The sequence below is a fragment of the Fusibacter sp. 3D3 genome (genome assembly GCF_001748365.1).
Classification (GTDB): Bacteria; Bacillota; Clostridia; order Peptostreptococcales; family Acidaminobacteraceae; genus Fusibacter_A.
Map to the genome: position 1 here is coordinate 230,687 of NZ_BDHH01000001.1, position 57,671 is coordinate 288,357.

The following is a 57,671-nucleotide window of genomic DNA, read 5'->3' on the forward strand; positions in this document are numbered from 1 at the left end:
TATTTTGTCAATCAATTCAAAATATTGAATTAATCCGAAGCCTAAACGGTGATAATTTTGAGTATAAACGACTTACACCATTTGCTGTGAAAATTCAGGATATCGAAAGCAAACATCATCTATTCATGGGGAGCTTTGACAGTGTCAAAAAAACAACTCAAATAATATGTTTTGCTACTCTGCTGTTTATTTGCTTTATTTACACACAGCAAAATCAAATACCAAGCAGTATGACTTTCACAATTGCATTGCTCTTTCAACAGTTAATCGCACCCGCTGAAGGTATATATCGATGTATGGATGAACTCGTTAGTTGTCAAATCAAATCCAAAATTTTGACGGAAATACTACATCAACAAGAGGACGTTGTTTTTATTAACAAAACGATCATTCCAAGTAAAGATTCTAACACTCTCCTTTATGTATCCAATTGTGAGATTCAAGAACCAAACAAAAGGCAAACAATTTCGAAGCCACCCAACTTCACTCTCGTTTCAGGCGATATTGCTATACTCAATGGTCCAACTGGTTGCGGTAAGACTTCTGTAGTACGTGCACTAAAAGGCTATTATCCTTACACTGGAGAGATTTTCTTGCATGCCATTCAAATTAAAAAATTATCATCTGAAGCACTTTCAAGCAACATTTTCTATGTCCCACAACGAACACTTTTCTTCCAAGGGACCGTTCGAGACAACCTTCTTTATGGCATTACAGAATTTGTAACCGATTCAACATTGAAAAGAGCATTACAGAAGGTTCAGCTATACCTCGAACTTGAGAAATTTGGAAATCCGTTGGATCACCCAATATATGAGGATGCAAATAATCTATCCGCCGGCCAAAAGCAGAGGCTATCACTTGCTCGAACATTTTTACACAGTTTCCAATTACTAATATTAGATGAGTCTACTGCAAATATTGATGCCCATACTACACAACTCATTTTATTCGAAATCGAAAATTGGGCCAAGCAGCAAAACAGCGCAATACTTTATATCTCACACAATCCTGAAATTATGAATCGATGTCAAAAAGTGATCGACATTGACCCAAAATCCATTGCTAATCAGCAAATGACTGCTTGATTATAAATTTAAATTTGATTAGGAGGTTCCTCATGAAAATGAATATCAGAAAAACAAACGATGGAAACCACATCACATCACCGCTTCCCCCTCATAAACGCAACCAAATTCTTACGCTTGTCCCAGATGAAAATGATTTCAAAGACATGGCACAAATATTTGAAGATCCAGATACTACATCTGCTGTCTGGACCATTATTGAAAGCGCTCCACCTGAAATAAAAGTCTTGTTTTTCCTTCAACTGCAAACTTGGCAGGAAACCCATTCTCTAACAGAAGAAAGAGAGGTGTTTTAAATGAATATGCGTTTTGAATCCCCCGTGTTGGGTCAATTAAAGCATAAATTGAAGTCTATTTTCCCTGATAATGAGGATTCTATCATGGCGGTGCTTAGCACCGCTCCAGATGAAATGATTATACTAACCGCCATGATGATCAAAAACTTGAAAAATAATAACACCGAACAGGAGGAAACCACATGAATAATGTTATTTCAACTATAGAAGAAATTGGTTTTTTTGAGACCATGCAGCTAATTCAGCCACATCTAATTGACACTATCGTCTCCGAACAAATTCTTATGGAATTGCCCATGTGTGCAGAGGATGATATCCAATCTCGCATCTCTGATATTGTTGAAAAACTGGAGAATTGTCCAAAGCAAAATCTACTCTTTATATCCCCAGAACTTGCTTTAATTGAACGTCTTGCAGCTCGAAATAGCCAACATCATATAATAATAGCACTTCCATGTGATTTGGAACCAGTTGTGGTTGAACGTATTCAAAACAATATGCCTCCTGGAGTTAATGTGTCCTTTTTAAAAGAGCCTTTCTATCCAGATAATTTTTTACCCAGCAGTAGTGCAATTATTGCATTTGGATTTGAAAATAATTCACGTGCAATGCTCCTTCCACGCTTTTATAGGCTTATGGAGCGATATAGCTCGTTTATGGGTCGAAAAATTTTTATTCCTTGCTCAGAAAATTCAGTTTCGCGTCCATTTCAATGGGTGGAACTATATAAGGAGGTAATGTTCAATGATCAATTCTGATATTAAACAATGCAAGCACAATCAACCTAATAGATTATCAGGTGAAACCGTATCAAGAAAAACCTTACTCGAAAACCTGTTTCCAAAAGGTGCTAGAGCTGGCATTGCCATATGCACCATTTTCATGTCAGCAACTATTTTAAGTTTATTCTGCCGCATTCCTGTAAAAAAAATTATGTCCAACTATTCATATGACGTGATTATAATTCTGATGATTATGGAACTCTTTACAAATTTAATTGCTCGTACTGGAATCATGGAATTTCTAGCAACAAAATTAGCTGTCAAATCAAAAGGACATAAGCGGATCATTGCTGCACTTTTTGGTATACTCATGTTTCTTATCAGTTCAACCTTGAACAATATCACCGCCGTTATGATGATCCTTCCAATTATTTTTGTACTCTTAAAAGCAATTGATGTAGATCGTCATTACATCAACGTCTTATTTAGTATTATTTTAGCTCTTAGCAATACCGGTGGAGCAGCAAGTCCTATTGGTGATTTTCCCGCCATTGTAATTATGACCTCAGGTATTACAACCTTTTTAGGTTATGTAAGCCATGCGTTCCCACTTTTCGCTGTCACAAGTATTATTATCATTTTCTTTTGGACTCGATTCATCAAAGAAGAACCTGACGGCGAACATGCACGAGAGCTAGCAGTATCCTTCTTACAAAGTCAATATAAATATGTTAAAGTTCGCTGGGATTTATTGGGCCCCATCTGTCTGATTTTCGCGAGCATGTTTCTTGCATGGAGTTTAATTGATCAAAATACGATTCCTCCTGAGATCATTGCTATTCTTGGATATGTTTGCGCCGCTGCATTTTGCGCCTTGAAGCGTGTGCCGGTCTTACAAGATATCAATTTGAAATCAGTGCTCTTAATTGCATCTTTTCTATACTTTGCAACTGTTATAAGTCAGACAGGTATTCTCGCTAATTTAGCTTATACCTTACAAGGGCACATTCAAAATCCAATGTTACTCTTAATCATCATCATGCTAATGACCTCCATCTGTTCCGGAATTTTCAGTGCTGGTCCAGCTGCTGCAGCCATAATGCCCATCATTGTCCAACTTTGTAATGGACCATTTGCTTCACAGACAACCTGGGTAGCAATTGCTTATGCTGCAAGTATTTGTGCAGGCAGTTCATTTTTTATGTGGAGTGCCACTGCTGGATTTATCCTTAGTGAGAAAGTAAATGAAGCTAACATCTGTAGTTCTAACGGAACCCATCTAATATGGAATATTCTCTCCTATCTTCGCTTTGGTTTAATCAATTACTTGCTTCAGATGAGCATTGCAATAATATGGATTCTTGTTGTTTGTTCAGTATAATGCAGTTATGAGCTATCATCATGTGAAAATCCGCATGCCGATAGCTCATAATTTGCCAACTGTTAAATCCTCTGAATAATGACTACTTAACCGCTGTTCATATACATTTTTTTCATATTATATCACTAGTGTTGCATAAAAAATAATTGCTCATGTCAAGCCTATAAACAAAAAAATATATATACATTATAAGTTTTTTATGGTTAACAATCACATTTAATGTCGTTCTGCAAATGAAAAAAAATAGCAGCTAAGCTAAAATAGTTCTTGCTCAAATTTTTTCATAAAGTGACATTTTACTATTGGATTAAATTAGTGTATATCGTTTTCCAGTTCAATTTTTTCGAAATATTCGCAGATTCTATCAAATTCTTGTATATAGTTATTTTTTCGCCTGCCCTTTGAAGTCTTTGATGGCCGTTTTCTTAATTCAGCTAAGAAGTCTCCAAACGGATTGAAAATACAGGCTTTCAGTATTCTTACAAACGTCAGTAATGAGCCATTATAGTCTTCTTTAAGTTTCGCCAGAATCAAAAGACAGTAGGTAATAAGTGCAATAAATATTTGGTTTTCCACAGCGTTGGCACTTTTCCCATAGAACACTTTTATTCGACAATGCTGTTTTATCCATTTGAAAAACAATTCGATTTTCCAGCGCAACCTATAAATATCAGCTATTTCTTCTGCTTTCTTATCAAAATTATTGGTGAGGATCACAAGAAGATTTCCCTTTAAGTCCAATGTTTTTATAAGTCTCACATGATTTTTCATTTTGGTTGTTAGATTACCCAAAAGCACTTTTTCATCACTGATAACGACACTATTTTCCTCTGTTTTAAATGTTTGTACTTTTTCAATGATTGAATTTGATTTTAACCGTGTTACAAAGTAAATCTTTTGTTCACAGTAAATATCAAATTTCTTATAATCCACATAAGCGCGGTCCATTACATTGATAGCACCTTCTTCGGATATCACCAAATTGTCCATTTGCTTTTTATCTGCTGGACGTGCATTCGTTATGATCGCTTTATCTGGCAAACTAATATCATCGCAAAATTTCAATCGCAAATGGAGCTTGATCCCACTTTTTGTTTTTCGAAAATCKGCCCATGGATACTGAGTTATACACATACTTATCGTTGATGAATCAATCATATACAAATTACCTAWAGAGGATTTAACTGCATTTGGCTTCAAATAGATATGTGCATCTTTGACGACTTGATTAAACATCTGCTTCATATGATTTGGATTGAGACTGTTCAATTTTCTAGAAATTTGTGAATGACTTGCGGACTCAAGACCTATGGCATTTTGTAAGGCAACTGAACTATTCAAGTGTTTTGATAGTGCTCTGACTGATTCAAATTCCATAATTTGAGCAAATATCATAAGCGAAATAAATCGTGAACTGGTCAATTTCTTGATATACTTATCAATTMCAAAAGATTTTAAAATTGTTAGTGACTCTTGTAATGAATTTATGATARAATTAATWGYGGTGTTCTTGTTCATATTTTTTTATCCTTTCTTTATTCAAGATAGTTTAGAAAAATTTTGAGCAAGAACTATTTTTATACTCATTCCTAGTTTACCATATTATTTAATTCAAAAAAATACTTGACTTTCTGTTAATTTTTTTTATGCAACACTAGTGATATTATATAGTAATTTAAAAATCATCTGAAGTAAGTGTACGTCCATTTAGTTGACTATTAGCAGTTGATATGAGTTCATTCAGTGTCAGGCAGGGCCAGATTATTGTTCCCCCATCTGCATAGCCAGCAACAATTTCAGTTCCATCATCGCTGATTGCAGTTAGTGCATTACTTGATGTACTTTTTAACACCATCAGTTTTTCATAGTTATCAGAATCCATACCAATTATATTTCCATTTCTATATGCTACAATTATTTTGCGACCATCATGACTGTATACGACATTATTTACGGCATCACCATCAATAGGATCTCTTATTTCTTTTAAAATTTTATAACTTGGCACCTCCCATATTATGACTTGTTCGTCGTAAGATCCCGTAATAAGCCTTTTTTCATCGGGGCTGAATTCAATGGCACTTACAGCGGAAAAATGTCCACTCAGCTTTATTTTATCTCCGTTAACCGTGTTCCATATTATTATATTTCCATCTGATAATCCCATCCCAATAAATTTGGTGTCCTGAGTTATGGCCACGCTTTTCACTTGTCCACCTAAATAGTCCAATCTACCCATAATGACACCCGTTTCTATATTGTGTAATATGATTGAACCCTTGCCGCCAGAAACAATCATTTTGGCATCTGAACTAATTGTAGTACAGTACACTTCACCTTTATGTCCCTCTAGGCGTTTCAATAATGTTAGCGTTTTCGAATCATAAATACCTACAGAACCATCTGATTGACCTGTTACAAAATAATCTCCATTTTGACTGACAGATATTGAATAAATAATACTCCCTATATCGTCAATGCTTCTTAATAACATGCCATCACTCAAATTGCATATTCTCAATTTTTTATCTCTTAACCCAACATAATATTCATTTCTATTGGCATTAATCGCTAAACTTGACGTTCCATAATACAAATTTTGTTCAGTATACTTCTCTATTGAACCAACTACATCAAAAACATATGCCTTACTACTATCTTCTGCCCAGGCAACGATATACTGCCCCTCACTACTTGAGGTTATTCTAATTTTGCTACCCAGATCGATATCCTTTTTTACTATCAATCGCTCACTTGCCATATCAAATATACTAACAGAACCCTCATAAGAACCTAATATCAAGTATTTATTATTATTTGAGATAATAGCGCAATTCACAGAATAAACATCTTCTATTGTTTTTAACAATTCTCCACTTTCTACATCCCAAACTTTTGCAGTTTTATCCTTTGAACCCGTTATAATATATTTTCCATCAGAACTAAAACAAACACTATTAACAGCTGATGTATGACTTTTCAAAACCTTAACGATATTTCGGCTCTCTATATCCCATACTTCTACAGCTCCATCCTCAAAAGAAATTACCATTTTTTTGCTATTTGGACTAATATTTAAGTCCAATATGTTCCTTGATCTTTTCTGTAACTGCTCTAATAAAGCCCCTGAGCTCATATCCCATATTATTACAGAATCGTCATAGGAACTGGTTGCAATGTACTTTTTATTTGGACTAATCACAATTCTATTTACATATGCAGTATGTCCAATAAGCTCATGTTTAATTTCATCATTTACATTATCAACAACAACAAGATCTCCCACGTCAGTCCTTAAAACAGAAATTTTGCCATCAGATGCCATCGCACCATTGGATGGACTTTTCCTAGAGCCAATATGGTTTTGCCTACCTGTTTCATTAATTTTTTTACCACTTTGAACATCCCAATCAATTACGTTACCATCTACAGATAGGGTTGAAATAATATTATTTTTCTTAACGACAATATTTTCAATATCAGATGTACTATTTAAAGTAGTGACCATATCTCCAATATTTCTAACAAATGCTGCGTTCAATATTGCTTCAGCTTTAGTTGCAAGCAAGTTATATTCAAACATCGTCTTGTCTAGATTTTTTAATGCTTCTAAAGTTAGCAAGGACGCCTTTATTCGATCCCCATTTTTAATCTCTAGTTTTGCAAGCCCGAGTGTTGAAAAAGCTAATTGTTGCTTCGCTTTTAAAGCATTTGTATTTGCAACTTCTTTTTGCATCTCCGCCTCAACTGCATTTGCATTTGCAATATTTTTTTGATTTATTGCATCTTCTGCATTAATATTTGCACGCTCTCTCTCGTCCTCAGTATCTTTTTTTTGAATTTCAAGTGCTTTATATGCATTACTGAGTTCTAAAATTGTATTACTGAGTTCCATATTCGCATTATTAAGTTCCATGTTCGTTTTATTAAGTTTCAAATTTTTCTTATAAGCATACCCACCAAAAGATACACCCAAAACAGTCACTCCCAGCATCGCCATTACTATTAACTTAATAAGCTTCTCTCGTTGTCTTTGACGCAAGTCATTGCGATTGCATCCCAAAATTGAAGCAAATATTTTATATTTTTCCTCTTTAAGTTTTATAATCGTTTCTTTTTTAAGTTGCTTAAGCACATCATTTTTTGCTTTCTCAATAACCTCATAGCCTTTAAAATCACTACTTTTTACACTCGCAGGTCGAATATCTGCTGCTAAGTATTCATTTGTAAAAAACTTCTGCATTTCACTACTGACATTTATATTATTCGCACCCATATGCGGTTTAAGAAAAGATTCAGAAGGCTCTCCCTCAACTTGTAATGGAATGATTTTTTCAGGTCCATGAAAACGGATAAATGCCTCAATTTCATCAATTACATAATCTGACAAAGGTGTTCTTTTAGAACAAATGACAATAAGATATCTTGATTTTCTAATGTTTTCACGTATTGCCTCCGTCAATACTGGAGCACAAGCTAAGACCTCTTGATCTAAAAACACATTCAGCTTTTGAGCACCATCTGCATTTCTATATTCTTTTGGTACTTTAAAAGCCTCAAACATCAAATATAAGGCGGATGCAACACTGACATCAGGTTCAATATGCCTATAACTGATAAACGCATCATACATAATATTTCTTTCTGAGTTTTCTGTTTTCATTGACAATACTCCTACTTTTACTCATTGCGTATATGTAATTACTTACAATAAATTCTCTTTTAAATAGAAAATTGAGATCTATCATTATACTTTTACATTTGATTATATCTTGAACTAGAAAAAAACTCAAGCTCCTTTGCGGGTATCACAGGGTTACTATTTTTATATAAAATTAGAATTATGACGTCATGCGAACTCCTTGAATTTATGGTATAATTTTATTAGTAACCACTGAGGAGGATATTGGATTGAAAATCAAAGAATTACTCACTGAAGCACCTATTACTTTAGGACCACAAAACACTTTATTGGAAGCGATTCATGTTTTTGAGGCCTCTGATGCCATACTTGGCATTCCTGTTGTCGATGACCACGGACATTTGATTAACCTTGTTATAGAACAAAGTCTATTAGTTGCACTTTCAAGGGGTGCTTTATTATCTGACACGCTCGCAACTCTACCCTCAAGAAACCTCACGCCGATCAACCAGAATATGCTCATTGAAGACCTTCAGAACTTTATAATGGATTTATATGTTTTTGTCAATGACGAAGGTCAAGTTAAAGGTGTTCTTAATACAGATACACTTAACATTGCGCTCATCAAAAACAAAATGCATGAGCTCAGTGTTTTAGATGCTTTTTTTGAATGCTCCTACGATGGTATTTATATCACCGATGGCAAGGGAAACACCCTTAGAATCAATAAATCCTATGAGCGCATTACAGGGTTAAAGCGTGAAAATTTGCTTGGAAGAAACATGAAGGTTTTGGTAAATGAAGGCTACATCTCTGAATCGGGTTCACTCTCCGCGTTGACTTCAGGCAAAACCGTCACCCTATCACAAACTTTCAAAAGTGGCCGAAAAGGCCTTATTACAAGCACGCCTGTTAAAAATGACCAAGGCGATATCACCATGGTTGTCACCAATGTACGTGACATCACGGAATTGTCTGACCTCAAAAACAAACTCGAAGAAAATATAACTTTGACTGAAAAATACCATTCTGAAATCGAAGTGCTCAAAGCACAGTTTCTACAAACGCCGGGCTTAAAAGCGGAAGATCCCAAAATGCTCGAAATACTAAATCTTGCAATGAAAGTTGCTAAACTGGATTCGACGATCTTAATTTTAGGAGAAAGTGGGGTTGGTAAAGAAGAAATCGCCAAGTTCATACATAAGAATAGTCCTCGACATGACCGTTCGTTCATTAAAATCAATTGCGGTGCCATCCCGCCTAATTTGATTGAATCGGAACTTTTTGGTTATGAGAAAGGCGCTTTTACAGGTGCAAGCGCAAACGGTAAAAAAGGGTTGTTTGAAGTGGCTGATGGCGGCACCTTTTTCTTAGATGAAGTTGGTGAACTCTCTCTTGATCTTCAAGTCAAACTGCTTCGTGTCCTTCAAGAACAAGAAATTACAAAGGTAGGCGGCGCTCACCCCATTTCCATTGATATCCGTATTATTTCTGCAACAAACCAAAATTTAACCGAAATGGTGAAAACTAAGCGCTTTCGCGAAGATTTATTCTACCGTTTGAACGTCATCCCAATTGCCATTCCACCTTTGAGGGAACGAAAATTGGATATTTTTCCACTCGCTAACCATTTTCTGAAAAATATCAACAAAAAATACAACTGGGATAAAACATTTACCCGCGACACCTTGGACGTCCTTTATGCTTATGATTGGCCTGGTAATGTGCGTGAACTGGGGAACATTGTTGAACGCGCTGCAGTCATGGCGAACAGCAATCAAATTAAGACCGATGATTTATCAAGTACCATCACAGCCATGGGCGCTTCTGCCACATTGTTTATGGATGCCGATATTATGCCTCTAGATAAGGCAATCCGCATTGTGGAAGAAAAGCTTTTAACGCAAGCCTATACTCAATATGGCAATGTTAGAGCTGCTGCAAAAGCACTGGGAATTTCACCCGCCACCTTTGTGCGTAAGCGCCAAAGTATAAAGGATTAATTACTTTATATCCTATGAACATCAAAAAGGTGGTGAGTCATGTATTTTCACAACTTACCACCCTTTTTTATGGGTATTTCATTTTTTTGCTTTTAATATTTCATAACGTCAACATGGCCATATGTCTGCATGTTTTTAGCAGCGTGGACTGCCTTGTTCATAAGTTCATCACACCCCACAACGCAGTTGACGAGCCCTAACTTTAGGGCTTCTTTGGCATCTAAGAGTCCCCCCGTGTACACCAATTCTTCTACTCTATTTGTACTGATAAACTTTAAAAACCGTTGTTTTCCTTTAAACCCCGATATAATATTGAACCACAATTCTGGTCTGCCAAACTGAGCTTTTTCATTGGCAATACGCATATCGCAACACAGTGCAAGTTCACAACCACTCCCTAAGGTGAGCCCGTTAATCGCTGCAATCGTCGGTTTACGCATCTTTTCGATTGATCTAAAGGCTGCTGTTCTTACATCTCCAAAAATAAGCGAACGCCTAGAATGCATCTCAATCATCTCAGAGAGCTCAACCCCATCTGCAAAAATATCACCTTCACCCGTTATGATGAGGACGTCGACTTCAGCATCCAGTTCAACCCATTCCACCAATTTCATCAGTTCTTTAAACAACAAGCTGTGGAATATCTTGCATTCATCCTCGCGTGTAATCTTAGCAACCGCGATTCCAGCTTCTTTGAACAGTGATATCGTTTTGAAATCCAAAATGGCCTCCTTTTGATCATCAATACATGCTTCGTTTTAGAATAAGCGCTTGTAGATATTCAAAATTTCATCTTCAGATAATGGCACATAGTTGTTTGCAAGAAGTCTTTGTTGCTTTTCAATGACACTGGTTGTAAAACCTTGAATTTCTGCCTCTTTCATACCATATTCTTTAAGTGGCTTTTTACTCAAAAGATTATCAAGCACCTTTTCGATCGCATTGTAAACCTCTTCTTTTGCCACACCTAATATAGAGGCTAATGCAGCATTTAAGGGGTCAATCTTGCCATTTGGATTCTTTTTATTATAAACTTTAAAAACTTCTGTGAAAAACTGATAATTTGCTTCACCATGTGGTACATGAAAAGCCGCACCAAGTGGATAAGATAACGCATGAACAGCACCTACGCCCGCATTTCCAAAGGCAATCCCAGCAAAATTACTTGCCAAAATAAAATCTTCTAAAAGTTCTTGACGATGATCAGGGCCGTTCTCAACAATTGCCATAAAACCTTTCATCAGCGTGTCTATTGCTCTCATACTGATCATTTGTGTAAATTCATTAGCCTTAGGGGATACATAAGATTCAATCGCATGGATCAAAGCATCAATCGCACTAAATATAAAGAAGTTATACGGTAACCCTTTGAGCAATTCAGGGATCAATACGGCGTGGTTTGCATAGAGTTCATCCATGGCTAAACCCATTTTAGTATGTTTTGACTTCACTTCAACAATGGATAAATTCGTCACCTCGCTACCTGTCCCGCATGTGGTTGGCACGATGATGAGTTCTTTATCTTTAATAAGCTTGATGTTGCCTTCAAACATGTCCAAAGTATTGGTCACATCTTTAAAAATCAACAGTTTAGCGATGTCAATTACCGTTCCACCGCCCACCGCGATGACACGGTCATATGGTTTCGCCTTTACGGTTTCATGAATTTTGTCGACCATTTCATCAGACGGTTCACCAGCACCGAACTGCTCTTGCATAACAAAGTCTGATTTTAAATTTAAGGCCTTCATATAGGGGTCATATAAAAATTGATGGGTCAAAACCAAGTCTTTTTCACCTATTGAAAATGCTTCGGCGAAACTTTTGAAGTCATCAAATTTGTTAATCTGTGTTGGCAAATTAAAATATTTCATGAGAAACTCCTCTCTTAAATAATGCTATTCTAAATAATGCTATTGTTTCAGAGCAATGGATTAATAGTTGCCTTGAGCCATCATAGCTTCAGCCACTTTAACAAAACCAGCAATGTTTGCACCCGCAACTAAGTTATAACCAAAGCCATATTTAGCAGCAGCTTCTGCAGCATTTTTGTGGATGTTTGTCATGATTTGATCTAATTTAGCATCAACTTCTGCTTCTGTCCATGATAATCTCATTGAGTTTTGGCTCATTTCAAGCGCTGATGTCGCAACACCACCTGCATTAGCAGCTTTTGCTGGTCCTACAGTAACGCCTTTTTCTAACAAGTAATCAACCGCTTCGTTTGTACATGGCATATTAGAGGCTTCACAAAGGAATTTTACGCCGTTTGCTACGATTTGCTGAGCGTGCTCAAGTCTGATTTCGTTTTGAGTTGCACATGGGATGACGATATCTGCCTTAACGCCCCATGGTCTTTCGCCTGCGAAGAATTTAGAACCTGCAAATTTCTCTGCATAAGGTGCTACGATGTCTTTGCCGCTTGCTCTTAACTCTAATAAGAAATCAATTTTCTCACCAGCAATACCCGCTTCGTCTAARATGTATCCGTCTGGACCTGAAATCGTGATGACTTTTCCGCCAAGTTCWGTTACTTTGATMGCYGTACCCCAAGTRACGTTACCAAATCCTGATAATGCAACTGTTTTGCCTTCGAAAGTTTCGCCTTTAGCTTTTAACATTTCTCTTGTGAAGTATGTGACACCAAAKCCTGTTGCTTCTGGTCTGATTAATGAACCCCCATAAGATAAACCTTTTCCTGTTAAAACGCCATTTTCGAAAACGCCTTTAATTCTTCTGTATTGACCATATAAGAATCCGATTTCTCTTCCGCCTACACCGATGTCCCCTGCTGGAACGTCAACGTCTGGTCCAATATGTCTATATAATTCAGTCATGAAGCTTTGGCAAAAYCTCATAACTTCTGCATTAGATTTACCATTTGGATCGAAGTCTGAACCCCCTTTACCGCCACCGATAGGCAAGCCAGTTAATGAGTTTTTCAARATTTGCTCGAACCCTAAGAACTTAACGATGCCGATGTATACCGATTTGTGGAATCTTAAACCACCTTTGTAAGGTCCRATAGCGCCATTGAATTGAACTCTAAAGCCTCTATTGACTTGAAGTTTACCAGCATCATCCACCCAAGGTACTCTAAAAGTGATTTGTCTTTCTGGTTCTGCAAATCTTGCTAATAAGTTGGCTTCAATGTACTCTGGATGTTTTGCTAATACAGGTTCTAAAGATTTGAAAACTTCTTCCACTGCTTGTAAAAATTCTGGTTCGTTAGCATTTCTCATTTTAACTTGTTCAAATACCTCTTCAATATACTTCATTTCAAACATCTCCTTTAAAATGATTTTGAGGGGGTTCCCTCGCGGTTGTCAGCAACCAAATTTTTTCTTACCCTTAAAGTTTGTTAAAATTTTGTTAATCGTCCTAACGAGTAAATTTTAACATATCCCTTTAATAGTGTAAACTAAAAAAAGGCATAAAACTATAAATTTTTTGCAACAGTTGTGAATTTTTCTGTATACTTTCGGGACTCCAAATATCCCCCTGCGGGACCAAATTCCGCAGGGGGCGTACACCTCAATTTTAGATAAGAAAAGCCTTCTTTTTTACAAATCTAATTTTATGCCCTTTGTTAATTGATAATGATTTTCAATATACTTAACGGTATTTTATTACTTTTTCTTTTTTTTTTGTTGTTCAAGCGTTTTTTTGAGTATTATAATGATAGCATGACTTGAAATTAAAGTTAAATATAATGAGGAGGTACTTCCCATGTACGTAATTAATGATTCTTGTATTTCATGTGGCGCTTGCGAGCCAGAATGTCCAGTTAACGCAATTTCTGCTGGTGATAGCATTTATGTTATCAGCTCAGAATGTATAGATTGTGGTGCTTGTGCAAATGTTTGTCCAGTTGATGCACCTCAACCTGAGTAATTTAAGCTGAAATCACAAAGAAAGAGCCTAAAAGTCACCCTGTGACCTTTAGGCTTTTTTAGTTTTGATTATGCGTTAGCGTATCAAAATCCAGTTTCGAACGAACCCTCTAACCCTTATTGAGATCGTATTTTTCTGTATGGTACTGGACTATTTTACTTAAAAATTTCAATATGGTCTTTTCTTCATTTATGGTGATATCATTTAAGATAAATTCCATCTCAGAAAGCTGTGCATCGAGAAGTGTCCTAAAAAGATTTTCACCCGATTCTGTAAGTTCTATCCATTTTTCTCTTTGATCAACTTCACCTTTTTTCTTTTTAACGAGCTTCATACGGATCAGATTTTTTACAGAAACGTCGATTAAGTTGCGATCCAGTTCCAATGTTTTAATCATCACACTCAACTGAATCTGGGAAACTTCTCCCACGGTTTTAATCAGCAGTATATCCAATAAGCTCATTTGATGAATCAATTCTGATGGATAAAATCCATTTTTATCTTGTGACATAATCTTGATCAGCATTCGATCCATCATATGCGAAATTTCTCTTGTATAATTTGCCATATGCCATCCTCTAGAGTGCTCGTGTCGTCCAGATTTCTTAAGGCTTTACAGCTTATTATCTCTTGACGATAACCGCTTCGCCCATACCGCCGCCGATACAAAGTGTCGCTAAACCGTATTTAGCATCTTGTTTCATCATCTCGTGAATGAGCGTCACAAAAATTCTATTACCAGATGCACCAATCGGATGACCGATTGCGATTGCACCCCCATTGACATTCACTTTGCTTTTATCTAAACCAAGCTCTTTAACCACCGCTAATGCTTGTGCAGCAAAGGCTTCATTCGCTTCAATGACATCTAAATCGGCCACAGTCAAATGCGCTTTTTTAAGTGCTTTTTGCGTTGCTGGAATCGGGCCAACGCCCATGATAGAAGGATCTACGCCAGCGGACGCATGAGAAACAATTGTACAAAGCGGTTTAAGGCCGAGTTCATCTGCTTTTTCTTTACTCATGACGATTACGCACGACGCCCCATCATTGATACCAGATGCATTTCCTGCAGTCACTGTACCGCCCTCTTTTTTGAAAGCAGGTTTAAGTTTTGCGAGCTGCTCTGGTGAAGTTTCCTTGATGTACTCATCTTGATCAAAGCAAATTGGATCCCCTTTTCTCTGAGGAATCATTACAGGAATAATCTCATCTTTGAACTTTCCACTTGCTCTTGCTTCAGCTGCTCTCTTTTGAGAAATGTAAGCAAACTCATCTTGCGCTTCTCTAGTAATGCCCCATTTTTCAGCAACATTTTCTGCAGTAACACCCATGTGGTAGTTGTTAAACGCATCCCATAGGCCATCGTTCACCATAACATCACAAATTTCGCCATTGCCCATACGTTGTCCCCAACGCGTACTCTTAAGCGCATAAGGTGCCATGCTCATGTTTTCAGTACCACCGGCGATGACAACATCATTGTCGCCTGCAATAATGGATTGAACTGCTAAAGAAACTGTTTTAAGACCAGATCCACAAATCATGTTCACAGTGGTACAGGGTACTTCTACGGGGTAACCATTTTTAATCCATGCTTGTCTTGCAATCCCTTGTCCATGACTTGCTTGTAATACCGATCCAAGGAGTACTTCGTCTACTTTTTCTGGCTCAAGTCCAATTCTCTCTAGAGCACCCTTGATCACTATTGCGCCTAAATCTGCTGGATGAATCTCTTTAAGGGCTCCTCCAAAGGAACCTACCGCCGTTCTAACGGCACTAACAATTACAACTTCTTTCATGTTTTTAAACCTCCCTATTTTTTTGTGTGACAATCCCTAGTGTTATTTTACCAAAAAAAAGAGACAAGGTCATCCTTGTCCCATTACTTTTTCAGTTTTTTAACAATTTATTTTCACAACACAGTCCTTTTTCAGATTATGCCTTTAAAAAATAAGAAAGTGTGAGTAAATTGTCAATTAAATGTACATTTTCAACAATTATATCCTCTTTGACTTTTAAATCGATTGGAGCAAAGTTCCAAATCGCCTTAATGTTGGTTTTCTGAATTCGATCTGCAACGTCTTGCGCACCATCTCGGTTGGTACAAATATAGACAATCTCAACATTGTTCTCATTGACAAAAGTTTCAAAGGCGTCCATATCGATTACTTTAACATCATTGATGGTAAGACCAATGATTTTAGGATTGATATCAAATAAACCTTTTAACTTAAAGCCTAAACGATCAAAACTTGTATAATTAGCGAGTGCCTGTCCTAAGTTCCCTGCACCCACGATTACGGTATTATAGTTTCTGGTAAGCCCCAGAATTTTACCGATTTCATTGTAGAGATCTTCAACATTGTAGCCATAGCCCTGTTGTCCAAATCCCCCAAAATTGTTTAAATCCTGCCTGATTTGAGAAGCAGTGAAGCCTATAATTTTACTCAGCTCCTTGGAGGAAATTCTCTTGATGTCATTGTCCAATAATTCTTTTAAATAGCGATGATATTTGGGCAAACGCCTGATAACCGCTAAGGAAATATTTCTGTCTTTCATTGCTTACGCTCCTTAAACTGAGTTTTTTATTTTCTTAACTTGCAATTATTAGATAATACGTCCCACTAAAAAATCTTTTTCTCTGTTATGGAAATTATACCACCTCAAGAAAAACAATGTCAAATAAATAACAAGGAATTTATATCTTTCTTTAAATAAGGTATAATACATATGTCACTAAATTAGGAAAGGAAAAAACATGATCGCATTATCGTGCACGAACATTACAAAATTTTATGGTATCGACTGCATTCTAGATGAAATTTCTTTCACTGTCAATACCGGGGACAAAATTGGCTTGATTGGCATCAACGGTGCTGGCAAAACCACCCTGATGAAAATCCTCATGGGTATAGAGTCAAAAGACGGTGGCGAAATCTTTATTGCTAAAGATACAAGTGTCGGTTACCTTGAACAAAATACAGCTATCGATTTAGACATCTCTGCATTTGATTACTGTGAAGCCGTTTTTAGTGATCTCTTTGAGATGGAACACAAGATGAGATCATTAGAGCATCTCTTAGCCGAATCTGACGCCTCTTCATATGAACTCTATTTAGATGAATACTCAAAACTTCAAGAAGCATTTGATCTCGCCAACGGTTACGCTATTTCAAGTAAAATACGAGGCATCCTCAACGGCCTAGGCTTCGAGGAAAGTGATCATAAAAAATCCATTAACCAATTAAGCGGTGGTCAAAAGTCAAGAGTAGGCGTCGCAAGACTTCTTCTGAAACAACCCGATATCCTACTCCTTGACGAACCTACCAATCACCTTGATATAGATGCGATCAAATGGCTCGAAGGCTATCTTAGAGAATATACAGGAACCATTATGCTCATATCGCATGATCGTTATTTTTTAGATCAAGTGACCACTAAAATATACGAAATTGAAGCACAAGAACTGGTAGAATACAACGGGAACTATTCGCAGTTTATTAAACAGAAAAATGCAATTTACGAGGCCTCACTACATCATTTTGAGCAACAACAAAAGGAAGTTAAAAAGCAAGAAGAATTAATCCGAAAGTTCAAAGATAGAGGCACTGAAAAACTCGCAAAGCGTGCAAAATCAAGAGAAAAGAGACTTGATCACGTTGAACTTGTCAATAAGCCTAAACTTTTTAAAGCACATTTCAAAATAGATCTCAAAGCTGGTATTACAAGTGGTAAAGATGTTTTGAGAGTAGAAAATCTTTGCAAGTCTTATGACTCTAAAAAGGTCTTAAATGATATTTCCTTTGAAATCTATCGAGGTGAAAAAATCGGACTCATCGGTCCAAATGGCGTCGGCAAAACAACGTTGTTTAAAGTGCTTCTAGAAGAAACGTTAAAAGATCAAGGCAATATCCTATATGGGCACCACATAGAGCCTGGTTATTACGATCAAGAACTTAAAAATTTAACACTCGAACATACGATTCTAGAAGAAATTCATGATGAAAACCCTCAGCTCTCGTTAACAGAAGTTAGAAATCTTTTAGGTGCCTTTCTTTTTAAAGGGGATGATTATGAGAAAAAAATCGATCAACTGAGCGGCGGCGAAAGAAGTCGTGTTTCTCTTTTAAAGCTCATGCTTTCCACTTCAAATTTTCTCTATCTAGATGAACCCACCAACCATCTGGACATCCTCGCAAAAGAAACTTTAGAAGATGCACTTTTGAATTATGACGGTACCCTTTTAACGATTTCCCATGACCGTTATTTTCTGAATAAAATATGCACCAAAATATTTGAATTAACAGCTTCTGGCATTCAGGTCTTCTGGGGCAACTATGACTACTACGTTGAAAAGCTTGCTGAATCTGAAAGTTTAAGCACTGCCGCTCCAGTTGAACCCGAACTGACTAAAACCAAACAAAAAGAATTGCAAAAGAAAGAAAAAGAAAAACGCCAACAGATCAAAGCTCATAAAGCAACACTTCAAAATACCGAAGATCTGATTCATAAACTCGAAGAGCAATTGCACAATCTCCAATTGAAACTTTGTGAAGAGTCCATTTTTTCAGTTCCAGAAAAAGCGATGTGGGTTCAAAAAGAAATCAGTCAAATTGAACTTGAAATTGAGCAAAACTATCTAAAACTTGAAGCATTATTAGAAAAATTATAATTTGTTCAAATTTACTAGGTAAATATAACTGAATTTCATATGGACAAATAGGAATTTTTCTTTATAATAAAAAATAAGTGCACACCGCATTCATGTATAATACGCAATATTAGGAGGTTACTATGTTTAAAAAAATAAAATCCATTATTATCGAGCAGCTCAGCGTTATTGATCCAAGTGATATCAAGCCGGATACAACTTTCGATAGTATGGATATCGATTCGATAGATGCCGTTGAAATCATTATGGCTATCGAAGACGAGTTTGAAGTTGAAATTCCAGATGAAGTTGCTGAGGCGTTCACTTCTATATCGGACATCATCAATTACTTAAGCGGCGAAGGCCTCGAATCGTAAAAACAATTCAAAGCTTATAACAATCGCACCATTCCTAATTCAATTTGTCAAAAATCCTTCTTTAAGGACTCACGGCGGATTGAATCATGAATGCGTGCTTTTTTTATCTCTAATTTCTATGAATTCACAATTATTTGATAATTCATGGTTAACTTTCTCTACATTATGTCTACCAAACCCGCTTTCTATTTTTACCGTATCCTTGTGGTTTTTCGTCAAAATTCAAAAGTTATCCACATAACAGGCATGTTATCCACAGTTTTCCACAATTTTACCCACACCATATACGCGCCGGAACACTTAAAATCACTATTGATCCACACTGTCCACAGCTTTATCCACAATTGCATGCTATTTTAAACATTTCCATTCGAACGTACAATCGGTTTACATAATGTTGGTTCGGTCAAATAAAGCTTAAATCTATCAAAAAAAAGTAAATGGGACTAAAGTCCCGTTTTAGTGCCTATCCTTAAATTTGGAATCGCATTTACGGACATATCGCCAAGATATCCTGCCCTAAAATTATAATACCCCGCGCATCCAATCATCGCCGCATTATCGGTGCACAGCGTCAGGGGCGGATAATAAAAACGCACATTTTTGGCATTGCATTTTTGAGTTAAGGTTTCTCTTAAAGCGGTATTGGCTGCAACACCACCTGCTAAAACCATCGTTTTATGTCCAGTTTGTTCTATGGCATCCATAGCTTTATGACAGAGAATATGGACGACGGCCTCTTGAAAACTCGCACATACATCTGGAATATTAATTTCAATTTGCTTCATTTTACAGCTGTTGATATAATTTAAAACGGCTGATTTAAGACCGCTAAAACTGAAATCTAGATTTTCCTGATCTAGCATTGCCTTTGGAAAGTCAATCGCATAAGGGTTGCCTTCTTTCGCAATTTTATCGATCAAAGGCCCTCCTGGATAACCAAGTCCCAGAGTTCTTGCCACTTTGTCAAAAGCTTCTCCAGCAGCATCATCTCGAGTTTTGCCGATCACTTCAAAGGTAGTGTAATCCTTGACTTCCACAAGATGCGTATGCCCTCCCGAAACCACCAGACACACAAAGGGCGGTTCAAGTTCTAAATGCGCTATATAGTTAGCCGCAATATGACCTTCGATATGGTTAACGGGCACTAATGGCACCTCAAGTGCATACGCCAAAGCTTTAGCGCTGGATAACCCCACTAGAAGTGCACCCGCAAGTCCAGGACCATAGGTCACGGCTATATGATCCACCTCTTCAAATCCAATATCTGCTGTTTTTAAGCTGTCTTCAATGATCTGCGATATCTTTTCAAGATGATTTCTTGAAGCGACTTCAGGCACTACGCCACCGAAAGCTTTGTGAATTTCAATTTGTGTGTATATTTCATTTGCAAGTACTGTTCGACCATCTGAGAGTATCGCACAAGAAGTCTCGTCACAACTGGTTTCGATGGCCAGTGTTATCAATGATTGATTCATGTTAAAACTCCTTCCACATGATTAATGCATCTTCGTTTGTATCTTGGTAGTATCCTTTGCGTACGCCAAGCCCTTTAAAGCCATATTTTTCATAAAGGCTAATGGCAACAGCGTTTGTTGTTCTTACTTCAAGTGTCATACTTGTAAACTTGTTTTCAATCGCAAATTCAAAGAGCCTCTCCATGAGTCTATTGGAAAGCCCCTTTCCTCTCTGATCAGGTGTTATCGCAACATTGGTTATATGAAGTTCATCTACAACCGTCCACATTCCTGCATAACCCACCACAAGCGCATCAAGCGTCACAACAAAATAAACCGCTAATTGATTTTTGACAACTTCGTTGACAAATGCCTCTTTTGTCCATGGCGACTTAAATGAAAGCGTTTCGATTTCAAATACACTGTCTACATCTGTCACCGTCATGCGTCTGAGTTCTATTACATTTGTATCTACAGATTTAATATTATTTAGGCTCATATAACTTCCTCTCACTTAAGTCTCTCTCCGCTTGAGATTTCCGCATGTAATTGGCTTTGACATCGTGATACGTCAATCGTTCTCGATCCGATCCAATTAAGAATCCTAAACTAGAGGCTTTGGGGATGCTTTCATTTTCATCTGCTATTGAAATATGCATTTGAGTATTCGCTTGAATATGTGTTTCAATAACGGCCTTATAAATTTCTGTAGCATCGCCCACAAGCAAAATGGGTTTATCGGGATACACCTGCATAAGTCTTTCCAGTAATCCAGTCAAAGAAGCCACACCTTCATTGTGTTTTACAAACAGATCATTTTTCCATTCCATTTCGCCAAAGTACACTTCACTTCGCTTTGCATCTATAATGGGCACCACAATACCACCATAGTGCTTAAAAGGCGCAGCAAGCATGGTCAGACTGGTTTCGGTTAGAAGTGGAATGTTGTATGGTTGTGCGAAGGCTTTAACCGTGCTGAGGCCTATACGGACGCCTGTGAACGATCCTGGTCCTTCGCAGGCAATAATAAGATCTAGATCTTTAATTTTCAGATGAAGCATTTCTAAGAGCGATTCAATCAATGGCATCAACTTTTGCGAATGTGTATTGGGGGTATTTAACAAAAATTCCCCTATCAGTATTTTATGATCAAACAAAGCAACACTTGCTGCACTAGACGAAGTGTCTACAATCATGGTTTTCATAATCTCAAATCCTTTCTTTCATAAGAATTATCCATTTTTTCAAGGTGCGCCTTAAGTTTTAAAATGATCTGGTCATCGCCTTCAATTCTAATACTTCTCGAGCCGTTCACGTTCAGTAAAATCGTCATCCAAACGGCAGAATTCGGAATTAATTCAGCCACTAGATTTGCCCACTCTATGATACAAATCCCCATGCCATAAAGATACTCGTCAAACCCAATTTCATACATTTCATCTGGTTCAGAAATTCTATAAACATCAAAGTGGTAAATCGGAAACACGCCTTCATAGTTATTTATGATATTAAAAGTAGGACTTGTGACATAATCTTCTACCTTTAACGCCTGACATAAAAATTGAGTAAATGTCGTTTTACCTGCACCTAAATCGCCTTGAAGACAAAGGATATCCCCACGCGTCAATATTTCCGAGAATGCCCTTGCAATGGTTTCTGTTTCTTCTATAAACTCTATTTTAAGCTCTAATAGCATGTGATCAAGTCCTCCTTGCTTCATTTATTTTATACCAATTGAGGGGGTTTTACAAGAATTCTGGTTAGAAGCGACTATATGAACACATAAAAAAAGCGCTTGAGTATTTGTACGTAATCTGGTACAATTATAAATGAAGAGAGGAAGTGGTAAAAATGTTATCTGTAACAGCAAAATCAATCACAGAAGTAAGAGACCATTTAAAAGAATGTATTGATGATGTAAATGATAATTTTGAAGCCATCATCGTACAAAGATCGGGCAGAGGGAAGAACGGTGTTCTAATAAGTGAAAACGCCTATAATAATATGATGGAGAACATGCATGTCAGAAGAAATCCCGACAGCTATTCAAGACTAAGCACGTCCATAAAACAGCACAAAGAAGGTCTTACGCATGAAAAAGAGCTTGTAAATGAATAAACATTTTACAGATCTTGCTTGGGAAGAATACCTATACTGGATTGAAAATGATAAAAAGACCCTTACTCGCATAAACACATTAATTAAGGACATAGAAAGGAACCCTTTTAAGGGTATCGGCAAACCAGAGCCATTAAAAGGCGATTTGAGCGGTTATTGGTCTAGGCGCATAAATCAAGCAGATCGCCTGATTTACGCAATTGAAGGCAAAAATGAGTCACAAAAAATAGTAATTGTAAAATGCAAAGAACATTATTGATTAGACATACTTTATTATGATACACAGAGAGGGCAATGCCCAAAGCTTTATGCAGATCGCGCCGCAGGCACGAGGACCGGCGATCGAAATAAGGCTTTGGGCATTGCCCTCTTATGTTGATGTCTTTGTGTTATTTCTTGTAGACGATTTCACCATTTACGATGGTCATTTCCACATGCGCTTGCAGATCAAACGGATGACGATCCCAGATGACGATATCGGCATCTTTGCCTGCTTCTAAACTGCCTATGCGATCTTGTACGCCTAATACTTCTGCTGGATTGATCGTGATGCACTTGAGCGCTTCCATCTCGTCAAGGCCTGATTTATGCGCTAATGCGGCACACATTGGCAGGTACTCAAGTGGAATCACAGGGCTATCTGTCATAATCGCAATTTTGCAACCCGCTTCAACCATTACGCGCGGCGTGTCAAAAGTTTTATTGTTGAGTTCAAATTTAGATTTATTGCCAAACGAGGGGCCTATAATTGCAAAATAACCTTCTTTTGCAAGATGTTCTGCAATTAAATGACCTTCTGTGCAGTGTTCAAGTGTCAACTTAACACCGAACTCTTTTGCAATCCTAATAGAAGTGAAGATGTCATCCGCTCTATGCGCATGTGCTTTTAAAGGGATTTCACCTTTAACCACTGGAAGCATCGCTTCAAGCTTCATATCATACGCAGGTAATTTAGAAGCATCATCCCCTGCAAGTTTTATTTTATTATTGTATTCCACTGCTTTTGCTAATGTTTCTCTGAGTTTAGCTGCGGTGCCCATTCGAGTGGTCGGCATCAGTTTTTTCTCTGCATAGACACGTTTTGGATTCTCGCCGAACGCACATTTCATAGCAACCGCTGGATTCATCACCATATCGTCGATGCGATCGCCGTGCAGTTTAACCACTGCAAAAGTACCGCCGATGACATTGGCACTACCTGGACCTGTGGCTGCTGTAGTGACCCCACCTTTAATGGCATTTTCAAAAGCTTCATCTCTCGGATTAAGCGCATCTATCGCTCTGAGATGAGGTGTTATAGGATCCGTCATTTCGTTGCCGTCAGCACCTTCAAATCCAATGCCCTCTTCCCACATGCCAATGTGGCAATGTGCATCGATAAAGCCCGGAAATACTTTTTTGCCACTTGCATCTACCACGGTTGCATCAAGTGGTGCCACTAAATCATTGCCAATTTCTTTGATTTTACCTGCTTCAATTGAGATACACCCATTTTCGATAATTTCGCCAGCCATGGTGTAAATTTGAGCATTTTTAATAAACAACATTGTCTTACCCCCTTAATAAAAGATGAGAACGAACTCTTTCGCCTCGCTAAAGACTTAGGTTTATTATACCATTTTTTCAGAGGATTCAAGTCGTTTTTTAGATATATATAAAATATTTTTTATGGCTTATAGACTTTCTTCCTTGATCTGTTTCATCGTCAGTGAGATTTTCCCTCTGTTGTGATCCACATTTAGAATCTGAACTTTCACAGTATCCCCCACAGATAAAACTTGCATGGGGTGCTTAATAAATTTGTCACAGATTTCCGAGATGTGAACAAGACCATCTTGTTTGACACCGATGTCCACAAAGGCACCGAAGTCCACCACATTTCTCACCGTTCCATGAAGCACCATACCTGGTCTCAAGTCTTCCATCTTCAACACATCACTTCTAAAAAGGGGTTTAGGCATGTCTTCTCTTGGATCACGTCCTGGTTTCTTGAGTTCATCTATGATGTCTTTAAGTGTAAGTTCACCAATGTCTAGCTTTTGAGATAGTTTTTTAAGACCATCACTGTAGCGCATCATGCGTTCCTTTTGAGGCTCTATTGGCGTCTGCTTCAGCGCCTTTAAAGATTCAAAGCCACTGTTTCTGCCTTGAACATTACTGCTTAAAGGTTTTGCTTTGATTTCTCCAAGGTTGACAATTCGATCTTCAATTTCGTGAAGCGATCCCTTTTTTAAATCTTCAAGAGACAACCCCAGTTCATCTAAAAGCGTCATCGTCGCCTTATAAGTCTCAGGATGCACCGCTGTATTGTCCAGTGGATTTTTCCCCTTAGGAATTCTTAAAAAGCCTGCACATTGCTCGTAAACTTTATCTCCAAGGCGTTTTACTTTGAGAAGTTCTTTACGTTCATTGAACTTGCCATTTTCATCTCTATAAGCGACAATATTTTTAGCGAGTGTATTGCTAATCCCCGATATATAATTGAGCAATGACGGCGTTGCGGTATTTAAATCCACACCCACACTGTTAACACAATCCTCAACGACGTTGGTGAGCTGTTCTTCAAGGCGTTTTTGATTGACATCATGTTGATACTGCCCCACGCCAATACTCTTAGGGTCAATTTTGACAAGTTCTGCAAGCGGATCCTGTAAGCGTCTTCCTATGGAAATCGCACCTCTAATGGACACGTCAATGTCAGGGTATTCTTCAGTGGCAAGTTTCGATGCTGAATAGACAGAGGCACCTGCTTCACTGACGATTGCATAAAAAACCTCATCATCGAGTTCACTGATCATATCTGCTACGATTTTTTCAGTCTCTCTTGAAGCTGTTCCGTTGCCAATAGGGATGATGTTGAGCTTGTATTTTTTAATCAACTGCTTCATTTTGGCAACAGATTCTTCCACTTTGTTCACAGGTGCATTGGGATAAATCGTCGCATAATCAAGAAGTTTACCCGTTTCATCCAAAACAGCGAGTTTACAACCCGTCCTAAAACTCGGGTCAATGGCAAGCACCCTCATGTCTTTAACCGGTGGCACTAATAAAAGGGATTTTGTATTTTTACCAAAGACTTTGATGGCTTCTTCTTCTGCTCTCTCTGTTAAAATACTTCTGATTTCTCTCTCAATAGAAGGTGAAATCAATCTTTTATAACCCTCTTCGGTGGCTTTGATGAGATATTCTGTCGTAAGTGCTTTTGCGTTTGTAAGGGTCTTTTGGATCAGCGTTTCCACGATTTGATCGTCTGGACTTTGAAGTTTTACTTTGAGCATTTTCTCCTTTTCACCACGGTTGATCGCGAGCACTCTGTGATTGGCGATCTTTGAGACGCCCTCTGAATAATCATAGTACATTTCATATACGGATTCTTCATCTGATTTTTGCGCAACGACGGTCAATAACCCATGGTTTAGGTTTAGATTTCTAATGAATTCTCTGTGGTCCGGATCATCTGATATTCTTTCTGCGATGATATCGATAGCGCCTTGAACGGCCTCTTCTGCTGAATTTACTTCTAATGTTTCATCTATATACTTTTCTGCTTCTGCATTAAAGTCTCCAGTGACAAATTGCTGTTCCATGATCAAGTTGGCAAGGGGCTCAAGACCTCTTTCAATCGCTTTAGAAGCTCTCGTGCTCTTTTTCTGTTTGTAAGGTCTATAGAGATCTTCTACCTTTTGTAATACCGTCGCTTTGGTGATTAACGCTTTAAGTTCGTCCGTCATCTTACCTTGCTCTTCTATATTACTGATCACTTCTGCTTTTCTCGCTTCCAAACTTTTCAAGTATTTTAAGCGGTCATCAAAATCTCTTAAGACTTCATCGCTGATGCCACCCGTTGCTTCTTTTCGATATCTGGCAATGAAAGGAATGGTATTCCCCTCATCGATTAAGGCCACTGTTGCTTCCACTTGTTTGATGGAAAGATTAAGTTCTTTTGCCAGTTGTTTAATGATTAACTCCATAATTTTACGCCTCTTCTTCGTTTATTTGTGAACCCATTGATTTATTTTTTAAATAGCTATCGATAAACAGATCGAGATCACCATCCATAACGGCTTGTATATTCCCCATCTCAGCACCTGTTCGATGATCTTTTACCATGTTATAAGGATGAAAAACGTAGGATCTAATTTGACTGCCCCATGTGATCTGCGAATAGTCCCCCGCCAAATCTTCGATACGTTCTTTGTTCTCACGTTCTTTGAGCTCAATGAGTTTTCCCATGAGCATTTTCATTGCTGTTGCCCTGTTGGATATTTGAGACCGCTCATTTTGACATTGTACGATGACTCCAGTTGGCATATGCGTAATCCGAACTGCAGAATCTGTTGTATTGACGTGCTGACCACCTGCACCCGATGCATGATAAGTATCTATTTTTAAGTCCACAGGATTGATGTTAATTTCATAGGAATCATCTATTTCAGGCATGACATCCACAGAGGTGAAAGAGGTGTGTCTTTTCCCAGAGGAATCAAAAGGTGATATCCTCACGATTCTATGCACGCCTTTTTCAGACTTCAAAAAACCATAGGCATTAAGGCCTTCAATGAGTAATGCGACACTTTTTATCCCCGCCACGGTGTCGTTCTGAAGGTCTAAGACTTTGACAGAATAACCTTTTTTATCTGCATACCGCTTATACATTCTCAGGAGCATCTCCGCCCAGTCCATGGCGTCTGTACCGCCAGAGCCTGCATGTATGGATAAGATGGCATTGCTTGCATCAAATTCACCAGTGAGCAATGTTTCAAGCGTCATTTTCTCGCACAAAGCTGAAAGCATATTAAAAGAAGCTTCAACCTCAGGTTCCAAGCTATCATCGTTTTCATCAATGGCCATATCACATAAGAGCTCTAGTTCTTCGACTTGACCAAAGAGTGCATCAAATTTTTCAATTTTATTTTTTAACATTTTTTGAAGTTTGAGCTTACCTTGAGCTTTTTCCGCGTCCGACCAAAAATCGGGTGCAGACATCTCATATTCTAATTCTTCAATTCTAAGCTTTACTCTGACTAAGTCAAAGTGACACCTCGAGCTCAGCGGCATCCGCTTTTAGTGTTTTGATCTCCCTTTGGTACTTTTCTAATAGAATCAATGTGAACCTCCTAGGTTTTGTGTTATCAGCACCTATACACTCACAAGAAAAGCAAGAGTCCTCGCGGAGCTGCGGATTGCTTTTCTTGTGAGTGTATAGGCGCTAGATGATTTCATCAATAAATGGCGGTGGTTGGCTGTGTAATGACAGGTAATGGTGAATAAGCCTCCTATGATTCAAACTTATGAAACAACAATATCGCTTATACCAAAACTAAATTTATGGCTTTAAACACAAAAAGAGGTGTATGATATCCGGGTTTCCGCAAAGAAGTGAGGAATGGAACCGAAGGATATGATAGACACCTCTTTCAAATACATTATAATTTAGGGTTACTGTAGTGATTTTTACTTGGGCTTACTCGTTTAGACCATGGCATTTTTTGTATTTTTTACCACTTCCACAAGGACACGGATCGTTTCTGCCTATTTTTTTATCTGCTTTAAAAGGTTTGGCGATTTGTGTTTCTGAACCACCCGATGTGCCTGTGATAATCGCTACTTGTTTTCTCTCTGTATCGGTTTTAAGGGTTGCGTGGAATAATGTCTGGATGGTTTCTTGTTGAATGCTTGCGATCATTTCCTCAAACATATCAAAACCTTCCATTTTATACGCAATAACAGGATCTTGCTGTCCTATAGCTCTTAAGCTAATCCCTTGTTTTAACTGATCCATCGCATCGATATGATCAATCCAGTGCATGTCAACAACTCTTAAAAGGACTGCTCTTTCCACTTCTCTCATGCGCTCAGCACCGATTTCAAGCTCTTTTTCAGTGTAGAGTTCTTTAGCTTTGCTCAAGAGAATTTCTTTTAAAGTCTCGATGGTTAAATCCTCAACGTTCTTGAATTCAACCGACCCTTGAGGTAAGAAAATACTGTGCAAATTGGTTAATAAACCCTCTAAATCCCACTCCTCTGGATACTTGTAGCCTTCTGTATACATTGGAATCGTTCTATCCATTATTTTTTCAAGCATTGAGATGATATTATCTCTGACATTTTCGCCATGTAAAACTTTATTGCGCTCACCGTAGATGATTTCTCTTTGCTTGTTCATAACGTCATCGTATTGCAAGACGTGTTTACGCACGCCAAAGTTTCTACCTTCCACTTTCTTTTGAGCATTTTCAATAGATTTTGTCAGCATCTTATTTTCAAGTTGCATATCTTCTTCAAATCCCAGCGTATCAACGATTTGTTTGGCACGATCGCTCACAAAGAGTCTCATGAGATCATCTTCAAATGAAATGTAGAACTGTGATGAACCTGGATCGCCTTGACGTCCTGAACGGCCCCTCAACTGGTTGTCGATCCTTCTGGATTCATGTCTTTCAGTACCAATGATATGAAGGCCGCCTGCCTCTTTTACTTTTCTCGCCTCTTCATCTGTAACCTTTTTGTATTCTGTATAGAGTGCGTTATAGACTTCTCTTGCCTCTAAAATCTCTGGATCCGTTGTGACAATAGGACTAGAAGCGAGATTAATCACATGATCCGATAACCCTTTTTTGAGCATTTCCTTCTTCGCCATGAACTCCGGATTACCGCCGAGTACAATATCCGTCCCACGACCCGCCATGTTAGTGGCAATAGTAACAGAGCCAAATCGACCCGCTTGAGCGACGATCTCAGCCTCACGATCATGCTGTTTTGCATTGAGGACTTCATGCTTGATCCCTTTCTTTTTTAAAATAGAGCTGATAAACTCTGAAGTCTCAATACTAATCGTGCCCACAAGCATCGGTTGACCCTTAGCGTGTCTCTCTTCAATATCTTTGAGCACTGCATTAAATTTACCCGAAAAATTCTTGTAGATGCCATCTTCAAGATCAATTCTTGCAATAGGTCTATTCGTTGGGATAACCACAACGTCCATACTGTATATATGTCTAAACTCGTCTTCCTCCGTTTTAGCCGTACCCGTCATGCCCGCAAGTTTTTTATACATTCTAAAGTAATTTTGTAAGGTGACCGTTGCAAGCGTTTGAGATTCTCTGCGCACTTCAATGCCCTCTTTGGCTTCAATCGCTTGATGCAAGCCATTTGAGTAGCGTCTACCATACATTAAACGCCCAGTAAACTCATCGACAATGATGACTTCGCCGTCTTTTACAATATAGTCCACATCTTTTTTCATTAAAAATCTGGCTCTAATGGCTTGATTGATGTGATGTGAAATCTCTAAGTTTTCTGGATCACTTAAATTTTCCACTTTAAAATAATGCTCTGCTTTTTTAACGCCGTTTTTCTCTGTACTGCCCGCTTCTTCTTCGCCGTACTTATCCACGACCAAACCATCTGTAAGGGCAATCGATTTGGCTTTTTCATCAATATTGACATCGGTTTCCTTATTTAGGCCTGCCGCAAAATGATCCGCGATTTGATAAAGATCTGTGGACTTCTCGCTTTCACCTGAAATGATCAATGGCGTTCTCGCCTCATCCACGAGGATACTATCGACCTCATCCACGATGGCATAGTTAAGGGGCAGTTGCATTAAACGCTCTTGCCTCATGACCATGTTATCTCTTAAATAGTCAAATCCAAACTCGTTGTTCGTCCCATAAGTAATATCCGCACGATATGCAGCATTTCGCATTTCCCCTTCAACGCCATGAACGACACACCCCACTGTCATGCCTAAAAACTCATAAAGTCTGCCCATCCACTCTTTATCTCTATAAGCTAAGTAATCATTCACTGTGACTACGTGAACGCCTTTTCTTTCCAGAGCATTGAGGTATACGGGTAGCGTCGCTGTAAGGGTTTTACCTTCACCTGTTTTCATCTCCGCTATACGGCCTTGATGGAGTACAATCCCCCCTATAAGTTGAGATCTAAAGGCTCTTACGCCAAGAACTCTTTTGCCCGCTTCTCTTACCACAGCAAAGGCTTCTGTTAATAAATCATCTAAAGTTTCACCTTTATCAAGTCTTTCTCTAAAAATAATGGTCTGTTGTTTTAAGGCTTCATCTGCCATTGCTTCAAATTTTGGTTCAAAGGCTTCAATCTCATCTACAATTTTACTCAGTTTCTTAACTTCTTTTTCATTGAGATCGCCAAATAATAATTTCATTATATTCATGCTTTTATACATCCTTTCGCCAACCTATCAGACGTTTATTATATCATATTATTCATTGTGAAGTTTCAAACAATTTGTTAAAAGAGTGTGGCGATTTAAGAATTATCTTCTATTTCGACCTTGATAGGAAAAATTCACCATGGTCCCTCTGAGTTTTGATACGTGATAATGCATTTCTTCTTGAATTAAAAAAACGATCCCCAGAGAAATAACGATGTCCCCTAAACTCAAAATTCGATTAAGCGGATAAGCTTCTGGGAGCAAGACGTGCTTCCCTAGGATCACATTGATGACATTTTCACTGGATACCATTATATAATTGATGATATCGCCTTGCTTGACACTGTTTGAAAAGGTTTCTAAGCCTGTTGCTACCGCTTGATCATACACAAGAGGCATCTGAAATTGATTGATCGCCATAATGATGATGTTGAGCAGTGTGCCAAGAAGGATTAACTTCATCCCCCTTTTCCCAAAATTCATCAGCAAAATTAAACTGCAAACCACGATTGCTGAGAAGGGATACAAGTTCTCGTTGGGAATTTCAAAATTAAAGATCATTGAAAAGTACGGCATTAAAAATAGAATAAAAGCGATTGGCATAAAAAGCCAGCCTTTAAACCTAGCATTTATAAAGTTTTGTAGACTGCCATTTCTTATAAAGCCTATAAGCAATCCCAATAAAATAGCCTCTAAATACATGCTTTTCTACTCCTCTCTAACGGTTTAGTGATTTTGAACTCTAACAAGCCATTCTTCTTTTAAAATTCTATAATCATAACGATCATGAAGCTGTCCCTCTATCATCATATGTTTTACAAGATGTGATTCCTGTACCATACCTGCTTTTTCCATGACCTGAATTGACCCTATATTGTCTGCAACACATCCTGCGCAAATTTTGATGATGTTCTGCGTTTCAAACATATAATCTATAAGTATTTTTACAGTTTCTGTAACGTACCCTTTTCCCCAAAACTGTGGGAGAATAAAATAGCCGAGATTGACGACTTTTCCCTCTATGGCATCCAGTAAAATAGTATAGCCAATTTCACCAATATATGCTTTGGTATCTTTGTCTTCAATGGCAAAAAAAAATTTATTTCTATGAATCAATTTCGACTCCATAATCGCATCATATAAAGTTTTATAAGAGTCATCTAACGCATTGGACCGAATCTCTGGCATGTAGGTCATAACCTTTTTATTCGTCAACAATAAATGAAGTGATCCAATATCACTTTCTTTGTATTCACGGATTCTGATGCGATCACTTTCTAAATTCATGTTTATAGCCTCCTACTTTGAGCATTCTTATTTTATTATAACATATAGGTCTTTTTTGTCTATGAATCACTTATTTTTCTACGCTAAAAAGGACCTCTAATGAGGTCCTTGATTATAACTTGCTCCAATATATGCTTTCAACTAAAGATAAGGTTCAATTAATCCAAAATCGCCATCTTTTCGCTTGTAAACAACATTCACTTCTTCTGTCTCTCCATTTAAAAATACGAAGAAATCATGTCCCAATAAATCCATTTGTAAAACCGCTTCTTCTGGATGCATCGGTTTAATTGCAAATCGCTTCGTTTTAACGATAGACGCTTCATCGAGTTTGTCTTCTAAATCGGGTATGGCTTCAAACTTTATAGATTCATGTCCATGAAATTTCTTTTCAATTTTAGTTTTATGTTTTTTCATTTGTTTTGAGATCTTATCAATCGCTTCATCAATGGATTGATACATATCTTCAGTTGTGCCTTCCGCTCTAAAGAATGAACCACTTTTGAGTGGAATCGTTAGTTCTACGATGTGATTATTCTTTTGAGTGCTAAAAGTAGCGTGCGCCTCGACATCACTTTTAAAGTATTTGTCAAACTTGCTTAGTTTTTTTTCTACTTGGTCTCTTATTGCTTCTGTGATTACTAAATTTCTTCCAGTCACGATTACTTTCATATACTCAGCCCCTTTATAAAATTGATACTTACTATATACCCATGCCCTCATAAAAAAAACAAAAATACCGTCTAATGGCCTGTATTATTTTTTGATATTTTTATAAGCACCCATCGATTTCTTGATTTTAAGTTGGTCGTTCTGAAGCACCTTCAAATTCAAAAAAATACCGTTTAGCATTTGGGCTTGGGTCTCATAATGCGCTTCAAGAATCCTGATCTGTTCAATAAGTGTCTGCACTTCTTTAAACTGATTTTGCTCTATTTTAGAAAGTGCTTGAAGTGATTCCACTTTATTTTGAACCAAGACTTCTCTATAGTGTCGTAAAAAAATAGAATCCACCTGAAGTTTGTTTTTTACAAGGCGTTCTATCGTTTCATATTTTCCAAGGATTTCTAAATCATCAGGTGATTGATCGTACATTTCCAATGCTTTTAATTGATTTAATAAAATTTGTTTTAAAATTTCTGTTTTTTCATTTAAACATATTTTCATCTTGTCTAAATCAAGCATTATTGACGCCACCTCAATCCCTGTTTTCTTTACAACAACCTATTTTTCCTTATCTATAAAAATGCGCTCGCCGTATAAAAAAGACTAGAATTTTTAATTCTAGTCAAATTTTTTAAAGTTTTAAATCAATATTTTGCCCCTTATATGGCGTTACAGACTGTTCCATTGCCTTGACGACACTCTCTATAGACTGTTCGTCTTGCTTTAAAGCCTTCTGCATCACAGATACATTGAGCGCTTGTTTAAGGCTTGTTAAGTTTTGTACCTGGTACGATGTAATACTATTACTCATATACACCCTCCCTTCAATCCTTGGAACTTAATTATACCTCAATGCATCGAAAATAACCATTTCTTTTTTATCAACAATTTGTAAACTTATACCCCTAAAATTTAATGTTAAAGGCTTGTTTCCACGTTGCCTTAAAATCCTCAGCAATTTCAAGTGCATCACTGAAAAAAGCTTTACTCTTTTCAACGTTTGCCATGAGTAGTTTATAGGACATATATTCATAGAGTGCATCCAAACTTTGGCTCATCGCAATATCCATATTCAATGTACTTCGAAGTTCATCCAAAATGGCTTGAGCCCTCTGAGAGTTATAATTAACCTCTTCATATTTCTCATCATCCAATTGAATGATTGCTTTTTTGATGAATTTTACGAGTCCATCGTACAGCATATAAGTGAGTTCTTCTGGCTTTGCTGACATAATTCGACTTTCGAGATACTGATCTATTTTATCCGTTGTTCTAGACTCCCTCTTAATTGCCCCTGAATTCTCAGGTAAGGGTTTAACCGGTGGTCTCTGTATAAAGTTTTTAGGTTTCTGATAATTATACGGATTCATAACTGCCATAATCATTCTCCTTTCTTACTTTCGAATATCAAACCGGTTACCCTGTTTATACATTGGAACACCTTGATATTGGTCATATACCATCTTTGCTTTGTTCACTTCATTTGTTTTGATCTTGCTTTCGTTTATAGATTCTTGAAGTGTCAAAATCACACTTGGCATATTTTTTAAATTGAAGTCATCTATCTCTTTAATCTTGATGAGCATGGTCTTGATTTTTTCTATCGCTTCTGAATTTGAAATGCCATCCATTTCATTTAACTTAAGGGCATCAATCTGTTGGATAATATGCTCTCTTTCTAGAACCATTTGCTCAATTTGATCGTATTCTTGTGTCTCTATAGCCTTTTTAAGCACATAGGTTGCATCATACAACGCCATTAAAAGTAAGTATTTTTGCTCTAACTCATTTCCCATCATTCACTCACTTTCACTACATGGATGCTAACTGCGATGTCAACCAATTACTTTGTGAATTCAACTTAGAAAGCGCCGTTTCCATCCTCGCAAACTTTGCATAGTACGCCTCCTGTTTATCACTAAAAACATCCAGCATATCATCAATCTTTTTAGCATAGTCATAGAGTTTTAAATAGAGTTCACTTGTGACGTCTGCAACGCCATCAATTCCTGCTTTTTCAACCAAACTACCCTTTGCGCCGCTTGAATCTCTGGTAATTCTGATATTATTATTGACAATATCGTTTAGGCGTTCTGCAAGGCCAGACTCCTTATATCGCTTTGACTGATCTGCGCCTGATAATAAATAACCTTGATCGGAATCCTTTGAAAAAAGAGCTACCACATCTTTATAGTTATTCTCAATAGCACTTTTGAGTTTAGTATCATCGATAACCAATTTGTTTTTATCTTTATAATCATCGGAGGTCTCAATCCCAATATCGCTGAGCGAAAGACCCACACCCTCAACTTTCGAATACAAAGCGACCCGCATACTATCCAGCATGGTTGACAAGATGTTATCATTTTTAAGGATACCTTGTTTTGCCTTATTTTCCCAAAGTTTTATTTCATCCTCACTCATTGCTTCTTTCTCATCATCTGTCAAAGGCATAAAATCGCGCAATCTTTTCTCACTGATCTCTGTGCTCACTGCCTCTACCAATGCATTGTAATCGGTCACAAATTCTTTGATTTTATCATATATTGCATCCACATTCGGTTCAACGGATATGTTGATGGCTTCCCCCGTCGTATGAGTCTCTTTCAATATATAATTCACACCATCCACAGTGAAATTATTTGAGCTCTTTGTGATCGCAATTCCATCAATTGTAACTTGTGCATTTACCGCTTTCGCATGATTCGCATCGTCAGCGATTTTTAAATGATTTGCAAAGAAGTTAGTGGTATTCGTTTCACTGAGGTCAATGTTGTTGACACTACCCTCACTTTTTGATTTCAATGTGAATTCTTTTGTGAGCGAACTGAAACTCAATTCGACACCTGCAGTGGAATTATTGACCTTATCCATAAACGATTTAACCGTCATGTCGCTGGTTAATCCTGAAATTTTCACACCGTTTATTTCAAATTTGGTTAAATCTTCAGCTATAGTGCCAAAGACATCACTTAATTTATCCGTTACAGCAAGTCCTGTTGAGGCCCCATCTTCAATCCCCAGTGCCGTTAAAGCGGTATTGTCTAAGCCTACAATCGAAATTGTGCTCCCATTTTTTTCGAATTTCAATTCATCATTGCCGGAGACATTTTTCTTCGTTACAAGACCATCATACTCATCGCCAAAAGCAGCTTTGATTTTAGTGTTCAGTTGATTTACAAAATCATCTATATCGGTATCTGCATCTCCGTCCAAATCTGTGATTGCATCAAAAGTAATGGTTTTATACTTGCCATCAATTGCAAGTTTAAATGTATTATTGCCCCCAGCAACTGCACTGTTGATAGAGTTTACATTGTAAAGACCCGAAGATGTGATGTCCCCATTCACTTTCCCATTGGCTTTCCAAGTATCCTTTGTTGCCAACTGATCAATCCTGTTGATCACATGGTTCTTTTCGGAAATACTGTCCGTTCCTTTGATTTCAACTTTAGCCGTTTTTTCTCCCGCTATTAAAGCAGATGTGGTAAACGATTTAAAAGCAGCTGAGGTTGTCAAGTTATACTCTGGATTGAGCACATCAAAGTATTTTGACTGAAATGCCTTTAGGGCACTTGCCTGCTCTCTATAAGCCGTTTGTTGCCATTCTGTATAGGTTTTCTCTTTTTTGACACGATCTACCTTAAGTTGTTCTATTTTCATCAAGTCTGTGACCATTTTATCCGTGTCCATATTTGATGAAATCCCAGTAATTCTAGTTGAACTACTCATTAAAATCACTCCATTTCTTCTCGCCATAAATAGCGGTTAAAATTTAAGCTTTCTCATCCACAAATAATCCAGCCATTTCCCACATTTTTGCGATCATATCTTGAATCTTCTTTGGTGGAAATTCTGCAATTATTTCATTCGTCTTACTGTCCCTGACCGTATACATTACCGTATGTGTCTTTTCATGCACGGCCCTCTGAATATAACGATTATACGCCTTCAGAGATTGGTTGGCTTGCTCCACTGATTTCTTTAAAATCTCTTCATCCATTTGTTGCTCTGCTTGGGGATTATTCTGCTCATCAGGATTAGTCTGTAGTTCACCTGTACCCGTTGGTGTTCCTTGTGTTTGCTTCACTGGTTGTACTTCCTGTACGGGTGCACCTTCGGATTTTTGTACCGGATATTCCGTATACACGGGTGTGCTACCCACTCCTTGAATTTTCATAGAGCTCCCTCCTTGGATTTCTTAATCTAATAGAGTTATCGGCATGAAATGGGGAAACTTTAGACGAATATTATTTTAATGTATTATGGCAACACCACTATTGGTTCATTTTTCTTATACCTTCTTTTAAACTTACTTTAGGTTTCCAGCCCGTTATTGACTCACCCCTAAAAGGTTTCATTATCTCTCTAAAACGGTAAGATCTTTTTCCCCATTCAACATTTAACGTAATGTCCATTGCTTCTTCATAAGTTTTTACTAATGTTTTCAATTTAACAAATTCTTCCGGAGGCAGAAAATACTCCTTATACGTGTTTTCGGTGCTTCGATTCAATTCATTTAAGCACAAGACAAAAGCATCCACAATATCATCAATATAAACAAGTCCCATTTCTTGTTCTCCACCTGAGAGTTCTAGCAACTGATCACTATTTGAATGCTCTTTTAATAAATTGAAAATCTTTCTACGTGTATCCTCTAGACCATAAGTATCGTATAGTTTTAACGTAATCGCTCTCAGATTACCTTTTAAAGTGTACCATCTCAAAATATTAACAAATGATTCTTTTGTTGCAGCATATAAATTCATAGGGTCATAGTCTTCTGTTTCTCGATTTTGCCAAATTGTCCCTACATTTAGAAAACCTTTTACACCATAATAAATCATCGCCTCAAGGAGGTGAGCACCTAAAGTGATATTGGATGCTATTAATTGATCCACATCACTTAATTGATGTTCTGCTATGAAATGAGTTGCTAAATGAATCACGCTTTGTGGTTTGCTATGCTCAACAATTTTCATCATAGAAATAATAGTGCCATCATAAATATAAGTCTTGATTTTATGCTCATAAGTTTTAAAACAATCAAAACGGCTACCTTTTCTTCCAATGATATGAACCTCGTAGTTTTCTTCGATTAATCGTCTAACAAGGTGTCGTCCGATAAACCCAGTGCCGCCAGTTACAAGTATTTTATTCATTTAACCTCTCCAAAGCATTTACTTTCATATAAATCTATTTGCTCTTCAGTAAATTTGCGTAAATCTACATTTGCATCCCAATATTTTTTATACCACTCGGCCGTCAATTTAATAGTTTCGTGCATGCTCAATACCGGCTGATATTTTAAAAGTTTAGTAGCCTTATATGAATCCAACTTTAGATAATGCGTCTCATGATATTTTTTGACTAAAGCCTCACCTGTTTCAAATTCAAAATCCATGTGTTGACTAAGCCTGTTAACAACTTCAAAAACCGACATTTCATTTCCATGATGAGGTCCAAAATTCCACGCACCACTATATAGCCCAGCATCTTCATATAAATACATAGCCAATTTTAAATAGCCTTGTAAGGGTTCAAGTACATGTTGCCAAGGTCTTACAGCCATAGGATCTCTAAGTTCTATCTTGTGGCCTAGTCCTATGGCTCTTATGCAATCCGGAATTAACCTGTCTTTTGCAAAATCTCCTCCACCGATTACATTCCCAGCCCGTGCAGTTGCAACGCCTAAATTTCGAGCGTCTGAAAAAAATGACTTTTTAAAAGACGCTGTTATGAGTTCAGAACACGCCTTACTGCTGGAATAAGGATCATGTCCTCCAAGTTCAGAGTCCTCACGATATCCATAAAAACCTTCTTTATTAGAATAACATTTGTCTGTAGTGACATTGACCAGCGCTTTAACCGATTTGTTTTGCCTTATTGCATCAAGTAAATAAACCGTGCCCATAATATTCGTATTAAACGTCTCTACAGGCTTTTCATAAGACTCACCTACAAGAGGCTGTGCCGCCAAATGAAATACAATCTCCGGTTGGACGCTTTCAATGGTCTTTTTTATATTTTCAAAATCAAGAATGTTACCTTCATACCAATCAATTTTATCTTCCAAATTACATATTTCAAACATGGACGGCTTCGTCGGTGGTGCTAATGAATATCCATACAATTCAGCACCCCATCTACTTAAAAGCATTGTTAGCCAAGATCCCTTAAATCCTGTATTTCCCGTGATTAAAACTCTTTTTCCTTTGTAAAAGTCTCTCATAGTCACCATACCTTCCAAGGTGCTTTTCCACTTTTCCAGATATGTTCTAAAACCTGTTTATCCCTTTGACTATCCATACACTGCCAAAAGCCAATATGCTTATACGCCGCAATTTCACTATCATTTGCCAATGTCTCCATTGGTTCCAATTCAAAACTGACTTGATCGTCTTTTATATAATCAAAAACTTGCGGTTCCAAAACCATAAATCCACCATTAATCCAAGCTTCTACATTTTTAGGTTTTTCAACAAATTCAAGTACGGTTGAATCGTCATTAATGCCCAGAACACCATACTTGCCACTGGGTTGAACTGCAGTAATTGTGGCTATTTTCCCGTGTACCTTATGAAACTCATATAATGCTTTAATATTGACATTTGAAACACCATCGCCATAAGTTAGCATGAATGGTTCGTTTCCAACATATTTTTGAATTCTTTTTATACGGCCACCTGTCATCGTGTCAAGTCCAGTATTTGCAAGAGTTACTTTCCACGGTTCAACTGATTCGCATGAATGAATCTCCATTTTATTGTTACTTGCCAGATCAAAAGTAATATCAGATCCATATAAAAAATAATTGGCAAAATATTCTTTGATCATGTGACCTTTATAACCCAGGCATAATACAAATTCGTTGAATCCATAGTGGGAATAAGTTTTCATAATATGCCACAAGATAGGACGTTCGCCAATCTCAATCATGGGTTTTGGTCTTAAATGTGACTCTTCACTAATTCGTGTACCATAACCTCCGCAAAGTATTACCACTTTCATATAATTCTCCAATCCTTTAAAACATTGAGCTGACAATTTTCTTGATTGGTACCTCTAAGAAAATTATTGGCTCTAATCTTATTGTCTATACTAAAATGCTCTGTCCAATCTGAAATTAAAAAGGACTCTTAAAAACTTCTAAAGATTTCAACTCTAGATCTTTTTCAGATAAAATTACATCACTTATAGGCCACTTAATTCCTGCCGAATTCCACAATATGCCATCCTCACATTTTGGTGCATATACTTCTGTCATTTTATAGGTAACAGTAGCACTTTCACTTAAGACAAGATAACCATGAGCAAAGCCTTCTGGAATATAAGCCATATTATATTTTTCAGAATCTAAATAAAATATCACATGTTGGCCATATGTCGAAGAACTTTTTCTCAAATCCACAGCAACATCCATAATTTCACCTTGAATACAATAGATGAGTTTGCCTTGAGTGTAAGGTGGTTTTTGAAAATGTAATCCTCTTAAAACATTTTTTTTAGATTTGACAACAAGTTCTTCTTTAAAATCCGACTTTAATCTGAGTCTATTGAAATCTAAACAGTGAAAAGGTTTAAATATAATTCCTCTTTCATCTTCAAATGGTGTAAGGTGAATTTCTAAGCAGTCAGAGATATTTGTCTTAGTAACTTTATACATAATTGCCCCTCATATTTATCTAATTTTTTTTAAGTATCCATCAGGTGCAGCGGTTATTACAAATCTGTCTGTAATAGAAGAATCTATTTCAAAAGCATCATTTTCTTCAAGAAATTGCATAGCAGCTGTCCAAGGATTGTTTCCCTTGCTCCAAGGTCTATAATCTCTTCCTTCAGAAATCACATCATTAGACATTTCAATAATAGTGTCAAAAACAACAATATACGATCCCGTAGATACTAAACTAGAATATAGTTGGAGTTCCTTATATACATGTTCATGTGTGTGATTAGAATCTAAAATCACCATAATTTTATGCTTATCATTTACAATTTTCTTAACTTGATTAAATACACTTTCACTAGTTGAAGAACCTTCAATTAAAGTAATTCGTTTAAACATCGGATGCGATTCTATAGCTTCACGATTATGTGCTCTAATGTCAATATCAATACCAATTACCTCGCCTTCGCCTCCTAGTAGTTCTAACATAGATGCAGAAAAAATCAAACTCCCTCCGTATGCAATCCCCGTTTCTATAATTAAATCTGGCTTAACTTCCCAAATAATACTTTGAAGTGCAAGAATATCAGAAGGTACTTGAAGCATTGGAACACCCATCCAAGTAGAATTATAAACATAATCGTACTTCCCAGATCTAATAGACCATGCCTTTGTCAATTCTTTAAGTTCTTCATCTTTTGTCATCGCCTCAATAGCTCTTTTGCGCTCTAAATGAAACTCTTCTATTTTGCCCATTTATATTTCTCCTTCAATATATTTGAATACTCATCAAGCCTATCTTCTTTAAACAATCCATATTGATAAAGATTACACTTTGAGCATACCTTGCTCGCAAATTTAACACCTTCAAGCATATCTGTTCTAAACTGATTAGCTCTTGCGCTATCCCAAATTGCTTTTAAATCTGTATTATTCACATTACCCAAAATAATTGGATACTGAGTAGAACAACATGGAACTACATTACCATCTGGATTCACTTGAATTAAGTAAAAAGGCTGAGGACATATATTTGAATCTAATAATTCACTCCCATTTTGCCCCAACTCGGTGACATTTTCTTTAGATAAACCAACATAATCAATACCTTGAACAGTAGGAGTCATATGCTCTATTGCTATAAAATCACTCTTATCACCAAACATTTTATAAAAAGAACTTTCATCGGTTTCGTTTTCTAGAGCACAGTCAATGATCTTGATATAAATTTGCATATTTCCTTTGCTATTATATAGCCATTCCAATTCAGATAGAAAGTTATCATAGTCAATCTTAGTTTTACATAATTCTAAATATTTTTTAGCTGTAACACCTTGAATAGAGATTCTTAATTTATCCAGTCCAGATGAAATAAGTTTTTTAGATAAATTGTAATCTAACAAAAGCCCATTTGTTACCAATTCGATATTATCTGCAATTTTTTTCTTTTTTGCATAGCTTATCATTTTATCAATATCTTTATGCAATAGAGGTTCTCCAATACCAGCAAATCTTAACATTTTGATTTTTTTATTAAAATATTTTAGATTATCTATAATTTTTTTGTAAGTATCAAACCTCATATAACCAGAATTTGATATAAAACCATGTTCACTTAAGGGTAAGCCATGCAAACAATATCCGCATTTGAAATTACACCCGTAAACAGGAAATATTTGAACTAAATACGGCGTATCCAGAGGTAACATCTCACCTAACATATTTCGTTTACCACTAGGTGACATCCCATTAATCAACTTTGCTTTCATCTACAGTTCTCCCGTTAAGTAATTGATGCTCCCATATTTTACTCAAATTAAATGCATCAAAATCCAAGTCGTCTTCATCATGTGAAACATCATTAGGTGCACAGCAAGTAGCACACTTTGAATTTTCACTCCGCTTAAGTAATAGATGTGATAACTGAAATTCTTTAAGAATATCTCCATTCCACATTTCAATTAGAGAATGCTCCTTTACATTTCCCAAAATAACTGGCTTATAGATTGTATCACAAGGCTCAACATCGCCATTTGGAAATATACCCAGCATAAAAAAAGGAAGAGGACATACATTACGATTTTTATGAATATTACCATATCTATCCATTGTAGTAGTCAACTCTAAATCATAGTTTACACCAGAATATACCGGACGGACTTTCTCAATAAACATGCGATCACTACTGTTTTCAAAAGTATTATAAAAAAGCACTTCTTCACCCTCATCAAGGGCAATATCCATAATTTTTACAAACAACTTCCCTTGTTGCTTGTGACTATAATAATAGTTCAGATTATAAATCAATTTCTCAAATGATATTTCAGTACCACAGGTTTTAAGATAGCTTTTGTCACTCATACCCTGAAGGGAGATTTTAAGAGTATCTAATTTAGCATCAATCAATGCATCTGCTACTTCCTTATTTAATAAGGAACCATTGCTAATGATCTCTATTCTTTCTGCCACATTGGATTCTTTTGCAATCTTTACCATATCTGCAATTTTAGGATTTAAAAGAGGTTCTCCGTGACCCGTCAAAGACAATAATTTAAGTTTACTAGGAAAGGCTTTTAATTGTTCAATTACTTTAAGATAGACTGACATCTCCATATGCTGAGGTTCAAAATCATAAAGATTTTTCATTTTAGATAATCCCATAGAATGCCCACAATAATTACATCTAAAATTACAAAACGTGGTTGGAAAAACAAAAATACTAAAAGGTGTCTCTAATGGAACTGCTTCCGCTAATTTTGTACGCTCTAACCCATATAAAGGCATAATATTTGATTTCATTATTTTATTAAAACCTCCTAATTAAATCACTTGCTACATCATCAAGAAATTCTCTTTCATCCATTACAGTAGCACAAGATTCGCACCTTGCACATGTGGGATTTTCTTTTCTCTCAAGATGCAAATGTTGAAGAATCAAAGCTTTACGCTTGTCTCCATTCCAAATTTCTTTCAAACTATTTTCCTTGATATTGCCAATGCTAAAGCTAGGTGGTAAACCACTCACTGGACAGGGAAAAACATTCCCATCTACATCAATTTGTAACATGTAAAAAATAACTGGACAAACTTCTCTTCTATAAGTTAATTCATTGTTCAAATTACGAGAGTTATCTGCTTTGCCATCATGATCTCCCATCTGGTGCTGAAGAGTTATCAAATGTTCAATAAAAATCTGATCCGAGATGTTTCCGAACAAAGAATAAAATTCTTTCTCATTACTTTTATTCTTCAAAAGTGCATCTATAATTTTTATAAAAATAATGCTCTCTTTTTTATGCTTATATAAATATTCTATATTCTGATAGAAGTTTTTGAAATCTATTTTCTGGTTAGAAGTTTCTAAATATTGCTCTGAATTTAAGCCCTGAAGAGATATTTGGATTCTTGAAATACCTGCATTTACTATTTCATCGGATAATTTTGGAGTTAGTAAGGTTGCGTTTGTAAGTAAATCAATACGTTCCACTGTGCAGTTTTTTCTAGATTTTCTAATAAATTGAGGAAACAATGGATTCATCAAAGGTTCCCCTAAACCTGAATAAACTATTCTCTTCAAGGTCAAATTAAAATCATTCAAATCATATATTATTTTTTCATGTAAATCATTCGACATATGTTTTATTAAATAGTCAGATTTATCAAAGCCTTTCCCATTCTGAGTTTTAGTACTATGAATACAGTAAAAACACTTCAAATTACAATATCTCGTAGGTTCGATAAATACAGTCATCGGAATACTTAATGGAATAATCTCACTCAAATTTTTCCGAGTTGAATCATAGCTTGCTTTTATATTCGCTTTCATAATATTAAACTCACTTTCACAGTTTTGCTTCTGTTGCATATAAAATTGTCTCCATTCCATGTAATCCATGACAACGCAAATAAAATTTATATTTAGGATTTATTTGTTTTATCAGATAAGGAATTTCCCACATATCTTCTATCTTATGGTAGATGCTTATAGCCAAATCCGGGGTATAAGCTCTAATATTTTTTTCAGCTCCAAGTAAAGCTTTGTATTCGGCCCCTTCGATATCCATTTTTATAAAAGTAGGACAAAACCCTCTTAGCGCTTCATCAATGGATAAACATTGAATATGTGCTATACCCTCTTCTGAAATACTACTCGAACTCTGGATTCCACTATTAAATTTTAACACATCTGCTTTATTCCATACCCCACAAGGAAAATATATTTCTTCATCCGCAATTTCTTGATTTTGAGTATTTATCACTAATTTATTAAAATTTTTAATTTCCGGCTCAAAATAGGCAACCTTCTCAACCTTACCTTTCAATTTTTTTAACATCAAAGCTGTATCTCCATCATATGCTCCACAATCAATAAATCTTTGATAACTTTTTGAAAACTTAATATCCTCAACGAAATACTGAATCGCATTATTAGGTACTGAAAACAAACTAGAATCTGAGTTAATAATGCCATTAAAAAAATTATAATAAACGGATTGGCTTTCTTCATCTTCTAACCAATCAGCTATTTTAAGAATCTGATTTTGAATGCTCTCATTAAAAATCTCTCTACTTTCTTCTATTTTTACTTTAGAATTGATCAAATACGGAGTGAAAATTGCAAGATTGTAAATATCATGAAAATAGCAAAAATTAGTAACACCTAATTCTTTTAAAAATTTATAAAATTTCTTCAATTCATTATAATCACATAAAAAAGAGACTATAATATATGTTTTATCTGTTAAATACTTTTTCACATTATCTGGCGATAACACCTTTACATTCTTGTATAACTTTTCCTCATCACTATTTTTGTCAATAAACCCCCGCACCGAGATATCCATTTTTTCTAATAATTGATGTGTCATTGCCCCTGCATTGCCGGCACCATATAAGTATACTTCTGAATTTTTAATACCTTCTAAAAATTTTTCCGTTCTAGTTAAGTTTTCTTTAGAATTAATAAGGGCTTCCATTTTGGATTTAAATTGTTCTCTATTCATACTAATCTCTCTTTCTCTAAAAAAATTAAACTCTAGTTAAATTTCTAAACGAATATTTTCAACTTTATAATTATAATAATCACTGAACAATAAGCTTGATCTAATACTTTCAGATAGAATAGCTTTATGAGTAACTATCACTCCTAATAAAGCATCCGATAGCTCAATGCCAAATTGCCTCTTCCCCAGATTCAAATCCAAATTAAGTGCATCGAGTACATACTGCCTAATGCCATTATGGCATTCATTTACTGCTGTAAAATTTCTTTTTTTACTCGTGTTAATATATTTAGGTTCTAAATTTTTATCAAAGCATAAAAGTTGTTCTTCTTTTGCAGAAAAAATAACCTCACCTAAAAGATAATTTGAAATTAAATGAAATGGAGTTATTTCTGTGTCAATACACTTACCATATTGAGCAAAGATTTTATCTGTTTGCTTTAGAAATTCTTTCATCTGAGGCGCGGTGGAAAAATAAAAGCCATACATCGAACGCCCTAATATTCGTTCTACAAACATTTGTGTAATGCCTCTACCCACAAAATTGATACAACCAATTTTCTCATGAGCACCAATACCAATACTTTGTATATATGCTTTGTAATGCTGACGCTCTTCTTTTGCATTAATTTCAATAGCATTCAAATATTCACTAGTAATGTGAGCGATCAAATCGTTCATTTCAACTTCATAGAAGAATTTTAATCGAATTGGATCATCATTTCTCATCTGGATACCCAGAGTCCTGAATACAGATTCTCCAATAAGCAAATTTTTAGATTTACACATTTCTCTCAAAACTAACGCTACATCTTCAATATCTTCAATGGCTGCAACACTTGCCGCTCTTCTTGAAGTCAAGAAGTAGTGTGCTTGAGGATAATCTAAATTCAGAGTCATCATAATCAGTTCAAAAATTTCATGCAAAATGTATCCGTCTCTTGCGAAAAATAACAGTTTGTTCAATTCCAATGTCCTTGAAGTTTTAATTAACCAATTCACGAAAGTTAACACTATTGGACCAAAAAAATTATATCCCAACGCATGCATATCATCTAATACAATTGTTCCTTTACCCTTATGCAATGAAAACGGGTCATTAAATACTTTTGAAACAAACTTTCCCAATAAAAGTCTTTGATTTAAACTACTACATTTTTTCTCCAAATAGGCATATTTTGAAAATCTCATTATATCTAAAGAATTTCTTATATGATAGGTTTCAATTCCATAACTTTTAGGAATCTCAACATCACATTCCAAATTGTCACCAATATGAAGCATACGATGATCTGGTTTCTTAAAAACACTCCATATTTTTCCATCGTGCTTTGATTTTTTTTCTTCGCATGAAACTAAAAGTTGACAATAACCTTCTATTCCATTCTTCTTTAACAATATTTCAATTTTTTCTCTTTGCCAATACATATCTGAAACTAAATAAATTCTCTTTTCCGCATTTAGAGCGTACTTGTATAAATTCACCATTTTGTATCGTGGCAAAGAAATACGATATTCCATTTCAAATTCAATATTTTTAATTTCACGTGTAAGTTGTTCATCTAAATTAAGCAATTCACCCAATTCATCATAGATCATATCTATATTAAAATAAGTTGTTTTCTTACAATATACATTTTTTTCAGCATATACCCGATTTTTCTTAAAGTCTATGTTTAAACCCTTTTCCGTTCTCAGTTTTTCTTCAACAAGCTCAAATACATCGCTCGGCTCCAAAGTTTCTCTCATTATTAAAGTATCAAATATATCAAAACAAATAATATCATGTTGTTTTATCAAATCCAGAATATTCTTTTCATTCTTTTTATAATAAGGATCTTCATCGGTATCAATTTCTTTAGGCTCAAACCCATTTAGATAGAAAATTCTAATACCAGATTCTTTTAAAAAATTAATTCTCTGATATATGATGTGACAAGACGATATATTAGCTGCTATAATAACTACTTTTATACTTTTAACGACCTCATCATATGATAATAGATTAAATCCACAATAACTTAATTCATTGTAATCCTTATCCATGATTCCAACAAAATTATAATTCTTATATAATTCAAGAATTTTTTCCGTTTTCTCCCCTATCCCATATATTGCAATAGGCATATCTTTAAATTTATAAAATTTTTCGTTGAATCTTTGTTTTAGGGCATCTTTATCACTAGTCTTATTCACCAGATTCTCTCCTTGATTCACTTTATTATAATTATCGTACGCTCATTTGTTCACCGGCAGGTATCAAAATCTTATTGACATCATAATCTCCATTACAATTCGAACATAGGCTTGTGGCACCTTTTCTTAACACTCCTAGTTCGAACTCAATAAATTCCTGAGGCTCAATGACATTCTCTAAGTCCAAGAAATCACTCTCATCGACTGGCATGCCCCCCATATTTACGGCTGCAGCATTGATTGTACAATAATAAAGTTTAGAGCCCCATAACCCTCGGCTATAATAGGCACATTTTTTAAAATGATTATGCGTTACCAAACCCTTTTTAAATTTTTCAACATTAAAATCACCAAAGTCGACCCATTGATCATCAGTTGTCGTTCTATAACTGATGTAACTAATCTCTCTACGCTCCAATTCTTCAATATAATCTGATATCGAATATTTATAATCGACAAACTCAGAGTAATCATTTATTTCCATCTGTATATTGTTTCCTTTTATAATTTTAAGTGTTCTATCATCAAGTTTTATTGTGCCGTTCGTTACAACTCTCAAATTCTCAATACGATTTCTATATTCTTCACTTATATATTCCAATATTTCTGTAAAGTGAGGCGACATTGTAGGTTCTCCACCCATGATTTTAAAATTATAAACAAAATCCACATTCTTAAAAAGAACTTCTATATCACGCTTTAGAGCTTTTAAATCCCGATGTTTCTTTGAATGTGATTTTGAAATTAAAATACTACAATGTTTACAATTTAAAGTACAATTAGGCGTAACTATAAAGGAGATATTCGTTAAGTATATTTTTTTTTCAACAAACCAATAGTACATTGGAATAAATTCCATCACATAACAATAATCATCTCCCTCTGAAAATCCAATATGATCCAATTGCTTTCTAACTGAATTTATAGATCCTGTCAAGATTAAAATCTTTTGCTTATTATTTTTATGGATTAATTCTTCTGGAGATTTTATTTCATATCCGTCAATTTGTGTGCCTTGAAGCTTCGAATTATTGTCCACGCAATATGATATTTTTATTTTTCCATCTAAACATTTTCTAAACAAATCAAAATTTCTACCCACACCAAACAATATAAACTCAACGTCCTTATCTAAAAAAGTTTTCAATTTGTCAATGTCATCCATTCTTTTGCTAACAAAATTAACTTTATAGCTCATCACTTATCTCCTTAAATAATCCAGTTTAATTTATCAATACTATGACTATTATTACTATTGTTTTGCTGGGCAAACATAATTTTTATTAGCAGTTCCAAATCCATTGCAATAGTTACAGGATTCAAAGAATCTGTTTCTAAAGGAAAATTCAAAATTGAACAATGTCAAAAAAAAATCTTCTTTATCAGAAATCTTTACCCGATTCAACTCTAAATATTCGTGCGCCTGAATCGGTCTTATTTTCCCAATCTGAGCACTTGCAACGGGACCACAGAAAAATAATTTACCTTCATATAAACTCCTGCATGGCATTCGGCAATTATCTAAACGATTTTCTAATTCTATATCCGATAAATCTTGATTGTAATTAGGAGGACCTAACGATAACCATTCAGTATACTTTCTGCGATTTGCATCAATTCCATTTTCTTTTAACACTGAATGAACTGCATTTACACTTTTCTCAACATCAGGAAGATTATCACTATAATCACTTATTTCTATTACAGTATGATTTTTTTTAAAACTCTCTATGAGTTGCTGTCTAGGATTAATAGTCCCATTCGTTACAATAACAATTCTCAAAATATTTGCTTCATATTTTTGATACACATAATCAATAATCTGAAGCAAACTCTTGTGAATAAATGGCTCTCCACCTAAAATTCTAAGTTCTCTAACTTGACCTACTATTTCAAAATATTGATCAATATCTGCAATAATCGCACTTAACTCTCGGTCTTTTGGACTCCTATAACGCGGAATATATAAACCGCACTCTATACATTTCAACGTACATCTACTCGTGATCATCATTTCAACATAATCTGAATATATCAGATCCTTATATTTCCAGTTCCAAAGTGCAAGAAGTTTATCATACTGGATAAAATCTTCGTCTTCAACCAGACCAATGTTCTCAAGTTCTGATTTTATACTCTGCCTTGCGCCAACTGAAACAGAGGTTATAATAATTTTATATCTATCACTTTCTATCTTATGCTTATCAAATACTTTGTATCCTAGATAACCATTTTTTTGCTTTTCGACATCATTGTCTATAATAAATCTCACGCTTATTTCAATAGGTAATAAGGTCACAAAGTCACTAATAATTTGAGTTGCTCCAAAAAAAACAAATTCTAAAGCAGGATCCCAATTTCGATTTATTTTTGCAAGTTCTCTTCTATCATACATCATATCTTTCATCTCCATGGATCAATTTATACCACTGTTGCAATATTTTATCCGATTTGAATTCATTATAATACTGGTTAACCGAACCTTTATTAGACCCTAAAACCAATGGACTAGCCTGCTCTAAAAGTCTTTTAACTTCGATATAATTGCCTTTTTTTATCTCTATGATACTCTCTAGAAACAAATGTGCATCTGCCCCCATACCAGAAACAAACCAATTGTAAGGCAATTCACCCAAACTTATTTGAAAATTTTTAACGTCTTTTTTCTGTGTCATAGCCGTATTGCACGCATCATAAAAAGTCTTTTTAAACCGCTCTAATGTATACTTCTCAAGAACATATTCACGTGCATTTTTCCCAATTTGTATCCTAATTTCTGGATTCGCTTTCAGAAAGGAGATGACTTCTCCATATTCTTTTTCATTTGAAACCAAATAACCCGTTCTTCCATTTTCTACAATATATTTCTCTGTTAACTGATTTTTTAGAACTGGAATTACTTCCATGGCCATTGCTTCTAATACTGCATTTTCCGTAGTTGCTGTATGTTTTCCCATTAATGGGTATCCCAAAATGTCCATTTTTGCGATCATTAACTTAGGATCTTCTTGATAGCCTGTCATTATTACTTTTTCTAATAATGACAGACTATCAAGATTTTTAATCAACTTCTCTTTATCAGGACCATCACCAACAATAAGAAATTTTACATCCTCATCTGGAACACTATTGCAAAATTCAGCAAAATTTCCACTCATTTTAGAGAAATCTAACACGCCTAAATAGCCGATAGTAAATATTTCTTGCTGTTCCTTTTTACAATCACTAAACGCCTCTAACCCAGGGCAGCCACTTACTACCGAAACTCCAATTTTCAGCTTGTCTTTAACCTTTCTGTAAGCTTCGCTATTTAAAGAGGCTTCTGACGTGTATATAATTTTTGTAGCCTCCTGTAACAGGCCTTCATTTAGCGCTGGTACTGTCAAATTAGAAATATGACTCCAAATAACTAATCGCATTGGAATGTTGGGTAAATTAAATAAGAATTCTGACGTCTTAGGATGATGCCACCAATGAACTAAAACAATATCACTATATTTGATTTCTTCAATCAAAATTTCAAGATCATAATTCATGAAAGTACAGATGTTATCAATAATCGAGAGTATATGTTCTCGTCTGATGGGTTCTTCTAATAATAATACCCTGTGAGAATTTCTTGTATCATGAGTAACCAATTTAGAAATAACGTTGCCAACACCGCCACCCATATGTGGTGTAACATGTAATATTTTCACAAGTCCTCCCGAATTTTTCTTTTTAACTTAATGATGATCTTCTAAAAATTAAAATTCTAATATTGAGCAATAACAAACCGTCTCAGAATATAATGGTCCATGATGTCTTATTGAAATATTGTATTCTGGAACAATCGATTTGATATACTCAGGAAGCACAAAAAAATCATCCCATTTATGATACAGTGAAAATGCTAAATTGGGTTTGTATTTCTTGATAATTTCTGTCGCTCCTTTGAACATCTCCAATTCGAAGCCCTCAATATCAGCCTTTATAAAAGTTATTTTTTCTTCCACTGTACCAAAAAAATCATCCAAAGAAATGATATCAACTATATTATTCTGAGTACTTTCAATGGATTCATCTGATATATAGGCATTGATTAAAGGCGTTTCACTATCAATATTCAAATATGCTTTTTCTGTTTTTTCACCAACACCTGCCTTAACACAAATGATTTGATCTTCTAATAAAGCCCATTCTTTCTTGAGCCTATCTACTCTAAAATTTAAAGCTTCAAATTGTCTATCACCAGGTTCAAAGGCATATATTTTTTTAAAGCTACTTTTATTTCTTCTTTCAACAAGTTCCTGAATTGTATCTCCTACAAATGCGCCACAGTCAATTATAATATCCTCCACATTCATAAATTTAAAACTTGGTATTGCATAATAAAAAGACTCTTCGAAGACTTCTGAGCTGTATTTATAAGATCCTTTTAACTTACCTAAAAGCATTGCAACAAATACATGTTTAGATTTTTCATCATATAAATAATTATCAAAAATAAATTTATACTTCTCTTTTGCCATAATAATTGGAAATGCATCTGCAAATAGATGTCTTATCTTAAGTTTTTCTAATTGTTTCGAAATACTTTGATAATGCAGTAGTGGTGTGACTAAAATGATTGGATCGTTAAGTAATTTTAATTCATTAGGTGAAATGCATTTAATTAAGCCAATTTTTTCACCATATTTATCAGCATCATTATCACAAAATGCCACAACATTTATTTTTTTTCTATTAAGCTCTTTCAAAGTAATCATTCCAGCATTTCCAGCTCCAAAAATAACAATATCGCAATTATCAAAATTACCATTCGGACCCAATTTGCACTCATTAATCGCACTCTCAACGTCACTCCAACAATAATTTTTCATCTTCCTACTTCCTCCATTTTTAAAATTAATATTCTGTCGATATAATTAAAATTCTATCATACTTTATGTCTTTATTGATTTTACTTATCTCATTCTATTTTATTATTTTGTCCAACTATATTCGAATCCCTTTAATAATTTTTCTATATTATATCCGCCTTGTTCTTTAACTAAGTATTGCATTGGAACACATATAAATCTAGTCATAAATTTCATAAAAAGAGTCTCAGCCTCATTATCTGTTATGGGATTATTGATATAATCACAGTACCCAACGAGACTATTCTTAAATGCAATATAATTATCATTAAATTTACCATTAACAACAGTGTCTTTTAATGTTTCAACTGCAAATTCTCTTGTTACGCCTTTGTTTCTAATATTTAGATCCACATTTATTTTTCCAATTTTTCCTGTAGCAACATTCATTAAATAAATAAGATACTCTAGAAAAACATGATTCTTACACATAAACGCTTCATTCAATTCATAGTATTTTATTAACCTCTGATACTCTGAAGTGCGAAACACTTGATACATTATGGTTGCCGGGAAATCATCTAAATACGAGTTCGTCCTATCAAACGCTTTTGGAGATAATATTGAATTAAACTTATCATATTCCAACATAAAACCATATTCTTCTTTAAACGCAAAATTTTTCCCTTTTACAGAATAATAATCTAGATTTTTATTAAGAAATTCCAAAGATAAATACAATCCCTCTTCTGTATAATAATCATCATCTGGAGAAAAACAAAAAAACTCGGTATCAATTTTATCCATCGCAATCAAAATTTTTTCCGCGTAAGTAGTATCTATAGGCAAATGATAATATTTTAAATCATGTGTCATTTCTAAATTCTTCAAAGAAAACTGATTTTTCTTAGCATTTTCATCACTACTTGAATCCAAGACTATAATTTTCGGATTCAGAGATTTAAATTGAATAATACTCTGAATTACTTTTTTAAAATTTTGAGGTCTATTTAATGTTACTGCAACAATAGTAAAGTTGTTATAGACCTTATTAAACACATTTAATTTTCGATTCTTCTTATTTATTTCCAATGCTCTTATCTTCAATTTTTCAAACTCAATTGTCTCGTCAATTATTACTTTTGGATACTTCAAATTTAAAAACTTCTTATGTTGCTCCTCTGCATTCAATACATATATCAAATCATATTGGTAATAATCAGCATATTCCATAATCTCATCAATACTTTGTATCATTATAAGTTTGCCCACACCAGTGCTATTAAAAATCTCATTTCTATATTTACCTGAGTTAGTCGCCAAATCCACACAAAGATTATACTTTTCTAGCTCTTTTGCCCATAAATACAAATCATTTGTATATCCAAAATCGATCACTAAAATTCTGTCTATATAGGCCATCCAGTACTCTTCGTTTTCTTCTTTTTTCATACAACTTTTAAGCATTTGAATTGAATTTTTAGCGGAATCAACACACTGCGTCCTAAAATTACTGTTAAAGGCTTTTCTATACGCCGCTAAAGCTTCTATTAAATCCTCTTTTTCTTTCAATACATCCCCAAGGAGCATCAAAAAAGCATAATCATAAGGCATTTTACTTAAACCATATGCAATATAAAATAATGCTCTCTCGAAATTCTTTTGAAATAAATTTATTTCGCCCAGATAATAACCGAAGTCTGTGTCCTCTATAGCTTTATAGGCATATTTTTCAGAAAGTTTACACGCCCTATCATGCTCTCCAAGTTCAATACTAATCCTAATCTTCTGTTTCAAAACTGAAATCATGCGATTATTATCCATACGTTATATTTCTCCCTTTTCAATATTAGACCTGGCGCTTTTTTATTCCCAAATGATCTTCTTCAATAAATTTTTCAGCACACAAATTTGAGTCATAATTGCATTGATCTAAAAATTTATCAATCCATAGTTCTGATTTAAGCGATTCTATATCAATATTATGATTATAAAGCTTAGAAAAATACTCCGCTAATGAAGCAAGATTCCCCACACCTAACACATCATAGATCATTTTTAGATACTCATATATTGCATAACTTTCAGGATAATGGTGCAATCCCTCTAATAATATATATTTTGAATTATTAATCTCATTAAATTCAAAATATACTAGTGCCAACAGAAGATATATTTTCTCAGAATACACACTATATTCCAAAAGCTCTCTTTGAATATCATCAACTTTTTTCCATTCTTTTTTTTGTACAATTTGCTCTAAATCTTTGTGTACATCTTCAAGATTTCTAGTGCTCTCCAAGCCTTTAAGTAAATAAGAAATCACATCACTATTTGGCACCATAGAAATCAACTCTCTAACTTTTGATACATATAATGACTTGCTAAACTTTAGTTTTTCGAGCGCCATATAGTAATATTTAAAGAAAATTTCATCTGCTAAAAAAAACTCATCATCTTCTTTTATAAATGATGGCATATATTTTTTGTTAAATTTAAATAATCCCAATTGAAGATACACTCCTATAAGCTCAGTATATTTCGGATCACTAATTAGTTTTTTTTGAATAATGGGATATATCAATTTAATATAAACAGAAATAATTTTAAATGAAAGCGCCTCATATGAGTCCAAATTCAAAATCCTCATTGATACTTTTGATCCATACGTAACATGCTTGTTTTGCATATACTCTATAAACCGATCTTGAACTCTGGTCTGTAAAGATAAAAATATATTAAATACGATATCATTCTCAAAATAATAGAAAAGGACATCTGCAAAATAGTCACCATTATTTTCAAAATCAAATTCTCTTAAAATTGTAAAATAAGCTTCATTTGAAATTGTTTTCATACGAATCTGATACAGCCAATTATAAGGCTTATTACCTTCTGCAAGTACACTACTTAGAACTTTATCTCTAGATTTGTTGTAATTTGATTCGATTTTCGCTTCCATAGTTATTCTCAGTTGATCGGATCTTTCACAATATCTATCATATAGTTTTTTCACATTATCATATTTTTCTAATTTGATAGATATATCCATGATTTCATCTATAAAATAGGCATCCTGCTTTTCTTCATCATATAAAACACATTGTTCTAACCCTTTTTCAAGCAGCTCATTTTTTAGGTATAAAATCCCCAAAAATTTTCTCGCAGTATACGCTTCATTATAACAGTAAGTCACCACGGCCGTATCTTTTAGAGATGATAAAGACCGTCCTAGCTGATATAACTCTAAGTATTTTTCAAAATAAGAGATGCTTTTCTGTTCGTTCCCCCGTTTCACATGAGCAAACCCAAGATAGAAATGCGTATCCAAGTATTCAGGGCTATAACTTACCAACTCTTCTTCAATCTCAATTACTTGATCAAAATGCTCAAGCATTATTTCATATTTCGCCAAAAACATTAATACAAATCTATTTTTATTAAAATCTGATCCCGTTGTTTTCACAATATCATATGCTAATTTAATATACTTATAACCTTCTTCATATTTTTCATACATCAGCTGTGAAACTGCCATTTGATAATTAAAATAAATATTTTGCGGCTCTCTATTTAATTCCTTTTCCAACAATCTCGCTGTGCGCGAAAATTTTTTTTCCATCAAGCTCTTGTCATTTTTGATGTAACCATAATGCAGAATCGAATCTTTTAGTTCAATCATGGGCAGTTCATGGTGTAATTGATTATGAACTATCCCTTCATAATAAAGCTTGCTAAGATTTTTTTTACATAACCTCACTGCAGAAAACGGTGCATAAATGCCTAGATTATCGCTATATTCCAAATTTTTAAGGACGACAGAGGCCGACTTGAAATCATTTTTCAAATCTGATGATAGAAATTTTTCGATTTCATTTGTGGTTTCAAATACCTCATCCCCATCAAGAATAAGAATCCAATCTCCTTTTGCATAGGAAAAAGAAATATTTCTCATCTCTGAAAAATTATCATTCCACTCATGAAAATAGACCCGATCCGTATACTTTCTTGCAATTTCAACAGAGAGATCTTTTGACCCAGTATCAATAACAATAATTTCCATTTCTATCTTAGCCCTTAAAGAATCCAAAGCTTTAAGGCAAGTATCCAAATATTTTTCTTCGTCTTTAATCATCATGCATACACTTAATAACATGCGCGCCCACTTTCTCATTGCAATATAGTTTGAAAATTTATCTATAATCAAAGCGTCTACTCAGTCCGCTTCGCTACCTTCGTAACACTTGCACAATCCTATCGGATTGCATTCAGTGGGCGTTTGGACTCCCACTGAATTAGGAATATGAACCCCCACTTTGAGAAGTGGGGGACATCTCCCAAGGGTTATAACAATAACATTTATACTCTCTTAATATTATCGGATTATTTTCAAATAAAATTAGCAAAAATGAAAAAAAAGAGGCCGAGGCCTCTTTTAAAATTAAATTATCTTAATAACTGTAACACGCCTTGAGGTGCTTGATTAGCTTGAGCAAGCATTGATTGAGCTGCTTGTTGTAAGATGTTGTTTTTACTGTATGTCATCATTTCTTTAGCCATGTCTACATCTCTAATACGTGATTCAGAAGATTGTAAGTTTTCAGCAGAAGTATCTAAGTTTTTAATAGTATGTTCAAGTCTGTTTTGAACAGCACCAAGTTTAGATCTTTGCTCTGAAACTTTATTAATTGCATTGTTAATAGTTGTTAATGCTGATGCTGCAGATTCATGAGAAGTTACATCAAGAGCCGCCTCAACATCAATATCATTTGAACCATTTGTTACAGAGTTTGTTTTTGTAAATCCAGTTTGACCCGCATTACCAGTGATACCAAGTGCTGCCGATCTCATATCTGCGATTTCTACAGACATGGATTGACCTTCATTAGCACCAACTTGTAACTTAACGGTAAAGCCAGCACCACTTCCTGCTGATCCAACAACTTGTTGAACCTCACTTGAAGTACTCATTGCGATAGAGTCAATTCCAAGTTCCTTAAGTGGAGAATTTAAGCCTTCTTCAAGCACTAAGTTTTCACCTGTTTCAGAAACAAATTGAAGCTTATTATCATCAGACAAACTTGCTGTTACTTTACCCGATAATCCAGCTGCTTGTAACGATGCATTTACGTCTTTGATAATATCCGCCATGGCACCATCTGCCACGTTTTTATCCGAAGAGT

At 35.5% G+C, this 57,671-nt stretch carries 52 protein-coding genes and 1 pseudogene (1 of these 53 cut by a window edge); 11 read left to right on the forward strand and 42 right to left on the reverse strand.

The window, feature by feature from the left end; all coding sequences use genetic code 11:
- The 5 genes in view from F3D3_RS00965 to F3D3_RS00985 are tightly spaced (at most 32 nt apart) and all read left to right on the forward strand, a layout consistent with a single transcriptional unit that may run on beyond the window.
- On the forward strand, positions 1-1,088 hold the 3' portion of the coding sequence (locus tag F3D3_RS00965; RefSeq protein ID WP_207645330.1) for an ABC transporter ATP-binding protein. It extends 559 nt beyond the left edge of the window; the window shows 1,088 of its 1,647 coding nt (coding positions 560-1,647); its start codon lies off the left edge, out of view; the stop codon is at positions 1,086-1,088.
- A gap of 32 nt (positions 1,089-1,120) precedes the next feature.
- A complete protein-coding gene (locus tag F3D3_RS00970) occupies positions 1,121-1,384 on the forward strand; it encodes a hypothetical protein (RefSeq protein WP_069870328.1) in 264 nt (87 codons plus the stop codon).
- Positions 1,385-1,570: a hypothetical protein gene (locus F3D3_RS00975; protein WP_069870330.1), complete on the forward strand. Its 186-nt coding sequence runs from the start codon at positions 1,385-1,387 to the stop codon at positions 1,568-1,570. It abuts the gene before it with no gap.
- Positions 1,567-2,142 carry a hypothetical protein gene (locus F3D3_RS00980; protein ID WP_069870332.1) on the forward strand — a complete coding sequence of 192 codons (576 nt, stop codon included), beginning with the start codon at positions 1,567-1,569 and terminating at the stop codon, positions 2,140-2,142. Before F3D3_RS00975 ends, F3D3_RS00980 begins: the two co-directional genes overlap by 4 nt.
- Positions 2,129-3,487 carry an SLC13 family permease gene (locus tag F3D3_RS00985; RefSeq protein ID WP_069870334.1) on the forward strand — a complete coding sequence of 453 codons (1,359 nt, stop codon included), beginning with the start codon at positions 2,129-2,131 and terminating at the stop codon, positions 3,485-3,487. Before F3D3_RS00980 ends, F3D3_RS00985 begins: the two co-directional genes overlap by 14 nt.
- A gap of 312 nt (positions 3,488-3,799) precedes the next feature.
- Here the strand turns inward: F3D3_RS00985 and F3D3_RS00990 are convergent, their stop codons facing one another.
- On the reverse strand, positions 3,800-5,005 hold the full coding sequence (locus F3D3_RS00990) for an IS4 family transposase (RefSeq protein ID WP_069870336.1): 1,206 nt from the start codon (positions 5,003-5,005) through the stop codon (positions 3,800-3,802).
- A 157-nt stretch (positions 5,006-5,162) separates the two neighbouring features.
- Positions 5,163-8,150, reverse strand: a complete 2,988-nt coding sequence (locus F3D3_RS00995; protein WP_069870337.1) for a cytochrome D1 domain-containing protein — start codon at positions 8,148-8,150, stop codon at positions 5,163-5,165.
- 248 nt (positions 8,151-8,398) lie between these two features.
- On the opposite strand from F3D3_RS00995, the gene F3D3_RS01000 reads away from it, so the two are divergent.
- Positions 8,399-10,132 carry a sigma-54-dependent Fis family transcriptional regulator gene (locus F3D3_RS01000; protein WP_069870339.1) on the forward strand — a complete coding sequence of 578 codons (1,734 nt, stop codon included), beginning with the start codon at positions 8,399-8,401 and terminating at the stop codon, positions 10,130-10,132.
- A 92-nt stretch (positions 10,133-10,224) separates the two neighbouring features.
- Here the strand turns inward: F3D3_RS01000 and F3D3_RS01005 are convergent, their stop codons facing one another.
- From F3D3_RS01005 to gdhA, 3 genes are read right to left on the reverse strand one after another with little or no spacing between them, the layout of a single operon-like run.
- Positions 10,225-10,854, reverse strand: a complete 630-nt coding sequence (locus F3D3_RS01005) for an enoyl-CoA hydratase-related protein (RefSeq protein WP_069870341.1) — start codon at positions 10,852-10,854, stop codon at positions 10,225-10,227.
- Between the two features lie 36 nt (positions 10,855-10,890).
- The gene (locus F3D3_RS01010) at positions 10,891-12,006 is read right to left on the reverse strand and encodes a 4-hydroxybutyrate dehydrogenase (protein WP_069870343.1); all 1,116 of its coding nucleotides are present in this window, start codon (positions 12,004-12,006) and stop codon (positions 10,891-10,893) included.
- A gap of 60 nt (positions 12,007-12,066) precedes the next feature.
- Positions 12,067-13,410 (reverse strand): NADP-specific glutamate dehydrogenase, encoded by a 1,344-nt coding sequence (gdhA, locus tag F3D3_RS01015; protein ID WP_139131980.1) that lies wholly within the window; start codon positions 13,408-13,410, stop codon positions 12,067-12,069.
- Between the two features lie 451 nt (positions 13,411-13,861).
- Here gdhA and F3D3_RS01020 point away from each other — a divergent pair, with 451 nt between their 5' ends.
- On the forward strand, positions 13,862-14,026 hold the full coding sequence (locus F3D3_RS01020; RefSeq protein WP_069870347.1) for a DUF362 domain-containing protein: 165 nt from the start codon (positions 13,862-13,864) through the stop codon (positions 14,024-14,026).
- Between the two features lie 109 nt (positions 14,027-14,135).
- Here the strand turns inward: F3D3_RS01020 and F3D3_RS01025 are convergent, their stop codons facing one another.
- From F3D3_RS01025 to F3D3_RS01035, 3 genes are all read right to left on the reverse strand, one after another.
- A complete protein-coding gene (locus tag F3D3_RS01025) occupies positions 14,136-14,594 on the reverse strand; it encodes a MarR family winged helix-turn-helix transcriptional regulator (protein ID WP_069870349.1) in 459 nt (152 codons plus the stop codon).
- A 55-nt stretch (positions 14,595-14,649) separates the two neighbouring features.
- Positions 14,650-15,828, reverse strand: a complete 1,179-nt coding sequence (locus F3D3_RS01030) for an acetyl-CoA C-acetyltransferase (RefSeq protein WP_069870351.1) — start codon at positions 15,826-15,828, stop codon at positions 14,650-14,652.
- Between the two features lie 136 nt (positions 15,829-15,964).
- Positions 15,965-16,588 (reverse strand): redox-sensing transcriptional repressor Rex, encoded by a 624-nt coding sequence (locus F3D3_RS01035; RefSeq protein ID WP_069870353.1) that lies wholly within the window; start codon positions 16,586-16,588, stop codon positions 15,965-15,967.
- Between the two features lie 199 nt (positions 16,589-16,787).
- Here F3D3_RS01035 and F3D3_RS01040 point away from each other — a divergent pair, with 199 nt between their 5' ends.
- Positions 16,788-18,701 (forward strand): ABC-F family ATP-binding cassette domain-containing protein, encoded by a 1,914-nt coding sequence (locus F3D3_RS01040; RefSeq protein WP_069870354.1) that lies wholly within the window; start codon positions 16,788-16,790, stop codon positions 18,699-18,701.
- A 122-nt stretch (positions 18,702-18,823) separates the two neighbouring features.
- On the forward strand, positions 18,824-19,057 hold the full coding sequence (locus tag F3D3_RS01045; protein ID WP_069870356.1) for an acyl carrier protein: 234 nt from the start codon (positions 18,824-18,826) through the stop codon (positions 19,055-19,057).
- A 446-nt stretch (positions 19,058-19,503) separates the two neighbouring features.
- Here the strand turns inward: F3D3_RS01045 and tsaD are convergent, their stop codons facing one another.
- From tsaD to tsaE, 4 genes are read right to left on the reverse strand one after another with little or no spacing between them, the layout of a single operon-like run.
- Positions 19,504-20,535: a tRNA (adenosine(37)-N6)-threonylcarbamoyltransferase complex transferase subunit TsaD gene (gene tsaD / locus F3D3_RS01050; protein WP_069870358.1), complete on the reverse strand. Its 1,032-nt coding sequence runs from the start codon at positions 20,533-20,535 to the stop codon at positions 19,504-19,506.
- A gap of 1 nt (position 20,536) precedes the next feature.
- Positions 20,537-21,013 carry a ribosomal protein S18-alanine N-acetyltransferase gene (gene rimI, locus F3D3_RS01055; protein WP_069870360.1) on the reverse strand — a complete coding sequence of 159 codons (477 nt, stop codon included), beginning with the start codon at positions 21,011-21,013 and terminating at the stop codon, positions 20,537-20,539.
- Complete coding sequence (tsaB, locus tag F3D3_RS01060) at positions 21,000-21,719, reverse strand: tRNA (adenosine(37)-N6)-threonylcarbamoyltransferase complex dimerization subunit type 1 TsaB (RefSeq protein ID WP_069870362.1); 720 nt, start codon at positions 21,717-21,719, stop codon at positions 21,000-21,002. Before tsaB ends, rimI begins: the two co-directional genes overlap by 14 nt.
- Positions 21,716-22,210, reverse strand: a complete 495-nt coding sequence (gene tsaE / locus F3D3_RS01065) for a tRNA (adenosine(37)-N6)-threonylcarbamoyltransferase complex ATPase subunit type 1 TsaE (protein WP_069870363.1) — start codon at positions 22,208-22,210, stop codon at positions 21,716-21,718. The genes tsaB and tsaE overlap by 4 nt, the downstream gene beginning before the upstream one ends.
- A 155-nt stretch (positions 22,211-22,365) precedes the next feature.
- On the opposite strand from tsaE, the gene F3D3_RS01070 reads away from it, so the two are divergent.
- A complete protein-coding gene (locus tag F3D3_RS01070; RefSeq protein ID WP_069870365.1) occupies positions 22,366-22,632 on the forward strand; it encodes a type II toxin-antitoxin system Phd/YefM family antitoxin in 267 nt (88 codons plus the stop codon).
- Positions 22,625-22,891: a Txe/YoeB family addiction module toxin gene (locus tag F3D3_RS01075; RefSeq protein WP_069870367.1), complete on the forward strand. Its 267-nt coding sequence runs from the start codon at positions 22,625-22,627 to the stop codon at positions 22,889-22,891. The genes F3D3_RS01070 and F3D3_RS01075 overlap by 8 nt, the downstream gene beginning before the upstream one ends.
- A gap of 130 nt (positions 22,892-23,021) precedes the next feature.
- Here the strand turns inward: F3D3_RS01075 and F3D3_RS01080 are convergent, their stop codons facing one another.
- The 30 genes and pseudogenes from F3D3_RS01080 to F3D3_RS25080 all read right to left on the reverse strand — a co-directional run.
- Positions 23,022-24,179: an amidohydrolase gene (locus F3D3_RS01080; protein ID WP_069870369.1), complete on the reverse strand. Its 1,158-nt coding sequence runs from the start codon at positions 24,177-24,179 to the stop codon at positions 23,022-23,024.
- A gap of 126 nt (positions 24,180-24,305) precedes the next feature.
- Positions 24,306-26,603: a Tex family protein gene (locus tag F3D3_RS01085; protein WP_069870371.1), complete on the reverse strand. Its 2,298-nt coding sequence runs from the start codon at positions 26,601-26,603 to the stop codon at positions 24,306-24,308.
- Between the two features lie 4 nt (positions 26,604-26,607).
- Positions 26,608-27,739 (reverse strand): peptide chain release factor 2 gene (gene prfB / locus F3D3_RS01090; RefSeq protein WP_207645331.1). Its coding sequence is split into 2 segments (ribosomal slippage): positions 26,608-27,666 and positions 27,668-27,739, totalling 1,131 coding nucleotides; the frame shifts between segments, so codons are not numbered across the junction.
- 357 nt (positions 27,740-28,096) lie between these two features.
- On the reverse strand, positions 28,097-30,826 hold the full coding sequence (gene secA / locus F3D3_RS01095; RefSeq protein ID WP_069870373.1) for a preprotein translocase subunit SecA: 2,730 nt from the start codon (positions 30,824-30,826) through the stop codon (positions 28,097-28,099).
- Between the two features lie 102 nt (positions 30,827-30,928).
- Positions 30,929-31,528, reverse strand: a complete 600-nt coding sequence (locus F3D3_RS01100) for a DUF5317 family protein (protein ID WP_069870375.1) — start codon at positions 31,526-31,528, stop codon at positions 30,929-30,931.
- Between the two features lie 24 nt (positions 31,529-31,552).
- On the reverse strand, positions 31,553-32,113 hold the full coding sequence (locus F3D3_RS01105) for a GNAT family N-acetyltransferase (protein WP_069870377.1): 561 nt from the start codon (positions 32,111-32,113) through the stop codon (positions 31,553-31,555).
- 141 nt (positions 32,114-32,254) lie between these two features.
- Positions 32,255-32,785, reverse strand: a complete 531-nt coding sequence (gene hpf, locus F3D3_RS01110; protein ID WP_069870379.1) for a ribosome hibernation-promoting factor, HPF/YfiA family — start codon at positions 32,783-32,785, stop codon at positions 32,255-32,257.
- Between the two features lie 84 nt (positions 32,786-32,869).
- Positions 32,870-33,298 carry a hypothetical protein gene (locus tag F3D3_RS01115; protein WP_069870381.1) on the reverse strand — a complete coding sequence of 143 codons (429 nt, stop codon included), beginning with the start codon at positions 33,296-33,298 and terminating at the stop codon, positions 32,870-32,872.
- A 112-nt stretch (positions 33,299-33,410) separates the two neighbouring features.
- Positions 33,411-33,590, reverse strand: coding sequence for a YjfB family protein (locus F3D3_RS01120; RefSeq protein ID WP_069870383.1), 180 nt, complete (start codon positions 33,588-33,590; stop codon positions 33,411-33,413).
- Between the two features lie 94 nt (positions 33,591-33,684).
- Complete coding sequence (gene fliS, locus F3D3_RS01125) at positions 33,685-34,158, reverse strand: flagellar export chaperone FliS (protein WP_175438256.1); 474 nt, start codon at positions 34,156-34,158, stop codon at positions 33,685-33,687.
- 15 nt (positions 34,159-34,173) lie between these two features.
- Positions 34,174-34,578, reverse strand: a complete 405-nt coding sequence (locus F3D3_RS01130; protein WP_139131981.1) for a hypothetical protein — start codon at positions 34,576-34,578, stop codon at positions 34,174-34,176.
- Between the two features lie 13 nt (positions 34,579-34,591).
- Positions 34,592-36,511, reverse strand: a complete 1,920-nt coding sequence (gene fliD / locus F3D3_RS01135) for a flagellar filament capping protein FliD (protein WP_069870387.1) — start codon at positions 36,509-36,511, stop codon at positions 34,592-34,594.
- Positions 36,512-36,554: 43 nt separating this feature from the next.
- Complete coding sequence (locus tag F3D3_RS01140; protein ID WP_069870389.1) at positions 36,555-36,959, reverse strand: flagellar protein FlaG; 405 nt, start codon at positions 36,957-36,959, stop codon at positions 36,555-36,557.
- A gap of 97 nt (positions 36,960-37,056) precedes the next feature.
- Positions 37,057-37,941: an NAD(P)-dependent oxidoreductase gene (locus F3D3_RS01145; RefSeq protein ID WP_069870391.1), complete on the reverse strand. Its 885-nt coding sequence runs from the start codon at positions 37,939-37,941 to the stop codon at positions 37,057-37,059.
- On the reverse strand, positions 37,938-39,011 hold the full coding sequence (rfbG, locus tag F3D3_RS01150) for a CDP-glucose 4,6-dehydratase (protein ID WP_207645332.1): 1,074 nt from the start codon (positions 39,009-39,011) through the stop codon (positions 37,938-37,940). The genes F3D3_RS01145 and rfbG overlap by 4 nt, the downstream gene beginning before the upstream one ends.
- Positions 39,012-39,013: 2 nt before the next feature.
- Positions 39,014-39,790: a glucose-1-phosphate cytidylyltransferase gene (rfbF, locus tag F3D3_RS01155; protein ID WP_069870393.1), complete on the reverse strand. Its 777-nt coding sequence runs from the start codon at positions 39,788-39,790 to the stop codon at positions 39,014-39,016.
- Between the two features lie 115 nt (positions 39,791-39,905).
- Positions 39,906-40,445 (reverse strand): dTDP-4-dehydrorhamnose 3,5-epimerase, encoded by a 540-nt coding sequence (gene rfbC / locus F3D3_RS01160; RefSeq protein ID WP_069870394.1) that lies wholly within the window; start codon positions 40,443-40,445, stop codon positions 39,906-39,908.
- A 15-nt stretch (positions 40,446-40,460) separates the two neighbouring features.
- Entirely contained in the window at positions 40,461-41,204 is a 744-nt protein-coding gene (locus tag F3D3_RS01165; RefSeq protein WP_069870396.1) for a cephalosporin hydroxylase family protein, read from the reverse strand.
- Entirely contained in the window at positions 41,192-42,217 is a 1,026-nt protein-coding gene (locus F3D3_RS01170) for a radical SAM/SPASM domain-containing protein (RefSeq protein ID WP_069870397.1), read from the reverse strand. Before F3D3_RS01170 ends, F3D3_RS01165 begins: the two co-directional genes overlap by 13 nt.
- Positions 42,198-43,247 (reverse strand): radical SAM/SPASM domain-containing protein, encoded by a 1,050-nt coding sequence (locus F3D3_RS01175; RefSeq protein WP_069870399.1) that lies wholly within the window; start codon positions 43,245-43,247, stop codon positions 42,198-42,200. The genes F3D3_RS01170 and F3D3_RS01175 overlap by 20 nt, the downstream gene beginning before the upstream one ends.
- Positions 43,248-43,254: 7 nt before the next feature.
- The gene (locus tag F3D3_RS01180; RefSeq protein ID WP_242877055.1) at positions 43,255-44,313 is read right to left on the reverse strand and encodes a radical SAM/SPASM domain-containing protein; all 1,059 of its coding nucleotides are present in this window, start codon (positions 44,311-44,313) and stop codon (positions 43,255-43,257) included.
- On the reverse strand, positions 44,291-45,451 hold the full coding sequence (locus F3D3_RS01185; RefSeq protein WP_069870401.1) for an FkbM family methyltransferase: 1,161 nt from the start codon (positions 45,449-45,451) through the stop codon (positions 44,291-44,293). The genes F3D3_RS01180 and F3D3_RS01185 overlap by 23 nt, the downstream gene beginning before the upstream one ends.
- A 36-nt stretch (positions 45,452-45,487) precedes the next feature.
- Positions 45,488-47,647 carry a hypothetical protein gene (locus F3D3_RS01190; protein ID WP_069870403.1) on the reverse strand — a complete coding sequence of 720 codons (2,160 nt, stop codon included), beginning with the start codon at positions 47,645-47,647 and terminating at the stop codon, positions 45,488-45,490.
- Between the two features lie 31 nt (positions 47,648-47,678).
- Positions 47,679-48,845, reverse strand: coding sequence for a radical SAM protein (locus F3D3_RS01195; RefSeq protein ID WP_069870405.1), 1,167 nt, complete (start codon positions 48,843-48,845; stop codon positions 47,679-47,681).
- Between the two features lie 54 nt (positions 48,846-48,899).
- Positions 48,900-50,045: a radical SAM protein gene (locus F3D3_RS01200; protein ID WP_069870407.1), complete on the reverse strand. Its 1,146-nt coding sequence runs from the start codon at positions 50,043-50,045 to the stop codon at positions 48,900-48,902.
- Positions 50,035-51,345, reverse strand: a complete 1,311-nt coding sequence (locus tag F3D3_RS01205; RefSeq protein WP_084388744.1) for a glycosyltransferase family 4 protein — start codon at positions 51,343-51,345, stop codon at positions 50,035-50,037. Before F3D3_RS01205 ends, F3D3_RS01200 begins: the two co-directional genes overlap by 11 nt.
- A 48-nt stretch (positions 51,346-51,393) precedes the next feature.
- Positions 51,394-52,509: an FkbM family methyltransferase gene (locus tag F3D3_RS01210; protein ID WP_069870409.1), complete on the reverse strand. Its 1,116-nt coding sequence runs from the start codon at positions 52,507-52,509 to the stop codon at positions 51,394-51,396.
- A gap of 102 nt (positions 52,510-52,611) precedes the next feature.
- Positions 52,612-54,312 (reverse strand): TIGR00180 family glycosyltransferase, encoded by a 1,701-nt coding sequence (locus tag F3D3_RS01215; RefSeq protein ID WP_069870411.1) that lies wholly within the window; start codon positions 54,310-54,312, stop codon positions 52,612-52,614.
- Positions 54,313-54,337: 25 nt separating this feature from the next.
- Positions 54,338-56,695: a glycosyltransferase gene (locus F3D3_RS01220; protein WP_084388745.1), complete on the reverse strand. Its 2,358-nt coding sequence runs from the start codon at positions 56,693-56,695 to the stop codon at positions 54,338-54,340.
- A gap of 239 nt (positions 56,696-56,934) precedes the next feature.
- Positions 56,935-57,204: pseudogene (locus F3D3_RS25080) on the reverse strand (flagellin); the annotation flags it as partial.
- Positions 57,205-57,671: the final 467 nt, after the last annotated feature.

Bases quoted from the DNA above. Each gene is read 5' to 3' on its own strand.
- F3D3_RS00970 (WP_069870328.1), top strand. From the start codon at position 1,121: ATGAAAATGAATATCAGAAAAACAAACGATGGAAACCACATCACATCA.
- F3D3_RS00975 (WP_069870330.1), top strand. From the start codon at position 1,385: ATGAATATGCGTTTTGAATCCCCCGTGTTGGGTCAATTAAAGCATAAA.
- F3D3_RS00980 (WP_069870332.1), top strand. From the start codon at position 1,567: ATGAATAATGTTATTTCAACTATAGAAGAAATTGGTTTTTTTGAGACC.
- F3D3_RS00985 (WP_069870334.1), top strand. From the start codon at position 2,129: ATGATCAATTCTGATATTAAACAATGCAAGCACAATCAACCTAATAGA.
- F3D3_RS00995 (WP_069870337.1), bottom strand. From the start codon at position 8,150: ATGAAAACAGAAAACTCAGAAAGAAATATTATGTATGATGCGTTTATC.
- F3D3_RS01010 (WP_069870343.1), bottom strand. From the start codon at position 12,006: ATGAAATATTTTAATTTGCCAACACAGATTAACAAATTTGATGACTTC.
- F3D3_RS01020 (WP_069870347.1), top strand. From the start codon at position 13,862: ATGTACGTAATTAATGATTCTTGTATTTCATGTGGCGCTTGCGAGCCA.
- F3D3_RS01025 (WP_069870349.1), bottom strand. From the start codon at position 14,594: ATGGCAAATTATACAAGAGAAATTTCGCATATGATGGATCGAATGCTG.
- F3D3_RS01030 (WP_069870351.1), bottom strand. From the start codon at position 15,828: ATGAAAGAAGTTGTAATTGTTAGTGCCGTTAGAACGGCGGTAGGTTCC.
- F3D3_RS01035 (WP_069870353.1), bottom strand. From the start codon at position 16,588: ATGAAAGACAGAAATATTTCCTTAGCGGTTATCAGGCGTTTGCCCAAA.
- F3D3_RS01040 (WP_069870354.1), top strand. From the start codon at position 16,788: ATGATCGCATTATCGTGCACGAACATTACAAAATTTTATGGTATCGAC.
- F3D3_RS01045 (WP_069870356.1), top strand. From the start codon at position 18,824: ATGTTTAAAAAAATAAAATCCATTATTATCGAGCAGCTCAGCGTTATT.
- tsaD (WP_069870358.1), bottom strand. From the start codon at position 20,535: ATGAATCAATCATTGATAACACTGGCCATCGAAACCAGTTGTGACGAG.
- rimI (WP_069870360.1), bottom strand. From the start codon at position 21,013: ATGAGCCTAAATAATATTAAATCTGTAGATACAAATGTAATAGAACTC.
- tsaB (WP_069870362.1), bottom strand. From the start codon at position 21,719: ATGAAAACCATGATTGTAGACACTTCGTCTAGTGCAGCAAGTGTTGCT.
- tsaE (WP_069870363.1), bottom strand. From the start codon at position 22,210: ATGCTATTAGAGCTTAAAATAGAGTTTATAGAAGAAACAGAAACCATT.
- F3D3_RS01070 (WP_069870365.1), top strand. From the start codon at position 22,366: ATGTTATCTGTAACAGCAAAATCAATCACAGAAGTAAGAGACCATTTA.
- F3D3_RS01075 (WP_069870367.1), top strand. From the start codon at position 22,625: ATGAATAAACATTTTACAGATCTTGCTTGGGAAGAATACCTATACTGG.
- F3D3_RS01080 (WP_069870369.1), bottom strand. From the start codon at position 24,179: ATGTTGTTTATTAAAAATGCTCAAATTTACACCATGGCTGGCGAAATT.
- F3D3_RS01085 (WP_069870371.1), bottom strand. From the start codon at position 26,603: ATGGAGTTAATCATTAAACAACTGGCAAAAGAACTTAATCTTTCCATC.
- secA (WP_069870373.1), bottom strand. From the start codon at position 30,826: ATGAATATAATGAAATTATTATTTGGCGATCTCAATGAAAAAGAAGTT.
- F3D3_RS01100 (WP_069870375.1), bottom strand. From the start codon at position 31,528: ATGTATTTAGAGGCTATTTTATTGGGATTGCTTATAGGCTTTATAAGA.
- F3D3_RS01105 (WP_069870377.1), bottom strand. From the start codon at position 32,113: ATGAATTTAGAAAGTGATCGCATCAGAATCCGTGAATACAAAGAAAGT.
- hpf (WP_069870379.1), bottom strand. From the start codon at position 32,785: ATGAAAGTAATCGTGACTGGAAGAAATTTAGTAATCACAGAAGCAATA.
- F3D3_RS01115 (WP_069870381.1), bottom strand. From the start codon at position 33,298: ATGCTTGATTTAGACAAGATGAAAATATGTTTAAATGAAAAAACAGAA.
- F3D3_RS01120 (WP_069870383.1), bottom strand. From the start codon at position 33,590: ATGAGTAATAGTATTACATCGTACCAGGTACAAAACTTAACAAGCCTT.
- fliS (WP_175438256.1), bottom strand. From the start codon at position 34,158: ATGGCAGTTATGAATCCGTATAATTATCAGAAACCTAAAAACTTTATA.
- F3D3_RS01130 (WP_139131981.1), bottom strand. From the start codon at position 34,578: ATGATGGGAAATGAGTTAGAGCAAAAATACTTACTTTTAATGGCGTTG.
- fliD (WP_069870387.1), bottom strand. From the start codon at position 36,511: ATGAGTAGTTCAACTAGAATTACTGGGATTTCATCAAATATGGACACG.
- F3D3_RS01140 (WP_069870389.1), bottom strand. From the start codon at position 36,959: ATGAAAATTCAAGGAGTGGGTAGCACACCCGTGTATACGGAATATCCG.
- F3D3_RS01145 (WP_069870391.1), bottom strand. From the start codon at position 37,941: ATGAATAAAATACTTGTAACTGGCGGCACTGGGTTTATCGGACGACAC.
- rfbG (WP_207645332.1), bottom strand. From the start codon at position 39,011: ATGAGAGACTTTTACAAAGGAAAAAGAGTTTTAATCACGGGAAATACA.
- rfbF (WP_069870393.1), bottom strand. From the start codon at position 39,790: ATGAAAGTGGTAATACTTTGCGGAGGTTATGGTACACGAATTAGTGAA.
- rfbC (WP_069870394.1), bottom strand. From the start codon at position 40,445: ATGTATAAAGTTACTAAGACAAATATCTCTGACTGCTTAGAAATTCAC.
- F3D3_RS01165 (WP_069870396.1), bottom strand. From the start codon at position 41,204: ATGGGCAAAATAGAAGAGTTTCATTTAGAGCGCAAAAGAGCTATTGAG.
- F3D3_RS01170 (WP_069870397.1), bottom strand. From the start codon at position 42,217: ATGAAAGCAAAGTTGATTAATGGGATGTCACCTAGTGGTAAACGAAAT.
- F3D3_RS01175 (WP_069870399.1), bottom strand. From the start codon at position 43,247: ATGAAATCAAATATTATGCCTTTATATGGGTTAGAGCGTACAAAATTA.
- F3D3_RS01180 (WP_242877055.1), bottom strand. From the start codon at position 44,313: ATGCAACAGAAGCAAAACTGTGAAAGTGAGTTTAATATTATGAAAGCG.
- F3D3_RS01185 (WP_069870401.1), bottom strand. From the start codon at position 45,451: ATGAATAGAGAACAATTTAAATCCAAAATGGAAGCCCTTATTAATTCT.
- F3D3_RS01195 (WP_069870405.1), bottom strand. From the start codon at position 48,845: ATGAGCTATAAAGTTAATTTTGTTAGCAAAAGAATGGATGACATTGAC.
- F3D3_RS01200 (WP_069870407.1), bottom strand. From the start codon at position 50,045: ATGATGTATGATAGAAGAGAACTTGCAAAAATAAATCGAAATTGGGAT.
- F3D3_RS01210 (WP_069870409.1), bottom strand. From the start codon at position 52,509: ATGAAAAATTATTGTTGGAGTGACGTTGAGAGTGCGATTAATGAGTGC.
- F3D3_RS01215 (WP_069870411.1), bottom strand. From the start codon at position 54,312: ATGGATAATAATCGCATGATTTCAGTTTTGAAACAGAAGATTAGGATT.